Here is a 56,834-nt window from a genome sequence, read left to right as displayed (position 1 = left end):
ATTGCCCATCTCGGCAACGGGGCATCCATCTGCGCGGTACGCAATGGTGAGAGCGTGGATACCTCCATGGGCATGACGCCGCTGGAAGGGCTGATCATGGGGACCCGCTGTGGCGACGTTGATTTCGGCGCCATGGCCTGGATAGCCCAACAGACCGGACAGTCATTTGAGGATCTGGAACGCGTCGTCAATAAAGAGTCCGGCCTGCTGGGGATCTCGGGAATATCCTCCGATCTGCGAGCCCTCGAAAAGGCCTGGCATGAGGGACATCAGCGGGCACAGCTGGCGATCCAGACCTTTGTTCACCGTATCGCACGGCATATTGCCGGGCACGCGGCGTCGTTACACCGCCTGGACGGTGTGGTGTTCACCGGCGGGATTGGTGAGAACTCCAGACTGATCCGCACGCTGGTGGCGGAACACCTGGCCGTCTTTGACATCACCCTCGATGAAGCCAAAAATGCCCTGCCGGGCAGCGCAGGTGAGCGTGTGATCACCACCGATTCGTCCCGCGTGGCCTGCGCGGTGATCCCAACCAACGAAGAAAAAATGATCGCGCTGGATGCCCTCCGTCTTGGGAAGGTCACTCCGGCTGCGGCTTATGCCTGACAGAGCGAGAAATTCATGAAAGTAGCAATCGATACGCGCGTTGCCCCTTACAGCGACGCATGGGCCGGGTTTCGCGGTGAAGAATGGAAAGACACCGTCAACGTGCGCGATTTTATTCAGCATAACTATACCCCTTATGAAGGCGACGAAACTTTCCTCGCGCAGGCGACGCCAGCAACGACGGCGCTCTGGGAGAAGGTAATGGTGGGCATTCGTCAGGAGAATGCCACCCATGCGCCGGTGGATTTTGACACCAACATTGCCACCACCATCACGGCCCACGGACCGGGCTATATTGACCAGCAGCTGGAGACGATCGTCGGCCTGCAAACCGATAAGCCGCTCAAACGTGCGCTGCATCCGTACGGCGGGATCAATATGATCCGCAGTTCATTCGAAGCCTATGGCCGCGAGATGGATCCGCAGTTCGAATATCTTTTTACCGAACTGCGCAAAACCCATAATCAGGGTGTCTTTGACGTTTACTCCCCCGAGATGATGCGCTGTCGTAAATCAGGCGTGCTGACCGGGCTACCGGACGGCTACGGACGCGGGCGCATCATCGGCGATTACCGCCGCGTGGCGCTGTACGGCATCCGCTATCTGGTGCACGAGCGTGAGCGCCAGTTCGCGGATCTGCAGGGCAAACTCGAACGGGGTGAAGATCTGGAGGCGACGATCCGCCTGCGTGAAGAGCTGGCGGAACACAAACGCGCACTGCTGCAGATCCAGCAGATGGCAGCGAACTATGGCTTCGATATTTCTCGCCCGGCGATGAATGCGCAGGAAGCGGTACAGTGGGTTTACTTTGCCTATCTGGCCGCAGTGAAATCCCAGAACGGCGGGGCGATGTCGCTGGGACGCACGGCCTCGTTCCTGGATATTTATCTCGAACGCGATATGCAGGCGGGTCGCCTGAGTGAGATCCAGGCGCAGGAACTGATCGATCATTTCATCATGAAGATCCGCATGGTGCGCTTCCTGCGTACTCCGGAGTTCGACACGCTCTTCTCCGGCGATCCTGTCTGGGCCACCGAAGTGATTGGCGGAATGGGGCTGGATGGCCGCACGCTGGTCACCAAAAACAGCTTCCGTTACCTGCATACCCTGCACACGATGGGACCTGCACCGGAGCCAAACCTGACGATCCTGTGGTCCGAACAACTGCCCGTCGCATTCAAGAAGTACGCTGCACAGATGTCGATCGACACCTCGTCGCTGCAGTATGAGAACGACGACCTGATGCGCGTGGATTTCAACAGCGACGACTACGCCATTGCCTGCTGCGTCAGCCCGATGGTGATCGGCAAGCAAATGCAGTTCTTTGGCGCCCGCGCTAACCTGGCGAAAACGCTGCTGTATGCGATCAACGGCGGGGTGGATGAGAAGCTGAAGATCCAGGTCGGGCCGAAAACCGCGCCGCTGCTGGATGAGGTGCTGGATTACGACACCGTGATGGCGAGTCTGGATCACTTTATGGACTGGCTGGCGGTGCAGTACATTAGCGCGCTGAATCTCATCCATTACATGCACGATAAGTACAGCTACGAAGCCTCACTGATGGCGCTGCACGACCGGGACGTTTACCGCACCATGGCCTGCGGTATCGCCGGGCTGTCGGTGGCGGCGGACTCGCTGTCCGCCATCAAATATGCCACGGTAAAACCCGTACGCGACCATACCGGCCTGGCGGTCGATTTTGTGATTGAAGGGGACTACCCGCAGTACGGTAACAATGATGACCGCGTGGACAGCATTGCCTGTGACCTGGTGGAACGCTTTATGAAGAAAATTCAGGCGCTGCCGACCTACCGCAACGCGGTGCCGACCCAGTCGATCCTGACCATTACGTCGAATGTGGTCTACGGCCAGAAAACCGGCAATACGCCGGACGGACGCCGCGGCGGTACGCCATTCGCACCGGGCGCGAACCCGATGCACGGACGAGACAGGAAAGGGGCGGTGGCCTCGTTAACCTCCGTCGCTAAGCTGCCGTTCACCTATGCGAAAGACGGGATCTCTTACACCTTCTCCATCGTGCCTCAGGCGCTAGGCAAGGATGAGAGGGTGCGCAAAACCAACCTTGTCGGGCTGCTGGACGGGTATTTCCACCACGAAGCGGCCATTGAGGGGGGACAGCACCTCAACGTTAACGTCATGAACCGGGAGATGCTGATGGAGGCGATTGAGCACCCGGAGAACTATCCCAACCTCACCATTCGTGTCTCAGGGTATGCGGTGCGCTTTAATGCGCTGACGCGCGAGCAGCAGCAGGACGTGATCTCAAGGACGTTTACCCAGGCACTGTGATCGTCGTCTGAAACAGGCCCCCTTTGGATAAGGGGGCTTTTTTGTCCGCGGAACATACAAAAATGTTTATATAATTACTCACACATCTTCATCCGCTTCTGAAAAACAATGCGCCTGCTTTTCCCCTGAAACAGTATGTAAGGACAGTAAGATGATGAAAATGACCCGTATCACCCTGGTTGCTGCCTCGCTGGTGGCGTGCAGTTTTGCCGCACAGGCCGCTGACGTTGAAGCTGCCCCCTCTCCGGCGCAGGATCCGCTGGTGCAACACCTCAAGCTGAGCAACGATCAGATTAAGAAGATCGACGCGCTGCATCAGACGCTGGAACAAAATGTCAGCAAGATCCCGATGACCGGCGTGAAAGACGGTGCGCTGATCGAGATGTTCCAGACCGGGAAATGGGATGAAAGCACGGTGAAAAACCAGCTTGCCGCATTCAGCAAAATTGAAGAGCAGACCCGCTATTACCGCGTCAAATACTACTTTGATGTCAGCCAGGTTCTGACAGCGGAGCAGCGTAAACAGGTGAAAACCGATATGGCGAACGCGCTGGCTAACTGATGACACACCCGCGCATGTCGCGGGTTTTTTATTTCTTGATCGGCGTCACTTTTAGAAAATAACCTCAATTATTCCTCATCTAAGAGTATTTTTTTCTCTCGCTTGCGAAAAGCCTTATAAATATTGTGACTTTTTTCTCCCGCTCTCCACGTATGATTTGTCCATTCCAATAACACACACCTGCAGCAGTCTGGCTCATTATCGCTGGTGGTCAGAATCCCATAAAAACAACTGGTTACCCTACAAAATAAGCGAGTGCCTTATGGATACGGCAACAAACAGCAGTGTGATTGTGAACGATTCACCCGCGGCAAAGCGGGCAGGGATGAGTGAAAGCGAGTGGCAGGAGGCCATTAAATTCGACAGCACCGATACAGGCTGGGTCATCATGAGTATCGGAATGGCCATCGGCGCGGGGATTGTTTTTCTCCCGGTACAGGTGGGGCTGATGGGACTGTGGGTGTTTCTGCTTTCGTCAGTGATTGGCTATCCGGCCATGTACCTGTTTCAGCGGCTGTTTATTAACACGCTGGCAGAATCGCCGGAGTGCAAAGATTATCCAAGCGTCATCAGCGGCTACCTCGGTAAGAACTGGGGCATCTTATTAGGTGCGCTCTATTTCGTGATGCTGGTTATCTGGATGTTCGTCTACTCCACCGCCATCACCAACGACAGCGCTTCCTATTTACACACCTTCGGCGTGACGGAGGGGCTGCTCTCTGAAAATCCGTTCTACGGTCTGTTCCTGATCTGCATCCTGGTGGCGATCTCCTCCCGTGGCGAGAAACTGCTGTTTAAAGTCTCCAGCCTGATGGTGCTGACCAAGTTATTTGTGGTGGCGGCGCTCGGGTTGTCGATGATTGGCCTCTGGCATTTAGCCAACGTGGGCATGCTGCCACCCGTGGGGCTACTCATTAAAAACGCGATTATCACGTTGCCGTTTACCTTAACGTCGATTCTGTTTATTCAGACATTAAGCCCGATGGTGATCTCCTATCGATCACGCGAAAAATCGGTTGAAGTGGCGCGCCATAAAGCGCTGCGGGCGATGAACATCGCCTTCGCGATCCTCTTCGTGACGGTCTTTTTCTACGCGGTCTCGTTCACCCTGGCAATGGGGCATGATGAGGCGGTCAAAGCCTACGAACAGAATATTTCCGCACTGGCAATTGCCGCGCAGTTTATCAGTGGCGACGGTGCCGGCTGGGTCAAAATTGTCAGCGTTATCCTGAATATTTTTGCCGTCATGACCGCGTTCTTCGGCGTGTACCTGGGCTTTCGTGAAGCGACGCAGGGCATTGTGATGAACATTCTGCGCCGCAAAATGCCGGCAGAGAAAATCAACGAAAACACCGTACAGCGCGGCATCATGCTGTTTGCCATTCTGCTGGCATGGAGCGCGATTGTGTTAAACGCGCCGGTACTGAGCTTCACCTCTATTTGCAGCCCCATCTTCGGCATGGTGGGGTGTTTGATTCCGGCGTGGCTGGTCTACAAAGTGCCGGCGCTGCACAAATATAAAGGCGTGTCGCTGGTGATCATTATCATCACCGGTCTGCTGCTGTGTGTTTCTCCTTTCCTCGCGTTTTCTTAAGGGCAAACAAGGTCGTAACGATGTCAGAGCAAACTCAATCTTTATGGAATCAATTTATTCGGGCGGTGCAGGAGGAAGTTAAACCTGCACTGGGGTGTACCGAGCCGATCTCTCTGGCGCTGGCTTGTGCGATGGCCGCGGAGCTTCTGCCGGGTGACGTCACACAGATTGAGGCGTGGGTTTCACCGAATCTGATGAAAAATGGCCTTGGCGTGACGGTACCTGGCACCGGGATGGTCGGGTTGCCGATTGCGGCGGCGCTGGGGGCCACTGGCGGCAACGCGCACGCCGGACTGGAGGTACTGAAAGATGCTACTGCCGATGCGCTGGTGCGTGCCAAAGCGCTGCTGGACGCCGGCCAGGTGCAGGTCAAGCTACAGGAGCCGTGCGATGACATCCTCTACTCCCGCGCCTGCGTTCACGCCGGACAGGCCTCGGCGATGGTGACCATCGCCGGTGGGCATACGCGGGTGGTGGAGATTGTCTGTCAGGGCGAAACCCGCTTTACGCTTGATTCTCAACCCGACGAGAGGAATGACGACCCGCTGGCGGTACTTTCAAACGCCACGCTATCGCAGATCCTTGAGTTTGTGGAGCAGGTGCCGTTTGACGCGATCCGCTTTATCCTGGCTGCCGGACAATTAAATGATGCGCTCTCCCGTGAAGGTTTAAGCGGAAAATGGGGGCTGCACATTGGCGCGACGCTCAATAAGCAGCGCGCTCGCGGATGGATAGCGCAGGACCTTGGCTCGGATATTGTCATTCGCACCAGCGCGGCCTCGGACGCCCGAATGGGCGGGGCGACGCTGCCGGCAATGAGCAATTCCGGATCGGGCAACCAGGGGATCACGGCCACCATGCCGGTTGTGGTGGTGGCGGAACATGTTCAGGCGGATGATGAACGCCTTGCCCGGGCGCTGATGCTTTCACACCTTTCGGCTATTTATATCCACGCCCAGCTTCCGCGCCTGTCGGCGCTGTGTGCGGCTACCACAGCGGCGATGGGGGCGGCGGCGGGCATGGCCTGGCTGATGGGCGGAAGCTATCAGACGCTCTCAATGGCAATCAGCAGCATGATTGGCGATGTCAGCGGGATGATCTGCGATGGCGCGTCCAACAGCTGTGCCATGAAGGTCTCAACCAGCGTCGGCAGTGCCTGGAAAGCGGTGATGATGGCGCTGGATGATTCGGCGGTAACGGGCAATGAAGGGATTGTGGCGCACGATGTGGAGCAGTCGATCGCGAACCTGTGTTCGCTGGCGTGCCGCGCCATGCAGGCGACGGACCGGCAGATTATTGAGATTATGGCACGTAAAGTGTAACGGTTTCCTCTCTCCCCGCCGGGGAGAGAGGATTATCGGGTGTTAAACCGGTAAATCAATTAACAGCGCGCGCAGCGGCGAATCAGCAACCAGCGTGATATTCGCTTCGTCGCGAATAAACGCCCCGTCACCGCAGGTGAGCGCTTCTTTCTCTTCCGTATGCGTCACCGCATGCACCGTACCGTGAATCGATTGCAGATAGGCGCGCGGACCATGAAGCTGGAAGCTCGCCTGTTCCCCTTTCTTCAGTTCGATATGGTGCAACCACACCTGCTGGCGCAACTGCAGGCTGCCTTGACTGCCGTCCGGGGAGGCTATCAGCTGCTGCCTGTCGCCCGTCAAATCTAACTTCTGTACCAGTGGGTTTTCCCGCTCAGGGCAGGCATCCAGCCACAGCTGCATACGGGTCAGCGTTTTATCTTTGCTGAGGTTATGCTCGCTGTAACTGATGCCCGGCTGCGTGGAGATTAATAATGCTTCGCCGGCCTTCGCCTGGACATGATTGCCCTCGCTGTCGCGGTATTCTGCTTCGCCTTCCAGGATCAGGTTCAGGATATCGACTTTCGGGTACGTACGCGGCTGGAAGGATGCGCCTGGGGCGAGCACTTCCTGATTCAATACGCGCAATGAAGCGTAACCGAGCAGTTTAGGGTCAAAGTAGTGTCCAAAGGAAAAGGTGTAGCGGGCCTGCAGCCAACCGAAATCGGCTTGTCCGCACTGTTTAGCTGTTCTTGTCGTAATCATAAACTTGACCTCTCTTTACACTAAACAATGGTAAAGGTATGGACGCTTCATTGTTAGCCAGATATTCTGCCCGGTATGTTCAAATTTCCTGAATGAGAACGAGATGGCTAAAGAGAGAGCATTGACGCTTGAGGCGCTTCGCGTCATGGACGCAATTGATCGGCGTGGCAGTTTTGCCGCGGCGGCAGATGAACTGGGGCGCGTTCCGTCTGCGCTCAGCTATACCATGCAGAAGCTTGAGGAAGAGCTGGACGTGGTGCTCTTTGACCGCTCCGGTCATCGAACAAAATTCACTAACGTCGGACGGATGCTGCTGGAGCGTGGTCGCGTCCTGCTGGAAGCGGCGGACAAGCTGACGACGGACGCCGAAGCGCTGGCGCGCGGCTGGGAAACCCATCTGACGCTGGTGACGGAAGCGCTGGTGCCCACCGAGGCGCTGTTCCCGCTGGTGAACCGGCTGGCCGACAAAGCAAACACCCAGTTATCGATCATCACCGAGGTGCTGGCCGGGGCCTGGGAGCGACTGGAGACGGGCAGGGCGGATATCGTCATTGCCCCGGATATGCACTTCCGTTCCTCATCTGAAATCAACTCCCGCAAGCTCTACAGCGTGATGAACGTCTATGTCGCCGCACCGGATCATCCGATTCACCAGGAGCCGGAGCCGCTCTCGGAAGTGACGCGGGTGAAATACCGCGGGGTCGCGGTCGCAGACACAGCCCGCGAGCGTCCGGTGTTAACGGTGCAGTTGCTGGATAAACAACCGCGTCTGACCGTCACGTCGCTTGAAGACAAACGTCAGGCGTTGCTGGCAGGCCTGGGCGTGGCAACGATGCCGTATCCGTTTGTCGAAAAAGATATTGCAGAAGGGCGGCTACGCGTGGTCAGCCCGGAGTACACCAGCGAAGTGGACATCATTATGGCGTGGCGGCGCGACAGCATGGGTGAGGCCAAATCGTGGTGCCTGCGCGAAATACCCAAGCTCTTTGCCCATCACAACAAATAAAAAATCGAGCCCGGTACGCGAAACGCCACCGGGCTTTGTTTTATGCGTTGAGTTTTGGATCGGGCCCGAAGCGGTTTTCGCCCGGTGTGCCGGCCTGACAGTTGAAGACCAGAATGACCAGCCAGCCCACAATCGGGATCAGCAGCAGCAGTAACCACCAGGCTGAACGATCGGTATCGTGTAGCCGTCGGAACAGTACGGCCCATGAGGGAAGCAGGACCAGCAGGCCGTAAATCGTGGTGAGAACACCTTCACCGCCGGCTCGTTCCCAGCCGAGAATTTTATCGATAATACCCAGCACCATGATGAGGATGAAGTTCACCAGAACGAACATCCAGTACTCTTTACGGCGAGCGCGGCCACCAAATCCAATGTAGTTGCGCAGTACTTTTAAATACCAGTCCATTTTCCTTGCCTCATTAGTCAGTCAATTACTTGTTTTTTAAGCGATCGAGGTAAGGATAGATGGAGATTGTGAATTAAAAAAGGGCATCAATTGATGCCCTTGATATTTATCCGAAACGCACGTCGCGACCATGCGGTTCATCCAGGTCCTGCCACGGACCCACAGAGATAATACCCGTCGGGTTGATGGTCTTATGGCTGCGGAAATAGTGGGTGCGGATATGGTTGAAATCGACCGTTTCAGCAATGCCCGGCATCTGATAAATATCGCGCAGGAAACCGTACAGGTTCAGGTAATCGCTGATGCGGTGTTTATCACACTTGAAGTGGGTAACATACACTGGATCAAAGCGAACCAGCGTTGTCCACAGACGAATGTCTGCTTCCGTCAGGCGGTCGCCCGTCAGGTAGCGATGCTGGCCGAGGATCTGCTCAAGACGCTCCAGCGATTCAAACACTTTTCCCACCGCGTCGTCATACGCTTCCTGGCTGGTGGCAAAGCCGGCCTTGTAGACACCGTTATTCACGTTGTCGTAAATCCAGCTGTTCAGCTCATCAATCTTATCGCGCAGCTCAACCGGATAGTAATCCCCGGCGCGGGCCCCGTGGGCATCAAACGCGGTGTTGAACATGCGGATGATCTCTGCGGACTCATTGCTGACAATGGTCTGGTTTTTCTTGTCCCACAGCACGGGTACGGTCACGCGTCCGGTGTAGTGCGGATCGGCGCGCAGATAGAGCTGGTAGAGAAAATCGTGGTGGTAGAGGTCATCACCGGTGGCGGCCGGGAAATCACTGTCAAACGTCCAGCCGTTTTCCAGCATCAGGGGGTTGACTACCGAAACCGGAATTAAGGATTCGAGTCCTTTCAGCTTGCGCACAATCAGCGTGCGGTGCGCCCATGGGCAGGCCAGAGAAACATAGAGATGATAACGGTCTTTCTCAGCCGCAAAGCCGCCTTCGCCGCTTGGGCCCGGTGCGCCATCGGCGGTTAGCCAGTTACGGAAGGCCGAAACAGAGCGCTTGAAGCGTCCCCCGGTGGATTTGGTGTCATACCAGACATCCTGCCAGACGCCGTCTACGAGTTGTCCCATTTTTTTCTCCTCCGTCAATAAGCAAAAGCGAGGAGATATCTCCTCGCTTTGTGTTCATTCAGTATAGCGTGCTTACCACTTCTTATTCAGAACGCGGTCGATGCTGTATGCGCCTGGGCCAGTGATGGCCAGCAGCAGGAAGCCACCCGCGATGGTCAGGTTTTTCATGAACATCAGGGAGTTCACGCCTTCTGCAAAGTTGCTGTGGAAGATGAACGCCGTCAGCAGGGTGAAGCCTGCGGTAAACAGTGCCGTGGTGCGGGTCAGGAAGCCGAACAGAACCGCCAGGCCGCCGCCGAACTCAAGGAGAATAGTCAGTGGCAGCAGGAACCCGGGAACACCCATGGCTTCCATGTATTGCTGCGTGCCCGCATAACCGGTGATTTTGCCCCAGCCTGCGGTGATAAACAGAACCGGCATCAGAATACGCGCTACCAGAACACCAACATCTTCTAATTTTTTCATTTTACTCTCCAGGAAACCACATCAGCGGCTGAACTTTATTTGTGTGCAAATTCGGGTAGATACCGCGTCTTTGCTGTCGATGGAGAGGAGTGTAAACGGGGCAGATGGGAATTGTTAGCAAGGAAAACTGTCAATCTTCTTCAAAGATATTGAGTAACGGGGGAGGGGGAAAGTGTGCCGGGTAAGCGAAACGCTACCCGGCATAAGAACTAACGCAGCTGTTGTTGACGAATCGTCGCTTTCACCAGACGCCAGGCGCTCCAGGCACCAAAGCCGCGGCGGGCCCAGCGGATCAGCATATTTGGATGACGAACCGTCCAGATAGCCATCACGCTGCTTCCGACCAGCGCCCATGAGCGCAGGCTCAGGAAGGTATTCCAGCCCCGGTCAAAACGACGCGTCGCGTCAACCCAGTCGCGACGACTGGCAGACAAATCCAGCCGTTGCTGCTGGATCTGACTGAGCAGGAATGCTTTTCGCTTCTGACGTTCGGCTTTATCGCTCACGGCTTGTCATCCTCCAGCAGGGCGCGATCGTTGGCCAGTTCCTGGCGCGTATGGCGCAGGAAAGTGGATTTGCGTGCTTTACGCATCGTCCATATGCCGCCAATCAGTGCCGCAACCAGCAGAACAACGGTGGTGGCAATCATCGCGTTGAGTCGATATTGCGGGTCAATGGCCCAGATGATTAATACCATCAGGCTCATCAGACCAAACGCGGCGAAGAGCATGGTAAGCCCGAGCATCAGCAGCATCTGGAAAAGGTTCGCTTTCTCCTCTTCCAGTTCAACCACTGCCAGCCGGACGCGCGTTTCGGCAATCCCGACCAGCGTCGTCAGAATACGCTGGCCGATGCCGAGGACGTTGTTAGCAGGCCCTTGTGCGTGACGAGGATCTTCCATATTAACGACGCGTCAGCAGGACACCCAGTACCACACCTACCGCGGCACCAATCCCTACACCCGTCCACGGATTATCGCGAACATATTCGTCCGCGCGAGCTGCCGCTTCGCGGGTCTGTTTCGCCAGTGCATCACCGGTTTCACCCAGGCGATAACGGCTCTCTTTCAGCGCCTGCTCAGCTTTGCTGCGCAGTTTGCTGACCTCTTCTTTTGACTTATCTGCAGAGGAGTTCAGCACCTCTTCCAGGGTATCGGCCAGGGATTTCAGTTCAGCGCGCAGATTTTCAGACGTCGTATCTTTTGACATGATTCTCTCCTGTTGAGATTTCCGTTAACTCAATAATCGCGAGCTTCCAGCGCTTTCAGGTCGTCCTGCGCTTCTTTCAACTTCTTCTCGCGCTTAGCAATTTTTTCCGCATCCCCTTTCTCTTTCGCTTCCTGCAGGTCGTGACGGCGCTCGGCTATCTCGTCCTTCTGTTCAGCGATTTTTTTCTGGTGATCGGCACGTAGCTTGCTGTCAGAACAGTTCGCTTTCACTTCGCTCAGCGCTTTTTTGAGACCCTCAACACGATGCTGATTGTTATGCTTTTCGGCATAACTGATCTCACGCTGAATATCCTGTTCTTTCTCCTGACAGAGAGAGTTGGCAAAGGACGCTGTGCTTAAAGAAAAAAGGGCCAGAGCCAGAGTAATGCGGAATTTCATTATCGAAACCTTCCATTGTGTTGCGGCGTGAGCCGCTATCCAGAGTCAAGCGGAGTACATTCATGGGGTGCTCCGCGTACTTAAGCATAGTAAGTAAACGGGGGATTCACCAAAGTGAGTGAAAAGATTCGGAATCCTGGTAATTATCCAAATCTATGCGACGAATCGCGAATCAGTGACAGCCAGGCTGCAGGCTGGTTGTCATCTTCCTGCTGGGCAATGATATAACCGTGCGGCAGCGTACGGTCGAGCACCACTTTCGCGGCGGCACTCTGCGCACGGGAATCAAACTTAATCAGTAAAACATCGTCCTGCGGGGTAATGCTCTTAAAGCGGATGCCGTTGGCATCAAGATGATGCCACACCGAAAAACCGTCAGGCACGCTGACACCCTGACTCACCGGGCGAATGGCCAGCGTCGATTCCTGATGCGAAAGCGTCGTCCAGGCCAGGAACATGAGGCTGAGCAACCCCAGGGCAATCATGGCCACGGCAAAACGGCGCACGGCAAGCGGTGAGATAACCATCGTTAACCTCTGGCCCCGTATTTCTTCTTCCACAGCACCACCAGCGAACCGACCAGACCAAAGACCAGCAGAACCACCGGTAACAGCATCAGGCAGGACATGAGCTGATCTTCATATTTCATGAAGACCGGCGTTTTGCCCAGCGCATAGCCCAGCGTGGTCAGGATCAGAACCCACAGCAGGCCGCTCATCCAGTTGAAGAACTGGAAGCGGGTGCTGCTTAATCCGGAAAGACCCGCAATAGTTGGCAGCAGGGTGCGTACAAAGGCGATGAAACGGCCAATCAGGAGCGCGGAAAGCCCGTGCTTATGGAAAAGATGGTGCGCCCGCTGGTGATAATGCGCAGGAAGGTGGGAGAGCCAGTTCTGCACCAGACGCGTATTGCCCAGCCATCGTCCCTGGATATAGCTCACCCAGCAGCCAAGGCTGGCGGCGATGGTCAGTAATAAAATGGTTTGCGGAAAGGCCATTGCCCCTTTGGCACACAGCACGCCGACGAGCACCAGTAAGCTGTCGCCAGGTAAAAAGGCGGCAGGCAGTAAACCGTTCTCAAGGAACAGAATCATAAATAAGACGAAGTAGAGCATGCCAATCATGGAAGGGTTGGCCAGCGTTTCAAAATCCTGCGCCCAGAGGGCATGCAGTAGTTGGGTCAAAAGTTCCATTCAGTGTTCCTGGAAATCGGTTAACGTCACGCCTGTTATCCGGGACAAACAGCACGGCGACATTGTTGTGATTTCATTATGGTCGCTCGCGGACACATTGAGGTGTGGCCAACACTGTTCCCTGTTAATTGGCTGGTTAGCAAGCACTAACTTACAAAATAACGAATTGAATCCAATTGTAACAAAGCCCAAGGTTCTGCGTCACAGAATTTGCAGGGGTGTGATGATTTTGGCGTAAGCCATGGAGGGGAGCGAGGGGATTTACAAAGGCTGACACTATATATGTTTTGCTTACCCACCTCTGCCAGAAGGCGCAGCGAAGCGCCTGCCAGCGAAAAGGTAAACTATTTTGCCGCACTGGCTGCCGTATCGAGATGAACGACAGGATTATCGGCAAAAAGATAGCGGTCAGCGTTAAATTCGAAGTCATCGCTGGTTTCATTGAACAGCATCTGCTTGGTGTTTTCCAGGTGCTGCCACATCGCCAGTTTTGCCGCATGGGGATCTTTGCGAATCAGCGCTTTAAGGATCTGATCGTGATCGTCGCACCAGTTATCCACGGTGCGGGAATCGATGTGATCGTGCAGTTTTTTCCAGTACGGGTTGTGAACGCGCTGAGTCCACATTTTTTCCACGATTGCCGCCAGCGCCGTGTTTTGCGTTGCCAGCGCGACCTGAACGTGGAACTGCAGGTCCCACTCTGAATCACGGAAACATTTTTCCTTGCGCGCGTTTTCCTGGATTTCCATCAGCTTCATGATGTCCTGCTTGGTCACCTGGGTCGCTGCAAATTCCGCAATATTGCTTTCGATAAGCTGGCGCGCCTGGAGCAGTTCAAACGGACCGTAGCTGGCGAATTCGAGACTTTCGTCGGCGACCGGGGAGTGTTTCGGCTGATTAGAAATCACGTGAATGCCGGAGCCTTTGCGAACTTCAACGTAGCCTTCCACTTCCAGCATGATAATCGCTTCACGCACCACGGTGCGGCTTACGCTTTTTTCATCAGCGATAAAGCGCTCAGCGGGGAGTTTATCACCGACAAGGTAGACACCTTGCTCGATGCGATCTTTCAGCTCGGCAGCAAGTTGTTGATATAAACGACGTGGTTCGGTGATTTCCATATGCGCTCCAGGCAGGGTACGGCGGATTATTTGTTATACCACTTTTGCGTGCCAGTCTCCAGATTTTGCCATGAAAAAAGCCGCCCGGAGGCGGCTTCTGTGACATCAGGAGGGGCGCTAACTTTGCGTTGCCGGTCCCCCCAGGGACTCTTTTAGCACCTCTTCTGCCGACTTACTTTTCAGCACCGTCCAGATAACCACTGCACCCATCAGGTCGAAGATAGCCAGTACGGCAAACAGCGGGCTGAAGCCGATGGTGTCCGCCAGCGCACCCACCACCAGAGCAAACAGGGTGCTCGCCGTCCAGGCAGCCATACCGGTCAGGCCGTTAGCGGTAGCCACTTCGTTACGCCCAAAGACGTCAGAAGAGAGTGTAATCAGCGCACCGGACAGTGACTGGTGGGCAAAACCACCGACGCACAGCAGGGCGATTGCCACATACGGGCTGGTGAAGAGGCCGATCATGCCCGGGCCAATCATCAGCACTGCGCCCATCGTCACGACCATTTTACGGGAAACGATCAGGTTCACGCCAAACCAGCGCTGGAACAGCGGTGGCAGATAACCGCCAACGATACAGCCCAGATCGGCAAACAGCATTGGCATCCACGCGAACATCGCAATCTCTTTCAGGTTAAAGCCGTAGACCTTAAACATGAACAGCGGGATCCAGGCGTTGAAGGTCCCCCAGGCGGGTTCGGCGAGGAAGCGCGGCAGGGCGATACCCCAGAACTGACGGGTACCCAGAATCTGCCAGACCGTCATTTTTTTGCCGTTGTTGGTCTGATGCTGAGCTTCCTGACCCCCAATGATGTATTCGCGTTCGTCTTCAGACAGTTTTTTCTGATCGCGCGGGTGTTTATAGAAAATCAGCCACGCCATGGCCCACGCAAAGCTCAGTACACCAGAGATAATGAACGCCATCTGCCAGCTGTGCATCACGATAGCCCACACCACCAGCGGTGGTGCAATCATCGCACCGATGGAAGAACCGACGTTGAAATAGCCGACGGCAATAGAACGCTCTTTCGCCGGGAACCACTCAGAGCTGGCTTTCAGCCCGGCCGGGATCATTGCCGCTTCCGCTGCACCTACCGCACCACGTGCCAGCGCCAGACCGCCCCAGCTGCCTGCCAGCGCCGTGGCGCCGCAGAAAATAGCCCAGGCGATGGCGAAGAAGGCGTAGCCGATTTTGGTCCCGAGAATATCCAGAACATAGCCTGCGACAGGCTGCATGATGGTGTAAGCCGCGGAATAAGCAGCAATGATGTAGGAATATTGCTGAGTGGAGATATGCAGCTCTTCCATCAACGTCGGGGCTGCGGCTGCCACGGTGTTACGTGTCAGGTAGCCCAGCACGGTGCCTAACGTCACCAGTGCGATCATATACCAACGTAACCCTTTAATTTTACGCATCTAAAACCTCATCGTTATGTTAATTCCGTGCCTTGCACGGCAACCTCTCGACCGTGTCCGGGAGCGGTTGTGTAACGGGAGGGGCATAACCGGGAGATGTCCCGGAACGGCCCGAACCTTGCCATAAGTAAGCGTGCATAAGTCGGTATCCGTACCGTTAAAACCGATGTTTTCACACCGGGAATGCATTCCGTCGGCTTAGTGTTTGCGACGGCGAAAAGATAACTTGTCATACAACTTTAAAAGGTGAGTGACATCACAAATGCATGATTATTTGTAGGGACATTATGTGTTACGGATAAAGCCAGTCCTGGCGCGGCCTGGCGAAGGGTTTACCTCATTTGAGGTAATTAATTTGTCTGCGTTTATTGATCTAACTCACGAAAAAATGTTCTGTCTCTGGAAATTGGTGTGATAACTTTGCAGCATCTGAGCATAAGCTTTCTGACGCTCTCGTTACGAGGAAGACGATAATGACACCGTTTATGACCGAAGATTTTCTGTTAGATACCGAATTTGCTCGCCGCCTGTACCATGACTACGCCAAAGACCAGCCAATTTTCGACTACCACTGCCATTTACCGCCGCAGCAGGTTGCCGAAAATTACCGTTTCAAAAACCTGTATGACATCTGGCTGAAAGGTGACCACTACAAATGGCGTGCGATGCGCACCAACGGCGTGGCGGAGCGCCTGTGTACCGGTGATGCAAGCGACCGCGAGAAGTTTGACGCCTGGGCGGCGACCGTTCCGCACACCATCGGCAACCCGTTATATCACTGGACGCACCTTGAGCTGCGCCGTCCGTTCGGCATCACCGGAAAGCTGCTCTCCCCGGCTACCGCCGATGAAATCTGGGATCGGTGCAATGAATTACTGGCGCAGGATACCTTCTCCGCCCGCGGCATCATGAAGCAGATGAACGTGAAGATGGTGGGGACCACTGACGATCCGATTGACTCCCTGGAACATCACGCGGTGGTCGCCCGCGATACCTCGTTTGATATTAAAGTGCTGCCAAGCTGGCGTCCGGATAAAGCCTTTAATATCGAACAGGCGACGTTCAATGATTACATGGCGAAGCTGGCGGAAGTGTCTGACACCGACATTCGTCGTTTTGCAGACCTGCAGAGCGCGCTGACCAAACGTCTGGACCACTTCGCGGCACACGGCTGTAAAGTCTCTGACCACGCGCTGGATGTGGTGATGTTTGCGGAATCAAATGAAGCTGAGCTTGATAGCATTCTGGCACGTCGCCTGTCCGGTGAATCCCTGAGCGAGCACGAAGTGGCACAGTTCAAAACGGCGGTGCTGGTCTTCCTCGGTGCGGAATATGCTCGTCGCGGTTGGGTGCAGCAATACCACATTGGTGCCCTGCGCAATAACAACCAGCGTCAGTTTAAACTGCTGGGCGCGGACGTGGGCTTCGACTCCATCAACGATCGCCCGCTTGCGGAAGAACTTTCTAAGCTGCTGAGCAAACAGAACGAGCAAAATCTGCTGCCAAAAACCATCCTCTACTGCCTGAACCCGCGCGATAACGAAGTGCTGGGTACCATGATCGGTAACTTCCAGGGTGAAGGTATGCCAGGCAAGATGCAGTTCGGTTCCGGCTGGTGGTTCAATGACCAGAAAGACGGGATGGAGCGTCAAATGACGCAGCTGGCGCAGCTGGGTCTGTTAAGCCGCTTTGTGGGCATGCTGACCGACAGCCGTAGCTTCCTTTCTTACACGCGCCACGAATATTTCCGCCGCATTCTGTGCCAGATGATTGGCCGCTGGGTGACCGCGGGTGAGGCCCCTGCCGATATTCAGCTGCTGGGCGAAATGGTGAGAAACATCTGCTTTAACAATGCGCGCGACTACTTCGCCATTGAACTGAACTAAGGCCGTTTGAGGTTGATATGCAATACATCAAAATCCATTCGCTGGATAACGTTGCCGTCGCGCTGGCGGATCTGGCCGAAGGTGAAGTTGTCACCGTTGATAACCAGACGGTAACCCTGCGTCAGGCGGTGACTCGCGGGCATAAGTTTGCCGTGAAGCCGATCGCCCAAGGAGACAACGTTGTTAAATACGGTCTCCCGATTGGTCATGCGCTGGCGGATATTGCGCCGGGTGAGCATATTCATTCCCACAACACCCGCACCAATCTGAGCGATCTGGACGAGTACAGCTATCAACCTGATTTAGCGGCGGAAGAAGCGCAGGCGGCGGATCGCGAGGTACAGATCTACCGCCGGGCGAACGGTGAGGTGGGGATCCGCAACGAGCTGTGGATCCTTCCCACCGTCGGCTGCGTGAATGGGATCGCGCGTCAAATCCAGACGCGTTTCCTGAAAGAGACCCACGACGCCGAAGGTACGGACGGTGTGCACCTGTTCAGCCACACCTACGGCTGTTCTCAGCTTGGCGACGACCACATCAACACCCGCACCATGCTGCAAAACATGGTCCGCCACCCGAACGCGGGCGCGGTGCTGGTGATTGGCCTGGGCTGCGAGAACAATCAGGTGGATGCGTTTCGCGACACGCTGGGTGAGTTTGACCCCGAGCGCGTGCACTTTATGGTGTGTCAGCACCAGGATGATGAAGTGGAAGCGGGCATTGAGCACCTTCACCAGCTGTATGAGGTGATGCGTCACGACAGGCGTGAGCCGGGCAAGCTGAGTGAGCTGAAGTTTGGCCTGGAGTGCGGCGGGTCTGATGGCCTGTCCGGGATCACCGCGAACCCGATGCTGGGCCGCTTTTCAGACTATGTGATCGCCAACGGCGGTACGACGGTGCTGACAGAAGTGCCGGAAATGTTCGGCGCTGAACGTATTCTGATGAGCCACTGTCGCGACGAAGAGACGTTTGAGAAGACCGTCACGATGGTGAACGACTTCAAACAGTACTTTATCGCCCACAACCAGCCGATTTATGAAAACCCGTCTCCGGGTAACAAAGCGGGCGGGATCACCACGCTTGAAGAGAAGTCTCTCGGTTGCACGCAAAAAGCGGGTGCCAGCCCGGTGGTTGATGTCCTGCGCTACGGTGAACGTCTGAAAACGCACGGTCTGAATTTGCTCAGCGCACCGGGTAACGATGCGGTTGCGACCAGCGCGCTGGCCGGCGCCGGCTGCCACATGGTGCTGTTCAGCACCGGGCGCGGGACACCGTACGGTGGCTTTGTGCCGACGGTCAAAATCGCGACCAACAGCGAGCTGGCAGCGAAGAAAAAACACTGGATCGACTTTGATGCAGGCCAGTTAATCCACGGCAAAGGGATGCCGCAGTTACTGACGGAATTCGTGGATACCATTGTAGAGTTTGCCAACGGCAGACAGACCTGTAACGAGAAGAATGACTTCCGCGAACTGGCGATCTTCAAGAGTGGCGTGACGCTGTAAGTGTGGTGCGGGTGATGCCCTCAACCCTGTGGAGAGGGTCAAACACTAAAACGGCAACCTTCGGTTGCCGTTTTGCTTTACGTTTGTCACCGGGCTTTTGTTTACCCGCGTAACGCGTTCTTCGCTAAACGCGCGTCTTCCGCCTGGCATGCCGCTGCGGTGAACAGCACGTCCGTTGAGGAGTTCAGCGCGGTTTCGCAGGAGTCCTGCAATACACCGATGATAAAGCCGACGGCCACTACCTGCATGGCAATCTCATTCGGGATACCGAACATATTGCACGCCAGTGGGATCAGCAGCAGCGAACCACCCGCCACACCCGATGCACCACACGCACACAGCGACGCCACCACGCTCAACAACAGCGCCGTGGGCAGATCGACCGGAATGCCCAGCGTATGCACAGCCGCCAGCGTCAGCACGGTAATGGTAATTGCCGCACCCGCCATATTCACGGTCGCACCCAGCGGGATGGAAACCGAGTAGGTGTCGCGATCCAGATTCAGCTTCTCCGCCAGCGCCATGTTAACCGGAATGTTTGCCGCAGAGCTGCGGGTGAAGAATGCATACACACCGCTCTCGCGCAGGCAGGTTAACACCAGCGGATACGGGTTACGGCGGATCTGCCAGAACACCAGCAGCGGGTTAATCACCAGCGCAACCAGCAGCATGCAACCAATCAGTACCACCAGCAACTGCGCATAGCCCAGCAGTGCGCCAAAGCCGGTGGTCGCCAGTGTGGAAGAGACCAGACCGAAGATGCCGATTGGCGCAAAGCGAATCACAATTTTGACCATAAAGGTCACGGCGTTCGACACGTCGTTGACCAGGTTTTTCGTTGTTTCGTTGCCGTGACGCAGGGCAAAACCAAGACCGATCGCCCAGACCAGGATGCCGATGTAGTTAGCGTTCATCAGTGCCGTAATCGGGTTAGAGACCATGCTCATCAGCAGGCCGCGCAGCACTTCCACAATACCGGATGGCGGGGTGATATCACCCGCAGCGCTGGTCAGGTGCAGCGAGGACGGGAACAGGAAGCTGAAAACGACGGCTGTTAAGGCTGCAGAGAAGGTGCCCAGCAGATACAGGAACAATATAGGGCGAATGTTGGTTTTTTGTCCGTGTTGATGATTGGCAATTGACGCCATGACCAGCATCAGCACCAGCACCGGTGCCACGGCTTTCAGTGCGCCAACGAAAATGGTGCCAAGCAGCCCCGTCGCTTCCGCAGCCGGTTTTGACACCATTGCCAGCAGAATCCCCAGTACCAGCCCTACCAGAATTTGTTTAACGAGACTGCCTTGCGCCAGGCGCGCAAAGAGACCAGTTGATTGTGTGCTCATAAAAATTCCTAAGTGAAATTGCGTTCCATCCTTTATGTGCTCTAAGTCACATTTATGTCCGGATGTAAGAAAATGTTTGCCTGGTTGAGTATAGGGAAACCGGATGCGGAGGGAAGCGTAAAATGCTGCATTTTACGTGTTGCGTCATAGTTTTTAACTATTCATTTACAAAAGTGTGCTGGCCCTCTCCCTGGGGGGAAGAGGGCCAGCGTAAAGGCAGCAGGAAGGACCGTAATTACTCCACCTGTTGCTTCTTATCGTGCTGACGATTAACCCAGGTATTGATAAGCAACGTCACGATCAGAATGCCAAACACCGCACCGAGCGAGATAGCGATAGGGATGTGGTAGAAATCGACAATCAGCATCTTGATACCGATAAACACCAGGATCACCGACAGACCATATTTCAGCATTGAGAAGCGCTCAGCCGCGCCTGCCAGCAGGAAGTACATGGCACGCAGACCGAGGATGGCGAACAGGTTAGATGTCAGCACAATGAACGGGTCAGTGGTGACCGCGAAGATAGCCGGAATGCTGTCTACCGCGAAAATCACATCGCTCAGCTCAACCAGAATCAGCACCAGCAGCAGCGGCGTGGCAAAAAGCAGGCCGTTCTTACGCACGAAGAAGTGCTCGCTCTCGATCTTGTCGGTCATGCGCAGATGACCACGGATCCACTTCACCAGCGGACGGTCGCCAATGGCGGAGCCATCTTCTTTTGCCAGCGCCATTTTGATCCCGGTGAACAGCAGGAATGCGCCGAAGACATACAGCAGCCATTCGAACTGCGTGATCAGCCAGCTTCCGGCGAAGATCATAATCGTACGCAGGATAATCGCACCCAGCACGCCGTACACCAGCACGCGACGCTGCAGGGCCGCAGGCACGGCAAAGTAGCTAAACAGCATCAGCCAGACGAAGACGTTATCGACCGCCAGGGCTTTTTCAATCAGATAGCCGGTGAGGAACGCGAGCGCCTGAGGATCGGCAACCGCGCGGCCTTCCGTTGAGGCCAGGTACCACCAGAAGGCAGCACAGAAGAGCAGGGAGAGGGTGACCCACACCAGTGACCAGGCCGCAGCCTGTTTCATCGTCATGCCATGTGCGCCGCGACGCCCCTGCAAAAAGAGGTCGATCGCCAGCATGATGAGCACGACAACCGCGAATCCGCCCCACAACATGGGAGTGCCGACAGAATGCATACTATTTTCCTTACACATAAAAAACAAAAACGGCCATGGTCAGAAGACGATAGCCGTTAGCTTTTTATGCATAGACCTCGCCTTCCGGCAAGGTCTCACTTACAACCAAAAAGACAGGCTTTTTGATTGCCCGGCGACCGGATGCGGTTTTGCACGCATCGTAATGACGATCCACCGGCAAGGAAGTTACTCCCCTTTGCAGGTAACAAAATATGTCAGACCAGTGATTTCGTCAATGGTCTGCACCGTTTCATTACACAGCTTTACGCGATAGCTTCTGCGCCCACGCCATCTGCAGGGAAGACTACGCCGGTTTGACGGCGGATCTCGGTTTGCAGTTTCGCCGTGGTGCGGCTGACCGCCAGCCCAGGGTGATTCACTTCGTTGTCTTCCACCAGACGGGCGAAGACCTCTGCCTCATAGAGCATAGTGTTAATATGCTGAGGCTGCGTCAGCTCCTGCGCTTTGCCGCCGCGTGGGACAATGCTCAGCTTCTGACACTCGGAAATCTTCTCGATAACCAGTGAGCCCGCTTCGCCCTGAATTTCGCTGGGCAGAACGGAATCGCTCACCTTGGAGTGCTGCAGCGTAACGCTGAAATCACCGTAATCCAGCACCACGATGCCGTGCGCATCCACACCGCTTTCCAGCAGGCTGGCCGTGGCGGTGACGCCGTGCGGCTCGCCCCACAGAGCCACGGCAGAGGCCAGACAGTAAAAACCGATGTCCATAATCGAGCCGTTAGAGAAGGCAGGGTTAAAGGTGTTCGGGTTTTCACCGTCCAGATAACGCTGATAGCGCGACGAGTACTGGCAGTAATTAATAAACGCTTTACGCACTTTGCCAATCTTCGGCAGAGACTGCTGTAACAGCAGGAAGTTTGGCAGGCTGGCGGTTTTGAACGCTTCGAACAGCACCACCTGATTGTCGCGGGCAAGCTGAATCGCGGCTTCCACTTCCTGAATGTTCGAGGCCAGCGGCTTCTCGCAAATCACATGTTTTTTATGGCTAAGAAACAGCGACGTTTGCGGAAAGTGCAGGGAGTTTGGGCTGGCGATGTAGACCGCGTCAATGGCGTCACTTTGCGCCATCTCATCGAGCGACGTGAACAGATGTTCAACCAGATAGTCGTTCGCGAAACTCTGCGCCTGCTCCAGGCTGCGGGAATAGACTGCGGTGAGCTTAAATTTGCCGGTTTCATGGGCGGCGTCGACGAACTGGCGGGTGATCCAGTTCGTGCCAATAACTGCGAAACGTATCATAAACGTTTACGTACTCCGTAGCAGGGAACCTTTAGCCACTGTAGCACGTGATTATTGCAAAACCAGTGCGCTACTGCGCATTACTCTTTAACGATAAATGCGTAAGCCATAAACGGGTATCGAACTCCAGCTGGTGGTACTGCGGCTCCATATGGCAGCACAGGGAGTAGAAGGCCTTGTCGTGCTCTTTTTCCTTCAGGTGTGCCAGCTCATGCACCACGATCATCCGCAAGAACGCTTCCGGCGCGTGACGAAACACGGTAGCAACGCGGATCTCCGCTTTCGCTTTGAGCTTGCCGCCCTGAACACGGGAAACGGCAGTGTGCAGGCCGAGCGCGTTTTTCAGCACATGGATCTTGTTGTCGTACATCACCTTATTGATGGGTGGCGCGCTCTTCAGATAGGTGTTTTTCAGATCCTGGGTATACTGCCAGAGCGCCTTATCGGTCGCGAAGTCATGCGTCCCCGGATAGCGTTTTTCCAGCACCGTGCCCAGCTTTTGCTCGGCAATTAAGCTGCGAACCTGAGAAAGTAAGTTCTCCGGGTAGCCCTGGAGATAAGTTAGTTGGTTCATCAACGCCCCAATTTGACAATAAAACGGGTATACTCACGCACCCTTTTCAGGGATAACGCCGAAATTTTACCATTCAGGAGGGCCGATGAGCCACTTAGACAACGGTTTCCGTTCACTCAACCTTAAACGTTTCCCGGAAACGGACGACGTTAACCCGCTTCAGGCGTGGGAAGCGGCGGATGAATATCTGCTGCAACAGTTGGATGACACTGAAATCAGCGGCCCGGTTTTGATCCTGAATGACGCATTTGGCGCGCTGGGCTGTGTTCTGGCAGAACACACGCCTTACAGCATCGGTGATTCCTACTTGAGCGAGCTGGCGACGCGGGAAAACCTGCGCCACAACGACATCGACGAATCCAGCGTTAAGTTCCTCGACAGCACCGCGGACTACCCGCAGGCGCCGGGCGTGGTGCTGATCAAAGTGCCAAAAACAATGGCGCTGCTTGAACAACAATTGCGCGCACTGCGCAACGTCGTAACCCCACAAACGCGTATTATCGCGGGTGCCAAGGCGCGTGATATCCATACCTCAACGCTGGAACTGTTCGAGAAAGTGCTCGGCCCAACCACCACGACGCTGGCCTGGAAAAAAGCGCGTCTCATTAACTGTACTTTCAGTGCCCCGGAACTGGCCGACGCGCCAGAAACCCTGAGCTGGACGCTGGAAGGCACTGACTGGACAATCCACAACCACGCGAACGTCTTCTCCCGCACCGGCCTTGATATCGGGGCGCGTTTCTTTATTGAAAATCTGCCGGATAACCTGGAAGGCGAAATCGTCGATCTGGGCTGTGGTAACGGTGTGATTGGCCTGACGCTGCTGGCGAAGAACCCTGAAGCGAGCGTTGTATTTAGTGATGAGTCGCCGATGGCGGTGGCCTCCAGTCGTCTGAACGTTGAAACCAACATGCCGGACGCGCTGGATCGCTGCGAGTTTATGATTAACAACGCGCTGTCGGGCGTTGAGCCGTTCCGCTTTAACGCCGTGTTCTGTAATCCCCCGTTCCACCAGAAACACGCCCTGACGGATAACGTCGCCTGGGAGATGTTCCACCATGCACGCCGCTGCCTGAAAATTAACGGCGAGCTGTATATCGTGGCGAACCGTCACCTGGACTACTTCCACAAGCTGAAGAAGATCTTCGGTAACTGCACCACGGTTGCCACCAACAACAAGTTCGTGGTGCTGAAATCCGTCAAGCTGGGTCGCCGCCGCTAACGCGGGGCGCTGAGTTTACACCGGCCTGCCTCGCGTGCAGGCCCGGTGAGCGTTGCGTCACTCAGAGACTCAAGGCCAGCGTTGTCCCCTGCGCAATGGCGCGTCGCGCATCCAGCTCCATCGCCACGTCGCATCCGCCGATCAGGTGTACCGTTTTTCCCGCCTCACGTAGCGGATCCACCAGATCGCGCTTCGGCTCCTGACCCGCACATAAAATCACATGATCCACCTGCAGCAGCTGCGGCTCACCGCCGATCAGCACGTGCAGCCCCGCGTCATCGATCTTCTGATAGCTCACCGACGGTATCATCTTCACCCCGCGAGAGAGCAGGGTTGCGCGATGGATCCAGCCCGTGGTTTTGCCCAGTCCTTCACCGGGTTTGCTGGCTTTACGCTGCAGCATGACGATCTGACGCGGGCTTTTCGGCAGCTGGGGTCCTTCCGGCCGCAAGCCGCCGGACTGGTTAAGGCTGGTGTCGATACCCCATTCCACGCAGAAGTCGGCAATGTTCTGGCTGGTGGGTTCGCCGGGCTGACTTAAGTACATCGCGGTATCGAACCCGATCCCGCCGCAGCCGATGATCGCCACTTTTGCCCCCACCAGCGCTTTGTCACGCAAAACGTCCAGATAGCTCAGGACTTTCGGATGATCGATGCCCTCGATCGCAGGCCTGCGTGGTGCGATCCCGCTTGCCAGGATCACCTCATCGTACTCCATTACATCCGCCGGGTTTACAAACTGGTTGAGGCGCAGATCCACGCCCGTCAGGTCGATCATTCGGCGGTAATAGCGCAGGGTTTCGTAAAATTCTTCTTTGCCCGGGATCTGTTTGGCGATATTGAACTGCCCGCCAATCTCAGCGGCGGCATCGAACAACGTCACGCTGTGGCCGCGCGAGGCGGCATTCACCGCAAACGCCAGACCCGCCGGGCCGGCACCGACCACGGCCAGGCGTTTTTTATTCACCGCCGGGAAAATCGGCATTTTGGTTTCGTGGCAGGCGCGGGGGTTGACCAGACACGAAGTGACCTTGCCAACAAAAATCTGATCCAGACAGGCCTGATTACAGCCGATACAGGTGTTAATCTCATCTGCACGCCCGCTCTGCGCTTTGGAAAGCAGCTCGGCATCTGCAAGGAACGGACGCGCCATGGAGACCATGTCGGCATCACCGGCGGCGATCACATTTTCCGCCACCTGCGGGTCGTTAATGCGGTTAGTGGTCACCAGCGGGACAGACACTTTCCCTTTCAGCTTGCGCGTGACCCAGCTGAACGCCGCGCGTGGCACCGGCGTGGCGATGGTCGGAATACGCGCCTCGTGCCAGCCGATGCCGGTATTGATGATGGTCGCGCCGGCGGCTTCAATCGCCTGCGCCAGCTGTACGGTTTCGTCGAACGTCCCGCCGCCTTCCACCAGGTCGAGCATCGACAGGCGGTAGATAATAATAAAATCCGCCCCGGCACGTTCACGCACGGCGCGCACCACTTCCACTGCAAAGCGCATGCGGCGCGCGTAGTCGCCACCCCACTCATCGTCGCGCTGGTTAGTGCGGGCCGCGAGGAATTCGTTGATCAGGTAGCCTTCCGAGCCCATCACCTCAACACCGTCATAGCCCGCTTCACGCGCCAGTGCCGCACAGCGGGCGAAGTCGTCAATCAGCGTCAGGATCTCATCGTGGCTGAGGGCATGGGGCGTAAAGCGGTTAATCGGGGCCTGAATGGCCGACGGTGCGACCAGATTCGGTTGATAGCTGTAACGCCCGGTGTGCAGGATCTGCAGGGCAATTTTCCCGCCCTCCCGGTGAACGGCGTCAGTGACCACGCGATGATGCGGCAGCTGGCTGGCGTCGTTCAGCACCGCACCGCCTTCCATCCCCACGCCAGAAGGCGCAGGGGCCACCCCGCCGGTAACAATCAGCGCCACCCCGTGACGTGCACGCTCGGCATAGAAGGCCGCCAGACGTTCGGCCCCGTCCGGATGTTCTTCAAGCCCGGTATGCATTGAGCCCATTAGCACGCGGTTTTTAAGGGTGGTGAACCCCAGATCGAGGGGGGCAAATAACGACGGGTAGTGGCTCATAGTCTCTTCCAGTGTAAAATTATTGTTATGTGGTCGGATGAGTTACTAATTTAGCCAGCGATGAGTAAAAGGGAAAAGGGGAATGCGGCGATTGTGATGGGATTCAAATATTGGTGTGGCCTGATGCCCTCTCCCTGAGGGAGAGGGGGCGTTATAGCTCTCAGGGAGAGGGGGCACGCACTAAGCCCGGTGCCTGCCACATCGATGTCGTCAGTCCGCTGTCCACCAGCCCAAGCTGGTCGGCATAAACGGCCTGCCACTTCTGCATCATACCGTCATACAGCTCCCGGTGCGCCGGGTTTGGCGTGAACTCGCGGCTCCACTTCACCAGCCGTTCGCCTGTCGCCGCCATATCCGAAAACAGCCCGGCTCCCGTTCCGGCAGCAATCGCACAGCCCAGCGCTGTCGCCTCTTTCACTTGCGGGACGCGTACCGGCAGACCGGTCACGTCGCTTAAAATCTGGCTCCACAACGCGCCTTTCGAGCCACCGCCTGCAAACACCAGACCGTCGAACGTTACCCCTGAGAACCGTGAGATCTGCGTCAGGTTACACGCCGAGACAATTGCCGCGTTCTCTTCCAGCGCACGGAACAGCGTGGCTTTGTTGCATTTTTCCGGGTCGATAGAGAGGTTAATAAACGACGGCGCGGCGTGATACCACTGCTTGAAGTGCATAGCATCTGAGAAGATCGGCATAACACCGTGTGAACCGGCAGGCACGCGGCTGGCCATCTCCTCAAGCAGGGAGTAAGTGTCCATTCCCATCCGCTCCGCGATGAGTTTCTCTTCCGCGCAGAAGGCGTCACGGAACCAGCGCATGGTCAGGCCGGTAAAGAAGGTGATCGACTCCGCCTGCGCCATGCCGGGGATCACATGCGGATTCACGCGGATGTTCATCTCCGGGTCGGTGCGTACCTGCGGCAGGTTGACCACCTGCTGCCAGAAGGTACCGCCCAGCACGGCCGTTTGCCCGGCCCGCACGACGCCTAACCCAAGACAGCCAAGCTGCACATCGCCACCGCCCATCACCACCGGCGTGCCTTCGCGCAGGCCGCTCTGCTGTGCGGCATCTTTGGTGATCGCACCGAGCACGGTACCGGTCTCCTTCACCGGAGAGAGGATATCGGCACGCAGCCCGGCCATGTCGAGCAGCGCCGGACGCCAGTCACGGGAGAAGAGATCCAGCATACCGGTAGTCCCGGCATTGGACGGATCAACGGCCAGCTCGCCGGACAGTTTTGCCGCCAGCCAGTCGCTTATCATGGTGATCGTGGCGGCTTTGCGATAGATGTCCGGACGATGGTGCGCCAGCCACAGCAGGCGCGGCATGGCGCTCAGGGCCAGGGTCTGGCCGGAGACGTCATACACTTCGGATTCAAAACGGTAGTCGTGGATCTCTTTGAGTTCGGCTACCTCGCGGCTGGCGCGGGCATCGACGTTGGCGCACGCCCAGATGGCGTCGCCGTTGCGGTCATACAGCACGATCCCCTCGCGCATTGAGCAGCAGGCCACGGACTGGATATCCGCTGCGCTCAGGCGGGCGCGCTCCAGCGCCTGATGAATACACTGGCAAGTGAGCCGCCAGTTAATATCGAGATCAAACTCCATCGAGCCCGGCACATTCTCCACGCTCAGGTGTTTCCACTCGGCCTGGCCGACGGCAACCTGGTTGCCCTGCAAATCGAAAATTACGGCGCGAACGCTGCCTGTCCCTGCATCTAACGCTAAAAGGTAACTCATGAGCATGCCTCGTGTCAGGCGCAGGACAGGCTCTTAGCTCGCCAGAGCCAGCACCGCGCGGGCTGTCGTCTCCTCCGTCACCAGGCCATTAATACGGCGGCCTTTGAGTGCGGCATAAATCGCATCGGCTTTCTCTTCACCTCCGGCCACGCCAACGATGGTGGGCAACTGCGCCAGTTCATCGAGCGTGACGCCCAGTAATTCCCGGTGGATCTCCAGCTCGTGCACGCATTCCCCTTCGGCGTTCAGGAAATAGCCGAGGATATCGCCCACCGCCCCTTTACGGGCGTACATCAGCTGTTCACCTTCGCTGATATAGCCGGAGCGCAATATGGTGGCGTCCCGGCGCTGGTTCACCGAACCAATGCCTACCACCGCCACATCGGCCGCGGCGGCGGCGAGGATCACATCCCGCACGCTGGATTCGCGTTTTAAGATCCCGGCCACTTCGGCGGAGGAAACGCGAAGCGGGGCGGGGATCATGCTGACGCTGCAGGCGGCATCAAGCTGACCGATGCCCGTCATATACGGCCCAACGCCGCCGGAGAGCGTCACCAGGCGGATCTGCTGCGAGCTGATAAAACCGCTTAAGTGCTGCAGGCTGCTCATGGTGGTTTCACCAAATCCCACCGCCAGCAGCTGGCCGGGCTCCAGCACGCCCATCAGCGATTGCGCTGCGCCAATGCCCAGCCGGACATTCATGGGCGGGGTATTCAGGGCCGGCAACACGCGAACCAGCTTGAGCCCGAAGCGCTGCTGCAGCTCGGTTTCCAGCGCCAGACACCCCTCATAGCGGGAGTTGATCTGCACGCGGATCACCCCGGACTGGCGTCCTTTCTCCAGCAGACGCGAGATCTTCAGGCGCGGCAGTCCGAGCCGCTCGCCGATGTCGTTCTGGGTTAATCCGTCGTGGTAGTAGCACCAGGCGACGCGGGCAACCAGCTCTTCTTCCGCCAGTGCCAGCCCGGCAAAACGACCTTCTTCCGCAGTGCGTTTATCGCTCATAATTGAACTCTTATAAAAATTTAGATCATATGTTCGTGATCGCGCAGAAAGAAAGTGTGAACCACGCGACAAAACAGATCTTTTAGATTGATTTGTGTCTGTGTGGATCTTAATCGATAAATTTGTGATCCCTGCACGGTTCTAAATATAGTTCACCGTCTACGCTTTTGAACATTATTAAATCTAAAAATCATTTGTTCAATAGCGGAGCGATAATGACGCCACTTATCGAAGCACGTGATATCAGCAAGCAGTTCTCCGGCGTACCGGTCCTGAAAGGTATTCATTTCACGCTGCTTGCGGGTCAGGTGCATGCGCTGATGGGCGGTAACGGCGCGGGAAAATCAACGCTGATGAAAATCATCGCCGGGGTGGAAACGCCGGACAGCGGTGAACTTTCGATTGACGGCCACGCGTTTGCGCGGCTTTCGCCCGCGCAGGCCCACAGGCTGGGGATTTATCTGGTGCCGCAGGAACCCCTGCTTTTCCCCAACCTGACGGTGCGGGAAAACATCCTTTTCCGCCTGCCGCGTGAGGCCGGTATGGGGGAACGGCTGGCGGAGAAACTCCAGCAGCTGCAGTGTCAGCTCAATCTTGATGCCACCGCCAGCACCCTGGAAGTGGCGGATCAACAGATGGTGGAGATCCTGCGCGGCCTGATGCGTAACGCGAAGATCCTGATCCTTGATGAACCCACGGCGTCGCTCACCCCGGGGGAAACCGAACGGCTGTTCCGCCAGATCCGCGCGTTGCAGGCGCTGGGCGTCGGCATTGTTTTTATCTCGCACAAATTACCGGAGATCCGCCAGCTGGCGAGCCACGTCTCGGTAATGCGCGACGGCGCGATCGTGCTCAGCGGTGAAACTGCTCAGTTCGACGATAACGCCCTGATTGCGGCCATGACGCCGGTGAGCCGCGAAAAAGGATTAAGTGATGCGCAAAAACTGTGGCTGGCGCTGCCGGGCAATCGCCGCACGCAGCCGCAGGATTTCCCGGTGCTGCGGGTGGAAGAGCTTACCGGTGAGGGGTTTATCGATCTCAGCATGGAAATCTATGCCGGGGAAATAGTTGGCCTCGCCGGGCTGGTCGGCTCCGGGCGCACCGAGTTTGCGGAAACGCTGTATGGGCTGCGACCGGTGCGCGGTGGGCGAGTCTGGCTGGAAAATCAGGAAATAACCGGCGAACCCGTGGCGGCACGGCTGGAGAAAGGGCTGGTCTACCTGCCAGAGGACCGACAGGTTTCCGGCTTGTTCCTGGATGCGCCGATTCGCTGGAACACCGTGGCGCTGAATGAGCCCTCGGTCTGGCAGCAGCGCAAACGGGAGTCGGCGGTGGTGGAGCGCTATCACCGGGCGCTGGGGATCAAGCTTAACCATGCGGATCAAACCGTGCGCACGCTCTCCGGCGGCAACCAGCAGAAGGTGTTGCTGGCGCGCTGTCTGGAGGCGAACCCGCTGCTGTTTATCGTCGATGAACCGACACGCGGAGTGGATGTGTCGGCGCGGGCCGATATCTATCAGCTCATCAAAAGCGTGGCGGCGCAGAACGTGGCGGTGCTGATGATCTCAAGCGATCTGGATGAGTTCCCCGGGCTTGCCGATCGCGTGCTGGTGATGCACCAGGGCGTGCTGAGCGGCGAGCTGTCCCGGCACGCGGTCAGTCTCGACAGAATGATGGCGCTGGCATTCGGAGGGCAGTCATGAAGACCTTACTGAAAAATCGCGAACTGAGCGCGTTCATCGCCATTCTGGCGTTGTTCGCGGTGCTGGTGGGGCTCAATCCGGCCTATTTCAGCCTGCAAACGCTGGGGATGATCTTCGCCAGTTCGCAAATCCTGATCCTGCTGGCGCTCGGCGCCGCGCTGGTGATGTTGACCCGCAATATTGATGTTTCCGTCGGCTCTACCGTCGGGCTGTCTGCCATTGCCGTGGGGGTGGCTCTGAACAGCGGCTACACCCTGCCGGTATCGATACTCTTTGCGCTGTCGATTGGCGCACTGGCGGGAGCATTTAACGGTTTTCTGGTGGTGGGGCTGCGTATTCCGGCAATTGTGGCCACCCTCGGCACGCTGGGTCTCTATCGCGGAGCGATGCTGCTGTGGACGGGAGGAAAGTGGATTGAAGGGCTACCGCCGAGCCTGAAATCGCTCTCTGAACCTGCCGCTATGGGGATTTCACCGCTCGGAATGGGCGTGGTGTTTTTAGCCGCGGTCGGCGCATGGACGTTGTCGCGCACCGCCTTCGGACGCGATTTCTACGCCGTGGGCGACAACCTTGCCGCCGCACGCCAGCTGGGCGTGGCGGTGAACCGGACGCGAATGATCGCTTTTACGCTGAACGGCATGCTGGCCGCGTGTGCGGGGATTGTCTTCGCTTCGCAGATTGGCTTTGTACCTAACCAGACCGGCAGCGGGCTGGAGATGAAAGCCATTGCCGCCTGCGTACTCGGGGGGATCTCTCTGCTGGGCGGTACCGGGACGCTTATTGGCGCCTTACTGGGGGCTTTTTTCCTGACTCAAATCGACACCGTGCTGGTGCTGTTCAGGCTGCCCGCGTGGTGGAATGACTTTATCGCCGGGCTGGTGCTGCTCGGTGTGCTGGTGCTCGACGGGCGCTTGCGCCAGGCGCTGGCCCGGCATCAGCGCGCACTTAAGTACAGCCGCTTCCAGCCCGGTAACAAAGGGGGGAAGCATGTCACCCCGTTTACGAAACACAAAAAAGAGGTGGCGTAAATGAAGCTTAACTGGGAAAGCGCGCTGCTGATATTACTGGTGCTGGAAATCCTGCTCTTTGGGGCCATCAATCCGCGCATGCTCGATATCAACATGCTGCTGTTCAGCACCAGTGATTTTATCTGCATTGGCATTGTGGCGCTGCCGCTCACCCTGGTGATCATCAGCGGCGGCATTGATATTTCTCTCGGTTCGACCATCGGCCTGTGTGCCATCGCGCTGGGGGTGATGATGCAGGCGGGCTGGCCGATGGCGCTGGCGATACCGTTGATGCTGCTGCTCGGCCTGCTGTGCGGTCTGGTCAACGCTGCGCTGATCCACTACACCGGCATCAGCCCACTGGTTATCACCCTCGGCACGCTCTATCTCTACGGCGGCGGCGCACTGCTGCTCTCCGGCATGGCGGGGGCGACCGGTTACGAAGGCATCGGTGGCTTCCCGGACAGCTTTACCGCGTTCGCTAACCTCACGTTCCTGGGGTTGCCAATCCCGCTGGTGCTGTTCGGCGTGATTACCGTCTTCTTCTGGCTGATTACCCATCGCGGACGCTTTGGCCGCCATCTGTTTTTGATTGGGCAGAACCCGCGCGCGGCGCGCTATGCGGCGCTCTCGGTCAACGGGATGCCCTACGCCCTGTATGGCCTGGTGGGCGTCGCTTCGGCCATTGCTGCGCTGGTGATGGTCTCCTATTTCGGTTCGGCGCGTTCGGATTTGGGACGCGATTTACTGATGCCTGCACTGACCGCAGCGGTCCTCGGCGGCGCCAATATCTATGGCGGTTCGGGGTCGGTAATCGGTACGGCCCTGGCGGCGTTGCTGGTGGGGTATCTGCAGCAGGGTTTACAGATGGTCGGCATCCCCAACCAGGTGTCGAGCGCGCTGTCAGGGGCGCTGTTGGTTGTGGTGGTGATGGGACGTTCACTGAGTTTGCACCGTGAATGGGTGCGCTCTCTCCTCACAAAACATACCCGGAGCGTAAGATGAAAACAAAACTGATAGTCCTGGCGATGGCACTCAGCTTCGCGTCGGCACAGGCCGCGGACCGCATCGCCTTTATCCCCAAGCTGGTGGGCGTTGGCTTCTTTACCAGCGGCGGCAATGGCGCGAAAGAGGCGGGTAAAGATCTCGGCGTGGACGTCACCTACGACGGCCCGACCGAGCCCAGCGTCTCAGGCCAGGTGCAGCTCATCAATAACTTCGTTAACCAGGGCTATAACGCCATTATCGTTTCGGCGGTGTCGCCGGATGGCCTCTGCCCGGCGCTGAAGCGCGCGATGCAGCGTGGCGTCAAAGTACTGACCTGGGACTCCGACACCAAACCGGAATGCCGCAGCATCTACATCAACCAGGGCACCCCGGCGCAGCTTGGCGGCCTGCTGGTCGACATGGCCGGTAAACAGGTCACCAAACCGAATGCCAAAGTGGCGTTCTTTTACTCCAGCCCGACCGTTACCGACCAGAACCAGTGGGTGAAAGAGGCGAAGGCCAAAATCGAGAAAGATCATCCGCAGTGGCAGGTCGTGACCACGCAGTTTGGCTATAACGATGCCACCAAATCGCTACAAACCGCCGAGGGGATCTTAAAAGCGTATCCGGATCTGGATGCGATCATCGCCCCGGATGCCAACGCCCTGCCGGCGGCGGCGCAGGCGGCGGAAAACCTGAAGCGAGAAGGGGTGGCGATTGTCGGCTTCAGCACGCCTAACGTGATGCGTCCGTACGTAGAGCGCGGCACGGTGAAAGCCTTCGGCCTGTGGGATGTGGTGCAACAGGGCAAAATTGCGGTCAATGTCGCCGATCGGTTGTTGAAAAAAGGCGATCTTAACGTTGGCGACAGCGTGGACGTGAAAGATATCGGTACGCTGAAGGTCGAGCCGAACAGCGTGCAGGGCTACCAGTATGAAGCGAAGGGCAACGGCATTGTGCTGCTGCCAGAGCGGGTGGTGTTTACCAAAGAGAACATCAACAAATACGATTTTTGACGGGGGAGCAAATGGCTGATTTAGACGACATCAAAGACGGCAAAGATTTTGGCATCGGCACACCGCAGCAGAACGTGCCGTTTACCCTGAAGGGATGCGGCTCGCTGGACTGGGGAATGCAGTCCAGGCTGGCGCGCATCTTCAACCCAAAAAGCAACCGCACGGTGATGCTGGCCTTTGATCACGGCTATTTCCAGGGACCGACGACCGGCCTTGAGCGTATCGATCTCTCTATCGCCCCGCTGTTCGGGGAAACCGACGTGCTGATGTGCACCCGCGGTATTTTGCGCAGCCAGGTGCCTGTCGCCACCAATAAACCCGTCGTGTTGCGCGCCTCCGGCGGCAATTCGATTTTAGGGGAACTTTCCAACGAGTGCGTGGCGGTGGCGATGGAAGATGCGCTGCGCCTGAACGTCTGCGCGGTGGCGGCGCAGGTGTACATCGGCAGTGAGTTTGAACATCAGTCGATCAACAACATCATCAAACTGGTGGATGCCGGTGCGCGCTATGGCATGCCGACCCTGGCGGTAACGGGCGTTGGCAAAGAGATGGCGCGCGACGCGCGGTATTTCTCGCTTGCCAGCCGTATCGCGGCCGAGATGGGGGCGCAGTTCGTCAAAACCTATTATGTCGACGAAGGGTTTGAAAAAGTAACCGCCAGCTGCCCGGTGCCGATCGTGATTGCCGGAGGCAAAAAGCTGCCGGAGCACGACGCGCTGGAGATGTGCTGGCGGGCGATTGACCAGGGAGCGTCCGGCGTGGACATGGGCCGCAATATCTTCCAGTCCAGCGCCCCGCTGGCTATGCTGAAAGCGGTGAAAAAAGTGGTACATGAGAACATGAGCGCGCGGGACGCGTTCCAGTTCTGGCAGGAAGAGAAACAGGGAGAAGCAAAATGAACGTGACATTAGTGGAAATCAACATCAAACCCGAGCGGGTCGATGAGTTTCTGGAGGTGTTTCGCGCTAACCACGAAGGGGCGATTCAGGAGCCGGGCAATCTGCGCTTTGATGTTTTACAGGATCCGCGCGTGAAAACCCGGTTCTTTATCTACGAGGCCTACAAGGATGAAGAGGCGGTGCTGGCGCACAAGAAAACCCCGCACTATCTGGCCTGCGTGGATAAGCTTGAGGACCTGATGTCAGAGCCGCGAAAAAAACGCAGTTTTGTCGGGTTGTTGCCGGCGTAACAGACCGCCGGGTAGCGCTTACGCTAGCCCGGCGATGCTCAGGCGAGGGCCAGTTCCGCCAGGATCGCCGCCAGCGTTTCGCGCGGTTTCCCGCTCAGCGACGCAAGCGGGAACGGCAGTGCAGGCGCGGCCACTTTCCCTGACATTTCTGCTGCTGCGGCCATCACCCGCAAACTGCCGTACTGGCGGAACAGCGCCCACAGCGGCGCCAGCCGGTCAGAGGCTGCGGTGTCTTTGGCTCGGGCAATTGCCAGCGCCGTCTGCGGATAGAGCCCTGCGATAACCGAATACCAGACATCAAACCCGGCCTGCAGGGCTGACGCCGCCCGCCAGTCGCCACTGATGCCCAGGGTGACGCTTTCAGGAAGACGGGCGCGCATGTGGGCGATATCGTCCGGTATGCGCCCGAGCTTGACGGATTTGACGTTCGGTAGCGCCGCCACGGCATACAGCAAATCGTCGTTAAACTCGAACCCGGTGGTGGCCGGGTTGTCGTAAATGCACAGCGGAACAGAGATCCGGTGGGTCACCGTCTCATACAGGGTAAACACTTCCTCTGCCGTCAGGCGCTGGTACGACACGGGGGCCAGTAACACCCCGCGGGCGCCGGCGCTTTGCGCCTCATCCGCCAGACGGAGAATATCGTCGAGGCGAAGCGCGCCAATACTTACGCTCACCGGAATGTTGTCGGCATGCGCCACGGCACAGCGGGTGATATGCGTGCGCTCTTCAGGCGTCAGATACGCGTAACTGCCCGTCGAACCGAGGATCCCCAGCGAATCGACACCAGCATCCACCAGCGGGCGCAGCAACTGCACAAACGCCTGCTCATCAAATTTCCCCTCTCGCAATGGCGTCAGAGGGAATGCGCTTAACCCGCGAAACATCCGCTTATCCTTTTAGAGTTCAATCAGTTGAAGGTGAGCAGTGGAGCCCGGCATCAGCCGCTGCAGGTTGCTGACTAACTCATCGCCAGCCTCCTGCAACGCCGATAACGGCATCGACGGCAGACTTTCGAGAATAAACCACATGTGTTGCGCCTGGCTATCGAGACGTGTACGCACGCCCTGGCGCCAGTTCCAGCGACGGCAGGTGACGCCGATATCATCGCGCCAGATAACTTCGCCCGCATCCGGGTATTCGATAACCGGCTGGCCCTCTTTCAGGGTATCAAACGGTTCATTACCTTCGGCAAGCGTCAGACGCGGTGCGCCTGCATAAGCGGCAAGGTTCTCCCCCCCGACGGGAATGGCGTAACGAATGCTGATGGCATTGTAAATATCAACCACTGGATCGAGCGGGGGCAGTGCGCCCTCTTTCAGCACTCGCTTACGCAGGGCCGATGCCGAGCAGGGCGTGCGTTTCGGTTTCGCACCAAATGCCCTGAACACGTCATCCCAGGCGCTGAGGTGCGCTTCCGCCCAGGCGACATCATCAGTGAGGACCTGCTGGCAGGCCTGTGCCAGCGCGGCAGAGGCCACGTCCGGCTGGGTTATCGGGGCGGCTTCAACCAGAATGCTCAGCGCCCGAAAGCCGGAGGCAATCCCGGTAAGACGCGGGTCTATTGACGGCGTAACGAGAGACATAAATAATCCTGTATTGACTGTTTTATACTATGGTAGTGACCAATGACTGATAAAGTCAATATAATGACCGATTCGGGTGCCGATATCGCCCAGGTAAGCCTGGCCGTCGCCACCCGCATTCGCAACTGGCGCAAAGAGAAAAAACTGTCGCTGGATGAGCTTTCACGCCGCGCCAGCGTCAGCAAAGGCATGCTGGTGGAGATTGAAAAAGGGGCGGCGAATCCCAGCATTGCCATTCTCTGCAAGCTGGCTGCCGCGCTGGGCGTTTCGGTGGCGGATATCGTTAACGTCTCCAGCGAGCCGCGGGTGCACGTCATAGAAGAAGCGGCGATCCCGGTTTTGTGGCAGGGCCCACAGGGCGGATATGCCCGGCTGCTCGCGGGCACGTCTGGCCCGGATATGATTGAACTCTGGCAGTGGGTGATGCATCCGGGGGAGCGTTTTACCTCGCCGGGGCATCCGGCGGGAACGTTTGAGCTGCTGCATGTCACTGAGGGAGGATTGACCCTGACGGTGGAAGAGACGGTGACGCAGGTGACGGCAGGCGCTTCGGCGGTGGCGAAAACGGAAGCGGCACACGGCTACGCGAATGAGGGCGAAAATGTGTTGCGGTTTACCATGACGGTGGCGGAGTTTCACCGCTAAAAACGCCCCCTCCGTCAGGAGGGGGAGTGGATATCACGCTTCTTCCACGCTTACCCGCAGGGCTGCCAGCGCTTTACGCGCCGCTTTCAGCACCTGCTCACACTGTTCAACCGTCAGCGTCAGCGGCGGTTCAATGCGAATGGTCTTCGAGTTGTTGAGCGTTCCGGCAACCAGGACCCGCTGGCGGAACATCTCGCTCGCGAAGCTGTAGCCGATTTCGTTGTCGACAAACTCAATGGCCATCAGCAACCCTTTACCCCGCGCATCCTGCACCAGATCCGGATATTCCCGGCCCAGCTGGCGGAAACCGTCCAGCAGCATATCGCCTTTCTGTTCCGCCTGTGCAGGCAGGTTTTGATCCAGTAGCACGTTGATGGTCGCCAGCGCGGCCGCGCAGGCCAGCGGGTTACCGCCAAACGTAGTGGTGTGCAGGAACGGGTTGTCGAACAGCACCGAGAAGACCTCTTCGGTCGCCACCGTCGCGCCAATCGGCATCACGCCGCCGCCCAGCGCTTTTGCCAGACAGAGAATGTCCGGCTGGACGTTCTCATGCTCGCAGGCAAACATCTTGCCCGTACGCCCCATCCCGGTTTGGACTTCGTCGAGGATCAGCAGTGCGCCAAACTCATCGCACAACTGACGCACGGCAGGCAGATAGCCCTGCGGGGGCAGGATCACGCCGCCCTCACCCTGAATAGGCTCCAGGATCACCGCTGCCACGTCGTCGCCGGTTTTACGGCATTCGCTCAGCATGGTGCGCATAGCGCTAATGTCACCAAACGGCACGTGGCGGAAGCCCGGCAGCAGCGGCATAAACGGTTTGCGGAAGGTGGATTTGGCGGTAGCCGACAGTGCGCCCAGGGATTTTCCGTGGAACGCGCCGCTGGTGGCGATAAACGTGAATTTGCCGCGCGGCGACTGGTACGCTTTGGCGAGTTTAATCGCCGCTTCGACCGATTCCGTGCCGCTGTTGCTAAAGAAGCTGTACTTCAGTTTGCCGGGCGTTAAGGCCGCGAGCGTTTTCGCGAGCATAGCGCGAAGTGGATCGAGCAGTTCCTGGCTATGGAGAGGTTGTTTCGCAAGTTGATTCTGTACGGCGGAAACCACAACTGGATTACGGTGCCCCACGTTGAAAATTCCAAAACCACCCAGGCAATCTATAAACTCCTGTCCCTGGGTGTCGACAAGCGTATTAAGACTTCCCGCTTGCCACTCTACGGCTCCGTAATCCCCGCCGGCGGTAACAGATTTGCGATACTCCAAAAACCCTGGATTGACATGCTCTTTAAAGTAATCGATGACCTCTCGGTTAAGTTGTTTCATCTCCTCATGATCAAGCGTTCGCTTCTCAATGAGATTCAGTGCGTGCGCGGTACAGGCAAGAGCCGAGGCGCTGGAAGGTAACCTGTTCAAAATGTGCTCCCGGGGATCGCGTATCACATGATACTGGATTAAGTATTGCAGGGATTACGCCACTTCAGATGCCTTAACGAAAATCAGGATAAACACCAGGTTAACATTATGTTGCGCAAAATTTAATCATGCCGATATAACCGATACGGGATTTAGCGGTACGGCGGAAAAGGCCTGGGGAGGTGCGATTAAAAGGCCATTGCACTTATAGAGTGCAGACGCTGCGACTTAAGTGGGCGTTAACGCGTCATACTCTGCAGGTAATTTCTCTACGAAAGTATTTGAAATCAATGAATTATAAAATCTCACAAAAAGTGCGGTTTAAGTGAAATCTGCGATCTCTATCAACTTTAACAACTAAAGATAAATTCTTTACCGCCGAAAAAACATTAATCCACAAAATTAACATTCAAATAACCTGCAAGGGATGCTCACGATGTCCGCTCCAACCTTTGTCACCCAGAATGAATATCCTCTGGACGATGACACCACCTTAATGTCGACCACCGATATCCACAGTTACCTGACCCACGCCAACGACACCTTTGTGCAGGTGAGTGGCTATCAGCTTGATGAGCTGATGGGCCAGCCGCACAATCTGGTGCGCCACCCCGATATGCCAAAAGCGGCGTTTGCCGATATGTGGTACACCCTGCAAAAGGGCGAGCCGTGGAGCGGCATTGTCAAAAACCGACGTAAAAATGGCGACCACTACTGGGTGCGCGCCAACGCGGTGCCGATGGTGCGTCACGGGCAGGTGACGGGCTATATGTCGATTCGCACCAAAGCCACGGCAGAAGAGATTGCTGGCGTGGAGCCGCTCTATCGGGCTCTGAATGACGGGCGCTGCAAGAAACGTATTCATAAAGGACTGGTGGTAAGGAAAGGCTGGCTGGGGAAACTTCCGGCAATGCCGCTGCGCTGGCGCGTGCGCAGCGTGATGGCAGGGCTGTTTGCGGTGCTGGCTGTCACGCTGGTGGCCACCTCAGCGGGTGCGTACCCGCTGGCTGCCGCCGCGGTAGTCATGCTGCTGGGCACGCTGCTGTTCGAGCAGCAGATTGTTCGTCCGATCGAAAACGTGGCGCGTCAGGCGCTGAAAGTCGCCACCGGCGAGCGCAACAGCGTGCAGCACCTGAACCGCAGCGACGAGCTGGGGTTGACCCTGCGTGCGGTAGGGCAACTGGGGCTGATGTGCCGCTGGTTGATTAACGATGTTTCAAGCCAGGTGGTGAGCGTGCGTGATGGCAGCGACAGGCTGGCAAAGGGGAATGAAGATCTGAACGATCGGACGCGTCAGACCGTGGCCAATGTGCAGCAGACCGTGGCGACAATGAACCAGATGGCCGCCTCCGTGCAGAGTAATTCAGAAACCGCCGCCGAAGTGGACAAGCTGTCAGTGGCCGCCAGCAGCGCGGCGACCAAAGGCGGAAACGCGATGCAGACGGTGGTGAAAACCATGGATGACATCGCGGATAGCACGCAGCGGATTGGCTCGATTACCTCCCTTATTAACGACATCGCGTTTCAGACCAATATTCTGGCGCTGAATGCGGCGGTGGAGGCGGCAAGAGCCGGTGAGCAGGGGAAAGGCTTCGCGGTTGTCGCCGGCGAAGTGCGCCATCTCGCCAGCCGTAGCGCCAGTGCAGCCAACGATATTCGCAAGCTGATTGATGCCAGCGCCAGCAAGGTGCAGTCCGGCTCTGATCAGGTTCATGCCGCCGGTCGTACAATGGATGATATCGTCGAGCAGGTGAAAAACGTGACGCAGCTTATCGCGCAGATCAGCCACTCCACCTCTGAACAGGCTACCGGCTTGTCAGAGCTCACCCGTGCGGTGGCCGAGCTGGACAGCATCACGCAGAAAAATGCCGATCTGGTTGAGGAAAGTGCCCACATATCCGCAATGGTGAAGCATCGCGCCGGGCGTCTTAAGGATGCGGTAACCGTGCTCCATTGAGCCAGTAAGGTTCCAGAAAGCCGTTTATTTCATCAGGAATAAGCGGCTTTATTTTTTCTGAATGTAATTATTAATGTCTTTTATTGTTAACTTTATATTAAGTAACTAAAGAAAGCACATCAGATATTTACCCCAGCCTAAGTCCGTTTTTCCCGATGCTATTTTGAAAATGCCTCATCAGAGGGTGACGTAACGATCGATTTACGGATATTAATAGCCTACACCTATCCATTGTTGTGGTTATGAAATAAAAAAACGATCAAAGTCATAAAGTTAGCGGTTTCGTTACCGATAACGGTGATCGTCTGAGAAATAATCACATCGATGGAGAAAATATGTTCTTACATGACGTAAAGATCGGCACGAAATTATTTCTGGCGTTTGGATTCTTTATTGTCCTGATGGTGGTCAGTGCGAGTTTATCCTTGCTAAGCCTGAACCGGGCGAACAACGGAATGCAATCCATCATTACCCGTGATTATCCGAGCACGGTAAAAGCGAACCAGTTAATCGACAACTTCCAGGAATTTATTGGCACTCAGCAGCTGATGTTACTGGATGAACAGGGAACGTATACAGCGCAGTCACAGCAGCGTCTAAAAGCGATCAGCGAACAGATTACGGTGATCCTCGGCGAGCTGAATACTGCGCTGCAGGATCCAGAATCACAGCGGGTTCTTGCTGAGATACGCGGCGTGCGTCAGCAGTATCTGGACTCGCGTTATCGCATTTTGCAGGCGGTGCAGAATAACGATCGGGCGGGCGCTATTCAGGAGATGATGACCAACACCCTGAAGCTACAGCAGGCCTATAAAGCCAACGTGCAGGCGCTGATCGCGATTCAGAACCAGGAAATGCAAAGCGCAGGAGTGCAGGTCGAGGGCGATTTCAAATCGAACCGCCTGCTGCTGATCCTGATCACGCTCTTTAGCGTCGCGACCGGCAGCCTGATTGGCTGGTTTATCGTGCGCTCAATCACGCGTCCGCTGGGCGAGGCGGTGGATTTTGCAAAAGCCATTGCCGAAGGCGATCTGACCGGCAGCATCACGCCGCACGGTAAAGACGAAACCGGCCTGCTGCTGCATGCGCTGATGGAGATGAAAACGCGTCTGCTGGACATTGTGCAGCAGGTCCAGACCGGTTCGGAGAATATCTCGAGTGCCGCCGCGCAGATTGTCGCGGGGAACCAGGATCTTGCCGCGCGCACCGAAGAGCAGGCCAGCTCTGTTGAACAGACCGCCGCCTCGATGGAGCAGATCACGGCGACGGTAAAAAACACCGCCTCACACACCGGAGAAGCAACTCACCTCTCGGCGGACGCCGCCATGGTGGTCAAAAACAACGGCGAGATGATGAAGCAGGTCACCAGCAAAATGCGCCTGATTAACGAGACCTCTAACCGGATGTCCGACATCATCGACCTGATCGATGCCATCGCTTTCCAGACCAACATTCTGGCGCTGAACGCGGCGGTGGAAGCAGCACGTGCGGGCGAGCACGGTCGTGGTTTTGCGGTGGTGGCGGGCGAAGTGCGCCAGCTTGCGCAGAAGAGTGCGTCATCTGCCAGTGAAATTCGCCAGCTGATCGAAAGTTCTACCAGCCAGACGCAGGACGGGATGAACCTGGTCGAGAAAGCGAGCGAGTTGATTAACGGTATGGTCGGCAACGTGGAAGAGATGGACGTTATTCTGCGTGAGATCCGCCAGGCCAGCCATGAGCAGACGGAAGGGATCTCGCAGATTAACAGCGCGATTGGCCTGATTGATGCCACCACGCAGCAGAACTCCGCCCTGGTGGAGGAGTCTGTCGCGGCAGCAGCGTCCCTGAACGAACAGGCGATGCACCTGAAAGATCTTGTCCGCGTCTTCCGCGTGAGCGATCGCGTACTGGCTTAATCCAGCTGGGAGATCTCCAGCGCTGCGCGGTCGATCACGCCGATGATCTGCTTAAGCTGCGCATCGCTGAGTTCGCCCTGGTTCACCTTCAGGTCTAGCACCGCTTTGAAGTTATCCAGAGCCCGCTTCATTTGCGGGTTTTTTCTCAGCTGGAAGCCGACAGAGCGCGCTTTGATACGCGCCTGAATTTGCGCCAGCTGCTCCTGATTTTCATCCAGCCACTGCTGACCTGCCGCGGTAATCGCAATTCTCTTGCGGCCATTCTCTTCTTCGGTGATGGTGATATAGGTCTGATCCTGAAGGTAATCGAGGGTCGGGTAGATAACGCCAGGGCTTGGGGTGTAATTCCCCTGCGTCATGTTCTCGATCGCCTTGATCAACTCGTAGCCATGGCTCGCGTTGTGGGTCAGGATATCCAGTATCACCAGACGCAGATCGCCGTGACCAAAAAAGCGTGGTCGGCGTCCGCCGCCGTCGTGTTCGTTTCGCATACTCATCCCTTCAAATTGATATATCTAAACTATATCTTAGATATATTCAGATGCAATCTAAAAGATCTTGCATTCTTGCTGATTAGCAATCATTATCATTTAAAATTGATTTAGATATATCGTATTCACCTGAGAAGGGTCTCACCATGACATCCACCCGTTACCCACAACGTGTTCGTAATGATCTCCGTTTTCGCAAGCTGGACGTGCTTCGCGTTGAGCGTGTCAGCGCAGGTTTCCAGCGCATTGTTTTAGGCGGCGAGGCGCTGGAGGGCTTTAGCTCTCGCGGTTTCGACGACCACACAAAAGTGTTTTTCCCGGCCCCGGGGGCGACCTTTGTACCACCGGTTGTTACCGATGAAGGTATCGACTGGGGCGACGGTGTGCGTCCGCAGGCGCGAGACTATACACCTCTGTACGATGCCGAACGGAATGAGCTGGTGCTCGATTTCTTCATACACGATGGCGGCGTTGCCAGCTACTGGGCGACAGAGGCAAAAGTGGGTGACGCGCTCACGATTGGCGGCCCGCGCGGTTCGCTGGTTGTGCCGGAAGATTATGCCTGGCAACTGTACGTGTGCGATGAATCCGGCATGCCCGCGCTGCGCCGTCGCCTGGAAAGCATCGCAACACTGCCGGTTCGCCCGGACATTCATGCGGTGGTGACGGTCGGTGATGCGTCGTATCAGGACTATCTGGCCCATCTGAGCGCGTTCAACATCACCTGGGTTGTCGGCCACAGCGAACAGGCGGTGGCCGAGCGTCTGGCGGCGTTGACGGTGCCTGCGGAAGATTATTTTATCTGGCTGACCGGGGAAGGGAAGGTGGTGAAAAACCTGAGCCGTCAGTTTGAAACCGACGCAATCGACCAGCAGCTGGTGCGTGCCAGTGCATACTGGCACGCTAAATAATCAGGCTGCGGACTCCAGCTGCGCTTCGCTCACCTGATGTTCGAGCGAGGCGCGAACGTCGTGCAGCGCCTTCTCCTGCTGGGCAAAGTAGGCTTCCATATTGCTTAGCGACGAGACCAGCAGCCAGGACTCCTCTTTCTCCAGCTCCGCCAGCTCGTTCACTAACGTGTCAATCTGCTCGCGAACCTGCGCCATTTTTTTGCGGATACGTTCCAGATCGTTCAGCCTTTCGCTGGCCATCAGCGGCTCAAAGCCCTGCTGCAGACGTGCCACCAGCGAACGAATGGCTTTAACGTCACCACGCTGTTTGGCCTGGTTGAGTTGCACCATCATCGCGTTGGCTTCTTCTTTCAGATCGTCAGCGACCAGGTCCGGATGGCAGAGCTTGCTCGCCTGACGCCAGAGACGCTTCAGTTCGTTCTGATCTTCCTCGGAGAGGTTATTGCCTTTACGAAGGCGCATTTCGGCATCGTGATGCTGCTCGCGGTATTTCTCGTACTCTTCATTGGCCTCGTCGCGCGCCTGACGTGCAGGCTCTTCTTCGCGCGTTAAGCCACTCTCCAGCTCCAGCGCTTCGGCCAGCAGGTTAGCAATCAGATTGCTTTGCTGCTGCAGTTGCTTACGCGCCTCGGCGGCCTGTACGGAATCCGCAGGCAGATCGCGCCAGCGCTGGGTCAGCATCGCCAGCACCTCCACCGCCTGCGCCATATAGCGCTGGCAGCGACGGTAATCTTCCTCACGTCGACGCGCCTCCGCCTGCTGACGTCGCAGGTTCAGCTCCGCCAGCGTTTTACGCAGGGCGAGGATCTGCTGCATCAGCGGTCCGAGGCGGGAGAAATAGAGATCGTTGAATTCATCGAGCTGCTGCACGCGGGCATTGCGACGGTCAATCAAATCCCTGAGGCGCTCTTCCAGCGCTTTCAGCTCCATCTTGCTGGCCGCCACCTGCGGGTCACGCCATTGCGTCATGGCGCGCTGGCCCTGTAGCCAGGCAGCGATCGTCGCCATGGCAACGGTATAGTTTTTCTGCTCAAGCGCCGCGACGATTGCCTGTAGCTCATCGTCAAACGCTTCATTTTTCAGCCGTGTCAGCTGGCTCTGGATGATGTCGTCGTCTTCCAGTTCAATCGCATTTTTTATGATTTCTAGCCGTTTGATCGGTGTGCTCATGATGCCTTTCGCTTTGGCGCTTAAGTATTTGAGTTAAGGTTAATTGTTGTAAACGCTACAGGAAATAATACACACGGATGATGATCGGCGCGATGGGGGATTTCTTTAGTTTTTAGGGTTTGTGAAGAAGAGTGGCACGAACAGGAAGCCGAAAGGCTGGCGGGGGAGCGTTGGCCCCGGTTCTTGTTCTGCCAGTCCTGAAGGAATACCTAAGGCTGAATGCCCTGCATAGCGAAATCGAATGATGCCATACGTACCATACGTACCATACGACCCGCCATCAGTTCACCTCGCTGTAGATGCCCACCACACGGCCCAGTGTTTTTATCTCATCGATACCGCATTCAAAGGGGACTTTGCCGCCCGCGACGTGGAGTTTTTTCCCCGGCAGCAGGGTTAAATCACGAAGACTGATAGTGCCTTCAATCTCAACCAGCCATAGCCCGTCGGTTAATGACGCCCCTTTTTCAACAAAGTGGAGCTTTGCCTCAGACCGGACTGCGATACCGCGATTGAGCGGTTTGCTAAAGAGATGTGAATCGATACTCAAAGTGGAATTTTCTTCCAGCTGACCATCACTGAGAGTGAATGTAACAACAGCAACGGGATCGCCAGGTGCAGGGTTACCTTCAAACTGGGCACCTTGTCCGGTCATCAACCAGCGCAGGCTGGCCCCTGTGTCCAGTGCACATTGTACCGCGAAGTCGTAGGAGATGGTGCCGCGCGCGTAGCGGTTCTGAAGGGAACTGGCGGCAATATTGAAGTGCCGGGCCAGCTGGATTTTTTGGGTAAAACCATATACCTGACAGATTCTATCGAGTAACTCTTCATTATTCACTTGAGAATCTAAAATCAAAATATATTCCTTTGGGTATTTACTAATACTCAATTGGGTATTAGTATCAATGCGAATTCGGGCAATCAGCGGCAGACGTTGGCAAACAGAGGCTAATGATTGCAGACATTATCAAAATGGGAATCATGCAACATGGCTTCTGAAATCGCAATCATCAAAGTGCCAGCCCTGTCGTTAGGCTGGCGCAGTTCGCTGCGCTGGAAAGCGGCGTAACGCGTAGGCCAATCCCGTTTTCAACCCGTTACGGGTGAGTAATTCACACAGTGTGAATCAACGCGAGGGACGTTATGGCAATAGAAGCGACACGTGCAACGGTCCCACTCAAGGTGGGGGCACGTCTTTCCGGGCTTAATCACGTGGCCGAACTGCGTGCCAGGTACTGGGGCGATAACGAGAAAGCGCTGGCGCGTTTTTTGGCCGAGATGCGCGATAAGCGCGATCCCTGTTTTGAAGAGAATAACAGGGCGCTGGCGGCCATCTTTTTCCTGGCTAAATTACCCGCCGCCCGTCACGAATGCGGTATCAACGAGCTGACGACTGAGGAGAAAAGAGCGCTTATCGGAGCCATGAATCATTTCCGTGCAGTCGTGAGTTTATTTCCTGAACGGCTGACCATGCCGCTTTAATCCACCCCAAAACGTAATGGCGTAAACCCGCCGGGCATTTTATTGCCTGAATTAAGGAGAATGAGTGATGCGAAATAGCGAAAACCGCACTTTTCTGAACGGGCGCGAGGAACTCCAGCGCCTGCTGGTGCAGGCGAAGATGGAGGAGCGCAGGGCGCGCGCACTCGCCGTCTCCCTGCGTCTGGAGGCATTAGCCAGTCACATCTATAAGACCGGAATGTGTGGCGAAGACGCAGCGGAACTGCTGTGTCACGAGGCTGCCCGTTACGAACGCGAATCCCAGGAGCTGCACTGATGGCCGATTTTATCGATCTGGCGCAGGAGCGTGAGCTTGAAGATCGCGAACGTCATATTAATAGCGCCCGCCAGCGATGCGCATCGCCCTCGCGTTTTACCTGCGAGGAGTGCGACATCCCCATCCCCGAGGCGCGGCGAAAGGCGTTACCTGGAGTGGCCTTATGCGTCACTTGCCAGGAGATAACGGAGCTGAAAAACAAACATTTCCGGGGAGGATAAGTTGGTGATGTCATTTGCTTATCCGTGGAATGAACCCCGATCGGCTATTGCCAGCCCCTACCTGACTCACCCCCAATTACAGCGTCGCGACCGTCTGTTCGCGGCGCTGCAGCAAGCCAGAAAAGCGCTCGCTCTGCAGCCTGACTGCGTGCGTTTTGACGTCTGGCGCACGGTTGATGCTCTTGAACTCCATCAGGGCAGCCTGCGAGCCAATGCCTTTTTGATTCGGTTCTGCAACAGGGTATTACCACGTCTGCAGCAGGTCTCGGCACGGTATGCCTGTTCAGGTGTTGACCGTAACGTCTCCACCGCCGTTTTTGGTGGACACTTCGACACGCCGCTTTCGCAATATCTTGCATCGCGGATGGTTACGCTGATTGCCCGCTTCAACCGTCTCCCGGATATGTCCCGCGCCGATATTGATTTGCTGGCCGCTGACATCGCTGGCTTTATTCGTTCCGAGCTGGCGAATATCAATGACGCTGGCCTCGGCGAATTTCAAACCCTTCATGTCTGGTATCAGCGCGCTGGATTAATCACCCGCCAGTTCAATGTACTGCCTCCTCACTGGGAGCGCGTGTCGAAGATACTCTTTAACAAAGAGGACATTGCGCCAGCGGTGATCCGCATGTTTTCCGAAGACTGGTGGCGTGGACGACTGCGTCGCATGGCGGCCGCCTGGCGTGAGCATGTGCAGATTGCACTCGGAAACGTCAGCAAAAAGAAGTCTGCCTATGCGAGTAAACGCTGCATCACTGACTGGCGTGAACAGAAGCGGCGCACGCGTGAATTTCTTAAAGGTCTGGAACTGGAGGATGAAGAGGGCAACCGTATAAGCCTGATTGCCAGGCACGATGGCTCGGTGGCCAATCCCGCGATACGTCGCTGCGAACTGATGACCCGCATTCGCGGGTTTGAAAATATCTGCCATGAGCTTGGCTACGTGGGCGAGTTCTATACCTTAACCGCGCCGTCGAAATATCACGCCACCCTGAACACCGGCTATCGTAACGGTAAATGGAACGGGGCGAGCCCTGCGGATACACAAAGCTACCTGACAAAACTGTGGGCGCGGATCCGGGCAAAACTCCACCGGCAGGCGATTCGTCTGTTTGGCATCCGCGTTGCTGAACCCCACCATGACGGTACGCCTCACTGGCACATGCTGATGTTCATGCTGCCCGAAAACGTTGAGCGCGTTCGCCGCATTATGGAGGAATACACACAGGAGGAAGACGCTTTTGAACTGCAAAGCGATAACGCCAGAAAAGCTCGCTTTCACGCTGAAGCTATAGACCCGCAAAAGGGCAGTGCCACCGGTTATATCGCTAAATACATCTCCAAGAATATCGACGGCTATGCCCTTGATGGCGAGACAGATCACGAAAGCGGCGAGTTGCTTAAAGTGACTGCATCTGCTGTTTCGGCCTGGGCGGCGCGCTGGCATATCCGTCAGTTTCAGTTTATCGGCGGTGCACCGGTGACCGTCTACCGTGAGCTGCGCCGTTTGACTGATACGCAGGCCGCACACGGTCTGAGCGTAGAATTTGCGGCAGCGCATGACGCCGCGGACGCCGGAGACTGGGCAGGATACGTCAATGCACAGGGAGGACCGTTTGTTCGTCGGGATGCGTATCAGGTGCGCACGCTGTATGAGCCCCGTGCCGAATACAATCAGTACGGCGAAGAACGAGTCTGTATTCGCGGCGTTTACGACACCGCACTCGGCCCGGGCTCGCCGATTTTGACCCGGCTCACGCAGTGGAAAATTGTGCCGAAGCGTGCCGTAGATTTGGCCGTTGACCTTAACGGCACCGCTGCGCGTTCTTGGAGTTCTGTCAATAACTGTACGGTGAGCGACGTCTCTCAACCCCTCAGCCGGCGTGCGAGACGCGCGTTAGCCGCCCGCATAACCCTCCCCAGACCGGTTGCAAAGACTCCCTTTGTCTATGACAAGGATCCGCAGAACGGAGTGGCAGAGAGAGTGATTGATGAGATACGGCTCGCCACCGGAATAACGATCAGCCGGGGGGAAGCCCTGCATCTTATGGCGGGGGGCATTAGCCGTTTTAACGACAAATGGTGCCGGGGATCTGCAGACGGATCGCTATTTCCTGCGGCACCGTCTTATCAGCAAAAGGCCTGGAAAATCCTTGAACGTATAAGGTATTTAACGCATCTGATAAGCAAAGGGATTCGCTAATCTTCATCGATATCATGTACATACCTCGCATGGTTCTGATTTTTTGCTTCACTCTTTTTATGAATACATGTTACTGTATGTTTATACAGTATCTCGTGGTGGAGGTTGTGTGGACAGAGAGTTGAACGAGCAAGTCATGATTGAACGCGTCGAGATGATTGCGCGGCTGACGACAGAAGGAACGTGTCAGGAAAGAGATCGTGAAATTGCCCTGAATTTGATCGCTGAGATTGCGAGAGGAAATTTAATCAGGAACAACGCGTTTACCGTGGTTTTCTCGGCATCACCCGTTCCGGACAGAATCAAAAAAGAGGCCAGCGTGCGGGTGAACATTACCCTGGATAAGGATCAGCTTATTGGTCCGTCCGTCGTGGAGGCGTTTCAGGATGAATTAACCCGCAGGATAAGATCCGTGTTTCCGTCAACGCTGGTTACCGTCAAAAAAGGATCCATGACCGGCGTGGAGTTGCAGGGGATTGAAAGAGAGGCCGATCGCGAAGCGCTGGACAATATCCTCCGGGAAGTCTGGGAAGACGAGAGCTGGCGCTAGGCCCTCTGCCATCTCGCGGGCAGTCTGTTGTGTCCGCGATTGTCCATCCTGCAGCGATAGCAAAAAGGGCGCCAGCGCTGGAAACTCAACGGTACCTGGAAATCCGGATGTTGGGAGCGTCTGATGAAAATCTATGCAATGCAGGGGGACACGCTTGATGCCATCTGTGCCCGTTATTATGGGCGCACGGCAGGGGTGGTCGAAACCGTTCTGAACGCCAATTCTGGCCTCGCGGAGTTGGGGGTCATCTTACCTCATGGCACGCCGATAGACATGCCAGAGGTTGATAGCGCACCGACTAAAGAATCAGTGAACCTATGGGACTGAGTCTTGAGAAAATCACCACGTTTATCGCCTACTGGCTGGCCGTAGCGCTGGCCTGGTTCGGGGCGATGTCTCCTGAAAAAGTCGCGCTATACGTGGGAAGCCTCTGCGCCATTTTTACCGCGCTGACGAATTACTGGTTTAAGCGGAAAACCTATCGCTATCTGACCTCTCTTGGACTCGATAAGAAGAGTATTCGTGAACTCAATCATTAAGCGTTGCAGCGCCGCGGGCGTACTGGCCCTGGCGGTGCTGATGCCTGACTTCCGGTTACTGAACACCTCACCGGAGGGGTTGGCGCTCATTGCTGATCTCGAAGGGTGTCGCCTGTCGCCTTATCGTTGCAGTGCGGGCGTATGGACATCAGGCATTGGCCATACGTCAGGCGTCGTGCCGGGACGGGAAATTACAGAGCGTGAGGCGGCAGCGAACCTTGTTGCCGACGTGATGAACGTTGAAAGACGGCTGGCGGTATGCGCACCGGTGGAGATGCCGCCCCGTGTCTATGATGCGCTGGTGAGTTTTGCCTTTAACGTTGGAACAGGGGCTGCCTGCCGTTCCACGCTGGTGTCATTCATTAAGCGTAAACAGTGGCCGCAGGCGTGCAATCAGCTTACCCGCTGGGTGTACGTCAATGGGGTCAAAAATGCCGGACTGGAAAACCGTCGAGCTCGTGAGAAGGCCTGGTGCCTGAAGGGGATGCCATGAAACCTCTTCTGCTGGTACTGGCCGTTCTGCTGGCCATCACGCTGTGGTTTCGTCATGACAACGTGAACCTGTCCCGCTCTCTTGCTAAAGCCAACCAGATCGCCCGCGATCAAAAAAACACAATCAACACGCTGCTTCAGCAGTTATCCGAAGCACAGCGGATTGCCAGGTCGAACGAAGATGCGCAGGTCAGGCTCCGCGAGGATCTTGCTGCCGTCGGCGAGGAGATGGCACGACGCGAAGCGGCTATCGGGAAATGGGTAAATGAAAATGAAGAGTTACGCCGCTGGTATAACGCTCAGCTGCCTGATGCTGTGCGCAGGTTGCACACCCGCGCCGCCTGCGCCTCCGCAGCACATTGTTTACAACGCCTGCCCGAAGGTGAGCGCCTGTCCGATGCCGGGAAGTGAGCCCATCACCAACGGCGATCTCAGTGCTGATATTCGTCGGCTTGAGCATGCCCTTATCGCCTGCGCGCTGCAGGTCGAAACCATAAAAGACTGTCAGGATAAACTCGATGCACAAACTCAACAGCCTGCGTCAGGCATTAATTGACGCCGTTCCTCAACTGAACGCTCACCCTGATCATCTGCAGATGTCGGTGGGGAGCGGAAATATTGACGCCCGCCTCGCGTCCTCGCTCTCCTTTGAAAAAAAGTATGAACTGCAAGCGAATATCAGTAACTTCGCCGGCGACAGCGAGGGGGTCTTCGTCCCGGTACTCGCCTGGCTGCGTGATAACCAGCCAGATATTTTTACCCTCGATGACGGGCGAAAAAACAGGTTTCTCTTTGGCGTCACCATCAACGACGATGGTACGGCGAATATCAGCTTTAGCCTGCAGCTCACCGAGCGCATTCTTGTTTCGCAGGAGCAGGGAACGTTGCATGCCACCTATTCCCCGGAGCCGCCGTTGCCAGAGCCCGTCACACGTCCGCTGGAGCTGTACATCAACGGTGAACTGGTCAGCCAGTGGAAAGCGTAAGTTCACCGCGCTGATGGCTGTCCAGCCATCAGCGTGAACGATTGTTGTTTCATCCCGCATAAAACCCCGTCTCGTTGCTGCCGATCCCCCTGAAGGGCATTCTCTTCTCATGAATACACTCACTTCCATGCACGGTATCGCTCGCGCGATCCGTAACCTGATTCGTATCGGTGTTGTCACCGATGTTGACCTCAACAGAGGGCTCTGCCGCGTCCAGTCCGGAGGGATGAAAACCACCTGGCTGAACTGGCTGACCTGTCGCGCCGGCCGTTCGCGCGTGTGGTGGGCGCCGTCCGAGGGAGAACAAGTGCTGCTGCTGGCCATCGGCGGTGAGCTTGATACCGCCTTCGTGCTGCCAGGTATCTTTTCCGATGACCACCCGGCGCCGTCAGGTTCCCCTGACGCACTCCACGTCTCGTTCCCTGATGGGGCGGTTATCGAGTACGAGCCCGGGAGCGGAGCACTCACGGCCACAGGCATTAAAACGGCTGACATTACAGCCTCTGAATCACTCACCGCCACCGTACCGGTGGTCCTGGTGAAGTCTGAGACGCGCATCACCCTGGATACACCTGAGGTGGTGTGTACCAACAAGCTAATTACCGCCTCTCTTGAAGTGCAGAAGGGCGGGGTAATGGCCGGCAATATTGAGCATTCCGGCGGTAAATTTACCTCCAATGGGGTGCAGGTGGACAACCATGCTCACGGCAGTGTGCAAAGCGGCGGAAGCTGGACTAAGGGGACGCAATGACGGTGCGCTACAGGGGAATGAACAGTCAGACCGGGCTCAGCATTTCAGAGGCTGAACATATCAGACAAAGCGTGCGGGACATTCTGGTTACGCCGATTGGCTCGCGGGTGATGCGCCGCGAGTACGGTTCACTGCTGGCGGCAATGATCGACAGGCCGCAGAGTCCGGCGCTGCGCCTGCAAATCATGGCCGCATGTTACTCCGCTATCCAGAAATGGGAGCCGCGGATCAGCCTGACGGCCATCACTTTCGAACGTTCGGAGAATGACGGGACGCTGTATGTCGATCTCACCGGCACCCGCCAGACCTCCGGACATTCCTTTTCTATCACTATTTCATTGAGTTAAACGCTATGGCTATTGTTGATCTGAGCCAGCTCGCCGCGCCGGATGTCGTGGAGGAGGTGGATTACGAAACGCTGCTGGCAGAACGAAAGGCCACTTTTGTCTCGCTCTATCCCGAAGAAGAGCAGGAGGCAATTGCACGAACGCTGACGCTTGAGTCGGAACCGATTGTGAAACTGCTGCAGGAGAATGCGTATCGGGAAGTTATCTGGCGCCAGCGCGTTAACGAGGCCGCGCGTGCGGTCATGCTGGCCTACGCCACCGGTAGCGATCTCGACCAGCTTGGAGCTAACGCTAACCTTGCGCGTCTGGTGATAACGCCTGCCGACGACACGACGTTTCCGCCCACGCCGGCAGTGATGGAGTCTGACACCGACTTTCGTTTGCGCATCCAGCAAGCCCCGGAAGGGCTGAGCGTGGCGGGATCGACGGGGGCTTATCAGTTCCATGGCCGCAGCGCGGATGGCCGGGTGGCGGACATCTCTGTCATCAGTCCTCAGCCTGCGAACGTTACCGTCTCCGTGCTGTCCCGGGAGAATAACGGCGTGGCGTCTGAAGAGCTGCTGGCCATTGTGCGCAACGCGCTGAACGATGAGGACGTCAGGCCCGTTGCCGATCGTGTGACCGTTCAGTCCGCCAGCATTGTCGACTACCGCATTGCGGCTTCTCTTTTCCTCTTCCCAGGTCCCGAAAGCGAGCCACTGCTCAACGCGGCAAGGGCCCGGCTGCAGGCCTATATAACGGCACAGCACCGGCTCGGGCGGGATATTCGTAAGTCCGCCATTTACGCTGCACTGCATGTTGAGGGTGTACAACGCGTCGAACTGACCGCGCCTGCGGCCGATATTGTGCTTGATGAAACTCAGGCCTCATGGTGCAGCCAGTACAGCGTAACCGTTGGGGGAAACGATGAGTAATGCCCGATTGTTACCGGTGGGGTCGTCGCCGCTTGAGGTCGCGGCGGCGCGCGCCTGTGCCGACATTGAGAATACCCCCGTCCCGCTTCGTCACCTCTGGAATGCCGACACCTGTCCGGCAAATCTGTTGCCCTGGCTGGCGTGGGCGTTTTCGGTTGACCGCTGGGATGAAAACTGGCCGGAGGCCACCAAGCGCGATGTTATCCGCAATGCATGGTTTATCCATGCACACAAAGGAACGATCGGCGCAGTACGCCGCGTGGTGGAGCCACTTGGCTATCTGATCAACGTGACGGAGTGGTGGCAAACCAACGACCCGGCAGGCACGTTTCGCCTGGACATTGGCGTGCTGGAAACCGGCATCACCGAAGAAATGTATTACGAAATGGAGCGGCTTATTGCTGATGCAAAGCCTGCCAGCCGACATCTTATCGGCCTCAATATCATTCAGGACGTTCCGGGCTATCTCTATACCGGTGCCCTGAGCTATGACGGCGACATCATCACGGTTTACCCCGGATAAGTGAGAGCACAATGACAGTGAAGTATAAAACGGTTATCACCAAAGCCGGCGCCGAAAAACTGGCTGCCGCAACCGTCCCGAACGGGAAGAAAGTGAATTTTACGGCGATGGCGGTGGGTGATGGCGGCGGGCAACTCCCGACGCCAAATGCCAGCCAGACGAAACTCATCAATGAGGTCTGGCGTCATGCGCTGAACAAAATCAGCCAGGACAAAAAGAATAAAAATTATGTCGTGGCGGAGCTGCTGATCCCTCCGGAGATCGGCGGATTCTGGATGCGTGAAATGGGGCTCTATGATGATGCCGGGACGCTGATTGCTGTCGGCAATATGGCTGAAAGTTACAAACCTGCACTCGCTGAAGGATCGGGACGTGCGCAGACTGTGCGTATGGTCATCATGGTGAGTGATATCGCTTCGGTTGAGTTGACGATTGACACCTCAACGGTGATGGCGACGCAGGATTACGTCGACGACAAACTTACCGAGCACGAGCAGTCCCGACGCCATCCTGATGCTTCTCTGACGGCAAAAGGTTTTACTCAGCTCAGTAGTGCGATCGACAGTGTCTCTGAAGTCGTTGCCGCGACGCCAAAAGCGGTGAAGGTCGCGTATGACCTGGCTAAAGGGAAATATACAGCTCAGGATGCCAGCACGGCACAAAAGGGTATCGTCCAGCTCAGTAGTGCGATCGACAGCGTGTCTGAGGTGCTGGCCGCAACGCCTAAAGCGGTAAAGGCCACCTATGACCTGGCCAAAGGGAAATATACGGCTCAGGATGCCAGCCCGTCACAAAAAGGTATCGTCCAGCTCAGTAGTGCGATCGACAGCGTGTCTGAGGTGCTGGCCGCAACGCCTAAAGCGGTAAAGGCCACCTATGACCTGGCCAAAGGGAAATATACGGCTCAGGATGCCACCACGGCGCAAAAAGGTATCGTCCAGCTCAGCAGCGCCATTGACAATGTATCTGAGACACTGGCCGCGACGCCGAAAGCGGTGAAGACTGCGTATGACAACGCCATTTCAGCAAATAAAAATGCCAGTGAGCGCGTTAGTAAAGCTGGTGACAGTATGACCGGCACAATTAATCAGGACGGAGTAAAGCAAAACGACTATCTCCAGACTGGATTAAGTACCGGTACTCGTGGTGAAAAAAACTATCTTCGCAGGATGCGAGGCGGTGAAGGGGATACGATATGGCATGAAACGGTGCAGCAAGGAAATTGGCGACTTGCTACTGGCGCAACGGATGGTCAGGATGAGATTAATATTAGTACATCAACTGGTGTGCGTGCTCGTCTCGAAATTACTTCATTAAATGCGAATGGCCTGCGTATTGCCTATGGAGATTACGGAACGTTCTGGCGAAACGACGGCTCGAACCTTTACCTGATGCTGACGAATAAAGGCGATAAATTTGGGGGATATAATGCACTTCGTCCATTACGTGTAAGCCTTGAAACGGGAGCGCTACTGTCAGAAACGCCTTTTACTGTTGGCAACACTATCTTTGCTTCAAAGGAAATCACAGCAGGTTATAGCGGTGCATTTGCATTTGCTGAACAGTATCAAACTAAAGCACCATTTTTTAATTCATATTCCACAATCGGAGCGAGTGAATACCATCCGGTGATCAAACAAGTGGCGACCATTACCAGTAAAAACTCTTATGCGTTTTCAATGGGTTCTCTGGTGAGCGGAACAACACTGTCATGGTATCTGCATATGAAAGGAAGTGGTGGGCAGGATGCGAGTTACAAATGGGATACTGAGGGCAACTTTTCCGCGCCAGGGCAACTTATACCGGGCAGTTTTGCCAATTTTGACGCCCGCTATTACACGAAAGCGCAGTCAGATGCCGGTTATATGCCTAAAACCAGTGCGTATACTAAAACCGAAAGTGATGGACGTTTTCAGGCGAAAGGCAGCTACACACCTGCTGGCCAGGCTTATACCAAAGCTGAATCGGATGCTCGTTATGGAACGGGAAGAACCACGACGGGTAACAATAGCGCTTATTATACCCATGGCAATGGCACTGTTTTTATGCAGGCAGTTAGAAGTATTGCAGTCGGCAATAACACTGCTGTGACTGTCACCCTGCCAACGTCATTCCCTAATGGTATTTTAGGTACTGGTGTCAGTTATTTTGGAAGCGGTGGTAATAATTCCGATTCATTTTATCTTTGCACACCTGTTGGGAAAAATCAGGTCAAAATAGAAACGCATAACTGTAACGGTACATTTTCATTAATTGTGGCAGGCTATTGAGATGAAAAAATATTTTAGTA

General features: G+C 56.2%; 61 protein-coding genes (2 of these 61 only partly in view). 36 read left to right on the top strand and 25 right to left on the bottom strand.

What is annotated here, in order from left to right; genetic code table 11:
* The 5 genes from tdcD to HV242_RS20330 form a co-directional block, all read left to right on the top strand.
* On the top strand, positions 1-609 hold the 3' portion of the coding sequence (gene tdcD, locus HV242_RS20350) for a propionate kinase (RefSeq protein ID WP_181616865.1). The gene continues 600 nt to the left of window position 1, outside the view; only the last 609 of its 1,209 coding nucleotides appear in the window; its start codon lies off the left edge, out of view; the stop codon is at positions 607-609.
* Between the two features lie 15 nt (positions 610-624).
* Positions 625-2,919, top strand: coding sequence for a formate C-acetyltransferase (pflB, locus tag HV242_RS20345; protein ID WP_032679026.1), 2,295 nt, complete (start codon positions 625-627; stop codon positions 2,917-2,919).
* Positions 2,920-3,070: 151 nt separating this feature from the next.
* Positions 3,071-3,481 carry a Spy/CpxP family protein refolding chaperone gene (locus tag HV242_RS20340; protein WP_014171738.1) on the top strand — a complete coding sequence of 137 codons (411 nt, stop codon included), beginning with the start codon at positions 3,071-3,073 and terminating at the stop codon, positions 3,479-3,481.
* Positions 3,482-3,743: 262 nt separating this feature from the next.
* The gene (locus tag HV242_RS20335) at positions 3,744-5,075 is read left to right on the top strand and encodes an SLC5/6 family protein (RefSeq protein ID WP_025202948.1); all 1,332 of its coding nucleotides are present in this window, start codon (positions 3,744-3,746) and stop codon (positions 5,073-5,075) included.
* Positions 5,076-5,095: 20 nt separating this feature from the next.
* The gene (locus HV242_RS20330; RefSeq protein WP_050737319.1) at positions 5,096-6,397 is read left to right on the top strand and encodes an L-cysteine desulfidase family protein; all 1,302 of its coding nucleotides are present in this window, start codon (positions 5,096-5,098) and stop codon (positions 6,395-6,397) included.
* A 42-nt stretch (positions 6,398-6,439) separates the two neighbouring features.
* Here HV242_RS20330 and HV242_RS20325 read toward each other — a convergent pair whose 3' ends face one another.
* Complete coding sequence (locus HV242_RS20325; protein ID WP_014171735.1) at positions 6,440-7,141, bottom strand: pirin family protein; 702 nt, start codon at positions 7,139-7,141, stop codon at positions 6,440-6,442.
* Positions 7,142-7,244: 103 nt separating this feature from the next.
* On the opposite strand from HV242_RS20325, the gene HV242_RS20320 reads away from it, so the two are divergent.
* Entirely contained in the window at positions 7,245-8,147 is a 903-nt protein-coding gene (locus HV242_RS20320; protein ID WP_014171734.1) for a LysR family transcriptional regulator, read from the top strand.
* Between the two features lie 40 nt (positions 8,148-8,187).
* Here HV242_RS20320 and HV242_RS20315 read toward each other — a convergent pair whose 3' ends face one another.
* The 11 genes from HV242_RS20315 to HV242_RS20265 all read right to left on the bottom strand — a co-directional run bounded on the left by HV242_RS20315 (position 8,188) and on the right by HV242_RS20265 (position 15,446).
* Positions 8,188-8,553, bottom strand: a complete 366-nt coding sequence (locus tag HV242_RS20315) for a DUF805 domain-containing protein (protein WP_014171733.1) — start codon at positions 8,551-8,553, stop codon at positions 8,188-8,190.
* Between the two features lie 106 nt (positions 8,554-8,659).
* On the bottom strand, positions 8,660-9,646 hold the full coding sequence (locus HV242_RS20310) for a glutathione S-transferase family protein (RefSeq protein ID WP_020883573.1): 987 nt from the start codon (positions 9,644-9,646) through the stop codon (positions 8,660-8,662).
* Positions 9,647-9,718: 72 nt separating this feature from the next.
* Complete coding sequence (locus HV242_RS20305; protein WP_006178691.1) at positions 9,719-10,111, bottom strand: DoxX family protein; 393 nt, start codon at positions 10,109-10,111, stop codon at positions 9,719-9,721.
* A gap of 209 nt (positions 10,112-10,320) precedes the next feature.
* Complete coding sequence (locus tag HV242_RS20300; RefSeq protein ID WP_020883574.1) at positions 10,321-10,617, bottom strand: YqjK-like family protein; 297 nt, start codon at positions 10,615-10,617, stop codon at positions 10,321-10,323.
* Positions 10,614-11,012, bottom strand: a complete 399-nt coding sequence (locus HV242_RS20295; RefSeq protein WP_013098867.1) for a phage holin family protein — start codon at positions 11,010-11,012, stop codon at positions 10,614-10,616. The genes HV242_RS20300 and HV242_RS20295 overlap by 4 nt, the downstream gene beginning before the upstream one ends.
* Position 11,013: 1 nt before the next feature.
* Entirely contained in the window at positions 11,014-11,319 is a 306-nt protein-coding gene (locus HV242_RS20290; RefSeq protein ID WP_003862645.1) for a DUF883 family protein, read from the bottom strand.
* Between the two features lie 29 nt (positions 11,320-11,348).
* On the bottom strand, positions 11,349-11,717 hold the full coding sequence (locus HV242_RS20285) for a DUF1090 domain-containing protein (RefSeq protein WP_014171729.1): 369 nt from the start codon (positions 11,715-11,717) through the stop codon (positions 11,349-11,351).
* A 143-nt stretch (positions 11,718-11,860) separates the two neighbouring features.
* Positions 11,861-12,244, bottom strand: coding sequence for an EnvZ/OmpR regulon moderator MzrA (mzrA, locus tag HV242_RS20280; RefSeq protein ID WP_020883575.1), 384 nt, complete (start codon positions 12,242-12,244; stop codon positions 11,861-11,863).
* 2 nt (positions 12,245-12,246) lie between these two features.
* Positions 12,247-12,909 (bottom strand): DedA family general envelope maintenance protein YqjA, encoded by a 663-nt coding sequence (yqjA, locus tag HV242_RS20275; protein WP_014171727.1) that lies wholly within the window; start codon positions 12,907-12,909, stop codon positions 12,247-12,249.
* A 344-nt stretch (positions 12,910-13,253) separates the two neighbouring features.
* Positions 13,254-14,030 (bottom strand): transcriptional regulator ExuR, encoded by a 777-nt coding sequence (exuR, locus tag HV242_RS20270; RefSeq protein ID WP_014171726.1) that lies wholly within the window; start codon positions 14,028-14,030, stop codon positions 13,254-13,256.
* Positions 14,031-14,147: 117 nt separating this feature from the next.
* Positions 14,148-15,446, bottom strand: coding sequence for an MFS transporter (locus tag HV242_RS20265; protein WP_014171725.1), 1,299 nt, complete (start codon positions 15,444-15,446; stop codon positions 14,148-14,150).
* Positions 15,447-15,919: 473 nt separating this feature from the next.
* Between HV242_RS20265 and uxaC the strand changes: the two genes are divergently transcribed.
* Entirely contained in the window at positions 15,920-17,332 is a 1,413-nt protein-coding gene (gene uxaC, locus HV242_RS20260; protein ID WP_040018780.1) for a glucuronate isomerase, read from the top strand.
* 17 nt (positions 17,333-17,349) lie between these two features.
* Entirely contained in the window at positions 17,350-18,837 is a 1,488-nt protein-coding gene (locus HV242_RS20255; protein WP_014171723.1) for a UxaA family hydrolase, read from the top strand.
* Positions 18,838-18,938: 101 nt separating this feature from the next.
* On the opposite strand, the gene sstT is transcribed toward HV242_RS20255, so the two are convergent.
* From sstT to HV242_RS20235, 4 genes are all read right to left on the bottom strand, one after another.
* The gene (gene sstT / locus HV242_RS20250) at positions 18,939-20,180 is read right to left on the bottom strand and encodes a serine/threonine transporter SstT (protein ID WP_014171722.1); all 1,242 of its coding nucleotides are present in this window, start codon (positions 20,178-20,180) and stop codon (positions 18,939-18,941) included.
* Positions 20,181-20,415: 235 nt separating this feature from the next.
* A complete protein-coding gene (locus tag HV242_RS20245; RefSeq protein WP_063858574.1) occupies positions 20,416-21,384 on the bottom strand; it encodes a TerC family protein in 969 nt (322 codons plus the stop codon).
* A 263-nt stretch (positions 21,385-21,647) separates the two neighbouring features.
* Positions 21,648-22,646 (bottom strand): Gfo/Idh/MocA family protein, encoded by a 999-nt coding sequence (locus HV242_RS20240; RefSeq protein ID WP_014171720.1) that lies wholly within the window; start codon positions 22,644-22,646, stop codon positions 21,648-21,650.
* Positions 22,647-22,716: 70 nt separating this feature from the next.
* Entirely contained in the window at positions 22,717-23,220 is a 504-nt protein-coding gene (locus HV242_RS20235) for a YgjP-like metallopeptidase domain-containing protein (protein ID WP_032679016.1), read from the bottom strand.
* An 85-nt stretch (positions 23,221-23,305) separates the two neighbouring features.
* Here HV242_RS20235 and rlmG point away from each other — a divergent pair, with 85 nt between their 5' ends.
* Positions 23,306-24,442: a 23S rRNA (guanine(1835)-N(2))-methyltransferase RlmG gene (gene rlmG / locus HV242_RS20230; RefSeq protein ID WP_050737318.1), complete on the top strand. Its 1,137-nt coding sequence runs from the start codon at positions 23,306-23,308 to the stop codon at positions 24,440-24,442.
* Between the two features lie 61 nt (positions 24,443-24,503).
* On the opposite strand, the gene HV242_RS20225 is transcribed toward rlmG, so the two are convergent.
* From HV242_RS20225 to lsrR, 3 genes are all read right to left on the bottom strand, one after another.
* Entirely contained in the window at positions 24,504-26,525 is a 2,022-nt protein-coding gene (locus tag HV242_RS20225) for an NADPH-dependent 2,4-dienoyl-CoA reductase (RefSeq protein WP_050737317.1), read from the bottom strand.
* A gap of 160 nt (positions 26,526-26,685) precedes the next feature.
* Entirely contained in the window at positions 26,686-28,266 is a 1,581-nt protein-coding gene (gene lsrK, locus HV242_RS20220) for an autoinducer-2 kinase (protein ID WP_041162869.1), read from the bottom strand.
* A gap of 33 nt (positions 28,267-28,299) precedes the next feature.
* A complete protein-coding gene (gene lsrR, locus HV242_RS20215) occupies positions 28,300-29,271 on the bottom strand; it encodes a transcriptional regulator LsrR (RefSeq protein ID WP_020883581.1) in 972 nt (323 codons plus the stop codon).
* 215 nt (positions 29,272-29,486) lie between these two features.
* Between lsrR and lsrA the strand changes: the two genes are divergently transcribed.
* From lsrA to lsrG, 6 genes are read left to right on the top strand one after another with little or no spacing between them, the layout of a single operon-like run.
* Positions 29,487-30,974 (top strand): autoinducer 2 ABC transporter ATP-binding protein LsrA, encoded by a 1,488-nt coding sequence (gene lsrA, locus HV242_RS20210; protein ID WP_181616864.1) that lies wholly within the window; start codon positions 29,487-29,489, stop codon positions 30,972-30,974.
* The gene (gene lsrC, locus HV242_RS20205) at positions 30,971-32,002 is read left to right on the top strand and encodes an autoinducer 2 ABC transporter permease LsrC (protein ID WP_020883583.1); all 1,032 of its coding nucleotides are present in this window, start codon (positions 30,971-30,973) and stop codon (positions 32,000-32,002) included. The genes lsrA and lsrC overlap by 4 nt, the downstream gene beginning before the upstream one ends.
* Entirely contained in the window at positions 32,003-32,986 is a 984-nt protein-coding gene (lsrD, locus tag HV242_RS20200) for an autoinducer 2 ABC transporter permease LsrD (RefSeq protein WP_181616863.1), read from the top strand. It begins immediately after the preceding gene.
* Positions 32,983-33,984: an autoinducer 2 ABC transporter substrate-binding protein LsrB gene (gene lsrB, locus HV242_RS20195; RefSeq protein ID WP_025202959.1), complete on the top strand. Its 1,002-nt coding sequence runs from the start codon at positions 32,983-32,985 to the stop codon at positions 33,982-33,984. The genes lsrD and lsrB overlap by 4 nt, the downstream gene beginning before the upstream one ends.
* Before the next feature lie 11 nt (positions 33,985-33,995).
* Positions 33,996-34,883 carry a 3-hydroxy-5-phosphonooxypentane-2,4-dione thiolase gene (lsrF, locus tag HV242_RS20190; protein ID WP_014171710.1) on the top strand — a complete coding sequence of 296 codons (888 nt, stop codon included), beginning with the start codon at positions 33,996-33,998 and terminating at the stop codon, positions 34,881-34,883.
* Positions 34,880-35,173, top strand: a complete 294-nt coding sequence (gene lsrG, locus HV242_RS20185; RefSeq protein ID WP_020883586.1) for a (4S)-4-hydroxy-5-phosphonooxypentane-2,3-dione isomerase — start codon at positions 34,880-34,882, stop codon at positions 35,171-35,173. Before lsrF ends, lsrG begins: the two co-directional genes overlap by 4 nt.
* A 38-nt stretch (positions 35,174-35,211) precedes the next feature.
* Here lsrG and HV242_RS20180 read toward each other — a convergent pair whose 3' ends face one another.
* Together HV242_RS20180 and HV242_RS20175 are read right to left on the bottom strand one after the other, a co-directional pair.
* A complete protein-coding gene (locus tag HV242_RS20180; RefSeq protein ID WP_050737314.1) occupies positions 35,212-36,060 on the bottom strand; it encodes a dihydrodipicolinate synthase family protein in 849 nt (282 codons plus the stop codon).
* A gap of 12 nt (positions 36,061-36,072) precedes the next feature.
* Complete coding sequence (locus tag HV242_RS20175) at positions 36,073-36,759, bottom strand: B3/B4 domain-containing protein (protein ID WP_050737313.1); 687 nt, start codon at positions 36,757-36,759, stop codon at positions 36,073-36,075.
* A 42-nt stretch (positions 36,760-36,801) separates the two neighbouring features.
* On the opposite strand from HV242_RS20175, the gene HV242_RS20170 reads away from it, so the two are divergent.
* Positions 36,802-37,404, top strand: coding sequence for a helix-turn-helix domain-containing protein (locus HV242_RS20170; protein ID WP_050737312.1), 603 nt, complete (start codon positions 36,802-36,804; stop codon positions 37,402-37,404).
* A gap of 33 nt (positions 37,405-37,437) precedes the next feature.
* Here the strand turns inward: HV242_RS20170 and ygjG are convergent, their stop codons facing one another.
* Positions 37,438-38,817, bottom strand: coding sequence for a putrescine aminotransferase (ygjG, locus tag HV242_RS20165; protein WP_020883590.1), 1,380 nt, complete (start codon positions 38,815-38,817; stop codon positions 37,438-37,440).
* Between the two features lie 436 nt (positions 38,818-39,253).
* Here ygjG and HV242_RS20160 point away from each other — a divergent pair, with 436 nt between their 5' ends.
* Positions 39,254-40,774: a methyl-accepting chemotaxis protein gene (locus HV242_RS20160; RefSeq protein WP_044866276.1), complete on the top strand. Its 1,521-nt coding sequence runs from the start codon at positions 39,254-39,256 to the stop codon at positions 40,772-40,774.
* A gap of 335 nt (positions 40,775-41,109) precedes the next feature.
* Positions 41,110-42,669, top strand: a complete 1,560-nt coding sequence (locus HV242_RS20155; protein WP_044866277.1) for a methyl-accepting chemotaxis protein — start codon at positions 41,110-41,112, stop codon at positions 42,667-42,669.
* On the opposite strand, the gene HV242_RS20150 is transcribed toward HV242_RS20155, so the two are convergent.
* Positions 42,666-43,160: a PadR family transcriptional regulator gene (locus HV242_RS20150; RefSeq protein WP_047956132.1), complete on the bottom strand. Its 495-nt coding sequence runs from the start codon at positions 43,158-43,160 to the stop codon at positions 42,666-42,668. The genes HV242_RS20155 and HV242_RS20150 overlap by 4 nt on opposite strands.
* A 146-nt stretch (positions 43,161-43,306) precedes the next feature.
* Between HV242_RS20150 and HV242_RS20145 the strand changes: the two genes are divergently transcribed.
* A complete protein-coding gene (locus HV242_RS20145) occupies positions 43,307-44,071 on the top strand; it encodes a siderophore-interacting protein (RefSeq protein ID WP_044868098.1) in 765 nt (254 codons plus the stop codon).
* Here the strand turns inward: HV242_RS20145 and HV242_RS20140 are convergent, their stop codons facing one another.
* Positions 44,072-45,241, bottom strand: coding sequence for a coiled-coil domain-containing protein (locus HV242_RS20140; RefSeq protein WP_063858721.1), 1,170 nt, complete (start codon positions 45,239-45,241; stop codon positions 44,072-44,074).
* A 280-nt stretch (positions 45,242-45,521) separates the two neighbouring features.
* Positions 45,522-46,097 (bottom strand): phage repressor protein CI, encoded by a 576-nt coding sequence (locus HV242_RS20135; protein WP_050737310.1) that lies wholly within the window; start codon positions 46,095-46,097, stop codon positions 45,522-45,524.
* A 287-nt stretch (positions 46,098-46,384) separates the two neighbouring features.
* Here HV242_RS20135 and HV242_RS20130 point away from each other — a divergent pair, with 287 nt between their 5' ends.
* From HV242_RS20130 to HV242_RS20045, 17 genes are all read left to right on the top strand, one after another.
* Positions 46,385-46,723, top strand: coding sequence for a DUF5347 domain-containing protein (locus tag HV242_RS20130; RefSeq protein ID WP_014171697.1), 339 nt, complete (start codon positions 46,385-46,387; stop codon positions 46,721-46,723).
* Between the two features lie 67 nt (positions 46,724-46,790).
* Positions 46,791-47,018: a DUF2732 family protein gene (locus tag HV242_RS20125; protein ID WP_020883596.1), complete on the top strand. Its 228-nt coding sequence runs from the start codon at positions 46,791-46,793 to the stop codon at positions 47,016-47,018.
* Positions 47,018-47,239, top strand: coding sequence for a TraR/DksA family transcriptional regulator (locus HV242_RS20120; RefSeq protein WP_020883597.1), 222 nt, complete (start codon positions 47,018-47,020; stop codon positions 47,237-47,239). The genes HV242_RS20125 and HV242_RS20120 overlap by 1 nt, the downstream gene beginning before the upstream one ends.
* 7 nt (positions 47,240-47,246) lie before the next feature.
* Positions 47,247-49,442, top strand: coding sequence for a replication endonuclease (locus HV242_RS20115; protein ID WP_063858720.1), 2,196 nt, complete (start codon positions 47,247-47,249; stop codon positions 49,440-49,442).
* A 109-nt stretch (positions 49,443-49,551) separates the two neighbouring features.
* Positions 49,552-49,992, top strand: a complete 441-nt coding sequence (locus HV242_RS20110) for a DinI-like family protein (RefSeq protein WP_020883599.1) — start codon at positions 49,552-49,554, stop codon at positions 49,990-49,992.
* A 123-nt stretch (positions 49,993-50,115) separates the two neighbouring features.
* Positions 50,116-50,319 carry a tail protein X gene (locus HV242_RS20105; protein WP_020883600.1) on the top strand — a complete coding sequence of 68 codons (204 nt, stop codon included), beginning with the start codon at positions 50,116-50,118 and terminating at the stop codon, positions 50,317-50,319.
* Complete coding sequence (locus HV242_RS20100; RefSeq protein ID WP_014171693.1) at positions 50,310-50,531, top strand: phage holin family protein; 222 nt, start codon at positions 50,310-50,312, stop codon at positions 50,529-50,531. The genes HV242_RS20105 and HV242_RS20100 overlap by 10 nt, the downstream gene beginning before the upstream one ends.
* The gene (locus HV242_RS20095) at positions 50,515-51,024 is read left to right on the top strand and encodes a lysozyme (RefSeq protein WP_020883601.1); all 510 of its coding nucleotides are present in this window, start codon (positions 50,515-50,517) and stop codon (positions 51,022-51,024) included. Before HV242_RS20100 ends, HV242_RS20095 begins: the two co-directional genes overlap by 17 nt.
* The gene (gene lysB, locus HV242_RS24365) at positions 51,021-51,434 is read left to right on the top strand and encodes an Rz-like lysis system protein LysB (protein WP_032670153.1); all 414 of its coding nucleotides are present in this window, start codon (positions 51,021-51,023) and stop codon (positions 51,432-51,434) included. The genes HV242_RS20095 and lysB overlap by 4 nt, the downstream gene beginning before the upstream one ends.
* Positions 51,334-51,579, top strand: a complete 246-nt coding sequence (gene lysC / locus HV242_RS20085; protein ID WP_072126476.1) for an Rz1-like lysis system protein LysC — start codon at positions 51,334-51,336, stop codon at positions 51,577-51,579. The genes lysB and lysC overlap by 101 nt, the downstream gene beginning before the upstream one ends.
* The gene (locus HV242_RS20080) at positions 51,542-52,009 is read left to right on the top strand and encodes a phage tail protein (RefSeq protein WP_050737308.1); all 468 of its coding nucleotides are present in this window, start codon (positions 51,542-51,544) and stop codon (positions 52,007-52,009) included. Before lysC ends, HV242_RS20080 begins: the two co-directional genes overlap by 38 nt.
* Positions 52,010-52,118: 109 nt before the next feature.
* Positions 52,119-52,760, top strand: a complete 642-nt coding sequence (locus HV242_RS20075) for a phage baseplate assembly protein V (protein ID WP_020883605.1) — start codon at positions 52,119-52,121, stop codon at positions 52,758-52,760.
* The gene (locus tag HV242_RS20070; protein ID WP_014171687.1) at positions 52,757-53,107 is read left to right on the top strand and encodes a GPW/gp25 family protein; all 351 of its coding nucleotides are present in this window, start codon (positions 52,757-52,759) and stop codon (positions 53,105-53,107) included. The genes HV242_RS20075 and HV242_RS20070 overlap by 4 nt, the downstream gene beginning before the upstream one ends.
* Positions 53,108-53,112: 5 nt before the next feature.
* Positions 53,113-54,021: a baseplate assembly protein gene (locus HV242_RS20065; RefSeq protein ID WP_050737307.1), complete on the top strand. Its 909-nt coding sequence runs from the start codon at positions 53,113-53,115 to the stop codon at positions 54,019-54,021.
* A complete protein-coding gene (locus HV242_RS20060; RefSeq protein ID WP_040018803.1) occupies positions 54,014-54,544 on the top strand; it encodes a phage tail protein I in 531 nt (176 codons plus the stop codon). The genes HV242_RS20065 and HV242_RS20060 overlap by 8 nt, the downstream gene beginning before the upstream one ends.
* An 11-nt stretch (positions 54,545-54,555) precedes the next feature.
* Entirely contained in the window at positions 54,556-56,814 is a 2,259-nt protein-coding gene (locus HV242_RS24360) for a tail fiber protein (RefSeq protein ID WP_050737306.1), read from the top strand.
* Position 56,815: 1 nt separating this feature from the next.
* Positions 56,816-56,834: the 5' end (the start) of a tail fiber assembly protein gene (locus HV242_RS20045; protein ID WP_025202977.1), read on the top strand. 413 nt of this gene lie beyond the right edge of the window; 19 of the gene's 432 nt are visible here — the first part of the coding sequence; its start codon is at positions 56,816-56,818; its stop codon lies beyond the right edge, outside the window.

The organism is Enterobacter sp. RHBSTW-00593, from assembly GCF_013784105.1.
Taxonomy (GTDB): domain Bacteria; phylum Pseudomonadota; class Gammaproteobacteria; order Enterobacterales; family Enterobacteriaceae; genus Enterobacter; species Enterobacter ludwigii.
This window is presented reverse-complemented; position numbering and strand designations above follow the sequence as displayed.

Coding starts and splice junctions, on each gene's coding strand:
- pflB (WP_032679026.1), top strand. CDS start 625: ATGAAAGTAGCAATCGATACGCGCGTTGCCCCTTACAGCGACGCATGG.
- HV242_RS20340 (WP_014171738.1), top strand. CDS start 3,071: ATGATGAAAATGACCCGTATCACCCTGGTTGCTGCCTCGCTGGTGGCG.
- HV242_RS20335 (WP_025202948.1), top strand. CDS start 3,744: ATGGATACGGCAACAAACAGCAGTGTGATTGTGAACGATTCACCCGCG.
- HV242_RS20330 (WP_050737319.1), top strand. CDS start 5,096: ATGTCAGAGCAAACTCAATCTTTATGGAATCAATTTATTCGGGCGGTG.
- HV242_RS20325 (WP_014171735.1), bottom strand. CDS start 7,141: ATGATTACGACAAGAACAGCTAAACAGTGCGGACAAGCCGATTTCGGT.
- HV242_RS20320 (WP_014171734.1), top strand. CDS start 7,245: ATGGCTAAAGAGAGAGCATTGACGCTTGAGGCGCTTCGCGTCATGGAC.
- HV242_RS20315 (WP_014171733.1), bottom strand. CDS start 8,553: ATGGACTGGTATTTAAAAGTACTGCGCAACTACATTGGATTTGGTGGC.
- HV242_RS20310 (WP_020883573.1), bottom strand. CDS start 9,646: ATGGGACAACTCGTAGACGGCGTCTGGCAGGATGTCTGGTATGACACC.
- HV242_RS20305 (WP_006178691.1), bottom strand. CDS start 10,111: ATGAAAAAATTAGAAGATGTTGGTGTTCTGGTAGCGCGTATTCTGATG.
- HV242_RS20295 (WP_013098867.1), bottom strand. CDS start 11,012: ATGGAAGATCCTCGTCACGCACAAGGGCCTGCTAACAACGTCCTCGGC.
- HV242_RS20290 (WP_003862645.1), bottom strand. CDS start 11,319: ATGTCAAAAGATACGACGTCTGAAAATCTGCGCGCTGAACTGAAATCC.
- HV242_RS20285 (WP_014171729.1), bottom strand. CDS start 11,717: ATGAAATTCCGCATTACTCTGGCTCTGGCCCTTTTTTCTTTAAGCACA.
- mzrA (WP_020883575.1), bottom strand. CDS start 12,244: ATGGTTATCTCACCGCTTGCCGTGCGCCGTTTTGCCGTGGCCATGATT.
- yqjA (WP_014171727.1), bottom strand. CDS start 12,909: ATGGAACTTTTGACCCAACTACTGCATGCCCTCTGGGCGCAGGATTTT.
- exuR (WP_014171726.1), bottom strand. CDS start 14,030: ATGGAAATCACCGAACCACGTCGTTTATATCAACAACTTGCTGCCGAG.
- HV242_RS20265 (WP_014171725.1), bottom strand. CDS start 15,446: ATGCGTAAAATTAAAGGGTTACGTTGGTATATGATCGCACTGGTGACG.
- uxaC (WP_040018780.1), top strand. CDS start 15,920: ATGACACCGTTTATGACCGAAGATTTTCTGTTAGATACCGAATTTGCT.
- HV242_RS20255 (WP_014171723.1), top strand. CDS start 17,350: ATGCAATACATCAAAATCCATTCGCTGGATAACGTTGCCGTCGCGCTG.
- sstT (WP_014171722.1), bottom strand. CDS start 20,180: ATGAGCACACAATCAACTGGTCTCTTTGCGCGCCTGGCGCAAGGCAGT.
- HV242_RS20245 (WP_063858574.1), bottom strand. CDS start 21,384: ATGCATTCTGTCGGCACTCCCATGTTGTGGGGCGGATTCGCGGTTGTC.
- HV242_RS20240 (WP_014171720.1), bottom strand. CDS start 22,646: ATGATACGTTTCGCAGTTATTGGCACGAACTGGATCACCCGCCAGTTC.
- HV242_RS20235 (WP_032679016.1), bottom strand. CDS start 23,220: ATGAACCAACTAACTTATCTCCAGGGCTACCCGGAGAACTTACTTTCT.
- rlmG (WP_050737318.1), top strand. CDS start 23,306: ATGAGCCACTTAGACAACGGTTTCCGTTCACTCAACCTTAAACGTTTC.
- HV242_RS20225 (WP_050737317.1), bottom strand. CDS start 26,525: ATGAGCCACTACCCGTCGTTATTTGCCCCCCTCGATCTGGGGTTCACC.
- lsrK (WP_041162869.1), bottom strand. CDS start 28,266: ATGAGTTACCTTTTAGCGTTAGATGCAGGGACAGGCAGCGTTCGCGCC.
- lsrR (WP_020883581.1), bottom strand. CDS start 29,271: ATGAGCGATAAACGCACTGCGGAAGAAGGTCGTTTTGCCGGGCTGGCA.
- lsrA (WP_181616864.1), top strand. CDS start 29,487: ATGACGCCACTTATCGAAGCACGTGATATCAGCAAGCAGTTCTCCGGC.
- lsrC (WP_020883583.1), top strand. CDS start 30,971: ATGAAGACCTTACTGAAAAATCGCGAACTGAGCGCGTTCATCGCCATT.
- lsrD (WP_181616863.1), top strand. CDS start 32,003: ATGAAGCTTAACTGGGAAAGCGCGCTGCTGATATTACTGGTGCTGGAA.
- lsrB (WP_025202959.1), top strand. CDS start 32,983: ATGAAAACAAAACTGATAGTCCTGGCGATGGCACTCAGCTTCGCGTCG.
- lsrF (WP_014171710.1), top strand. CDS start 33,996: ATGGCTGATTTAGACGACATCAAAGACGGCAAAGATTTTGGCATCGGC.
- lsrG (WP_020883586.1), top strand. CDS start 34,880: ATGAACGTGACATTAGTGGAAATCAACATCAAACCCGAGCGGGTCGAT.
- HV242_RS20180 (WP_050737314.1), bottom strand. CDS start 36,060: ATGTTTCGCGGGTTAAGCGCATTCCCTCTGACGCCATTGCGAGAGGGG.
- HV242_RS20175 (WP_050737313.1), bottom strand. CDS start 36,759: ATGTCTCTCGTTACGCCGTCAATAGACCCGCGTCTTACCGGGATTGCC.
- HV242_RS20170 (WP_050737312.1), top strand. CDS start 36,802: ATGACTGATAAAGTCAATATAATGACCGATTCGGGTGCCGATATCGCC.
- HV242_RS20160 (WP_044866276.1), top strand. CDS start 39,254: ATGTCCGCTCCAACCTTTGTCACCCAGAATGAATATCCTCTGGACGAT.
- HV242_RS20155 (WP_044866277.1), top strand. CDS start 41,110: ATGTTCTTACATGACGTAAAGATCGGCACGAAATTATTTCTGGCGTTT.
- HV242_RS20150 (WP_047956132.1), bottom strand. CDS start 43,160: ATGCGAAACGAACACGACGGCGGCGGACGCCGACCACGCTTTTTTGGT.
- HV242_RS20145 (WP_044868098.1), top strand. CDS start 43,307: ATGACATCCACCCGTTACCCACAACGTGTTCGTAATGATCTCCGTTTT.
- HV242_RS20140 (WP_063858721.1), bottom strand. CDS start 45,241: ATGAGCACACCGATCAAACGGCTAGAAATCATAAAAAATGCGATTGAA.
- HV242_RS20130 (WP_014171697.1), top strand. CDS start 46,385: ATGGCAATAGAAGCGACACGTGCAACGGTCCCACTCAAGGTGGGGGCA.
- HV242_RS20125 (WP_020883596.1), top strand. CDS start 46,791: ATGCGAAATAGCGAAAACCGCACTTTTCTGAACGGGCGCGAGGAACTC.
- HV242_RS20120 (WP_020883597.1), top strand. CDS start 47,018: ATGGCCGATTTTATCGATCTGGCGCAGGAGCGTGAGCTTGAAGATCGC.
- HV242_RS20115 (WP_063858720.1), top strand. CDS start 47,247: ATGTCATTTGCTTATCCGTGGAATGAACCCCGATCGGCTATTGCCAGC.
- HV242_RS20105 (WP_020883600.1), top strand. CDS start 50,116: ATGAAAATCTATGCAATGCAGGGGGACACGCTTGATGCCATCTGTGCC.
- HV242_RS20100 (WP_014171693.1), top strand. CDS start 50,310: ATGGGACTGAGTCTTGAGAAAATCACCACGTTTATCGCCTACTGGCTG.
- lysB (WP_032670153.1), top strand. CDS start 51,021: ATGAAACCTCTTCTGCTGGTACTGGCCGTTCTGCTGGCCATCACGCTG.
- lysC (WP_072126476.1), top strand. CDS start 51,334: ATGCTGTGCGCAGGTTGCACACCCGCGCCGCCTGCGCCTCCGCAGCAC.
- HV242_RS20080 (WP_050737308.1), top strand. CDS start 51,542: ATGCACAAACTCAACAGCCTGCGTCAGGCATTAATTGACGCCGTTCCT.
- HV242_RS20075 (WP_020883605.1), top strand. CDS start 52,119: ATGAATACACTCACTTCCATGCACGGTATCGCTCGCGCGATCCGTAAC.
- HV242_RS20070 (WP_014171687.1), top strand. CDS start 52,757: ATGACGGTGCGCTACAGGGGAATGAACAGTCAGACCGGGCTCAGCATT.
- HV242_RS20065 (WP_050737307.1), top strand. CDS start 53,113: ATGGCTATTGTTGATCTGAGCCAGCTCGCCGCGCCGGATGTCGTGGAG.
- HV242_RS20060 (WP_040018803.1), top strand. CDS start 54,014: ATGAGTAATGCCCGATTGTTACCGGTGGGGTCGTCGCCGCTTGAGGTC.
- HV242_RS24360 (WP_050737306.1), top strand. CDS start 54,556: ATGACAGTGAAGTATAAAACGGTTATCACCAAAGCCGGCGCCGAAAAA.